Here is a 48,225-nt window from a genome sequence, read left to right as displayed (position 1 = left end):
CCGGTGCGGTGGCACCGGCGCCGTCACTGTGTTCCACGGCCTGGCGCAGGCTGGCCTGGCTGACATGGGCGCCGGCGGGCACGTCCTCGGTGATCCAGACATTGCCGCCGATGACCGCACCTTGGCCGATGGTCACCCGCCCCAGGATGGTGGCGCCGGCGTAGATCACCACGTCGTCCTCGACGATGGGGTGGCGTGCCCAGCCTTTTTGCAGGTGGCCCTGGGCATCCTTGGGAAAGCGCTTGGCGCCCAGGGTCACGGCCTGGTAGATGCGCACGTTCTGACCGAGGACGGCGGTCTCGCCGATCACTACGCCCGTGCCGTGGTCGATGAAGCAGCCGGGGCCGATCTGCGCACCGGGGTGGATGTCGATGCCCGTCTGCCCATGGGCCAGCTCGGCCACGATGCGCGCCAGCAGCGGCAGGTCCAGCCGGTAGAAGGCGTGGGCAATGCGGTGGTGGATGAGGGCCAGCACGCCGGGGTAGCTCAGCACCACCTCGTCCACGCTGCGCGCGGCCGGGTCGCCGTGGAAGGCGGCCAGCACGTCGGTGTCCAGCAACTGGCGCAGGCGGGGCAGCTGCTGTGCAAAGGCCTGCACCGTCTGCAGCGCCAGGGCGGAATGGTCCTTGGCCGCCGCGCCCGTGCTGCGGTGGCGGTAGTGCAGCTCGATCTGGGCCTGGGTCTGCAGAACCTGCAGTGCCGTGTCCAGCGTGTGGCCCACGTAGAAGTCTTCGCTGGCGTGGCGCAGGTCGGGCGGGCCCAGGCGCAGCGGGTAGAGCACACCTTTGAGTCCCTCCAGGGCCTGGGCTATCGCGGCGCGTGCGGGAAATTCGCGGTGGCCGGGGTCGGTGCGGTTCTGCTGCTCGCGCCAATGGTCGCGGACCTGGCGCAGTTGCTGGACGATGGTGCTGATATCGAAGGTGCTCATGGGGACAGTCCGGTGAAAGGGCGGAGGAGGGGCGTTCGTCCTAGTCCTGCACCCAGGGCAGGCCGTAAAAGCGCCAGCCATTGAAATGGCCGCGCTGCTGCAGCGCGTCGTGGTCGCCCTCAAAGCCTTCGCTGACATTGAAGACATGGGCCAGACCGGCCTTGGCCGCTTCCTGGGCCGCCAGGGCTGAGCGTTTGCCGCTGCGGCACAGCAGCAGCACGGGCAGCGGCTGGGGCTGCTTGGCGTGCAGGGCGGCCAGTTCGCGGGCAAAGCGCGGGTTGCGGGTCAGCGCCGTGCCGCTGGCCCAGGCCACATGGGCGCTGCCCGGCACCTGGCCGACGAACTTGCGTTCCTCGGCGGTGCGCACATCCACCAGCAGCGCCTGGCCTTGCTGCACCAGGGGCCAGGCCTGGAGCGGGGTCACGCTGCCGGCGTAGGGCAGACCTTGTGCCTGGGCCTGTGCCAGGGCCTGCTGCAGCACGGCAGGCAGTGCGGGGGGCTGCTGGGGGGCGACCGCAGCTGCGGTGAGGGTGTCGGTGGTAGCGTGTGTCATGGCGTGGCCTTTCGGTGCAATCCATCGCAGGAAGATGGCGATAGCCACCATCTTGCGAGCCGGTGGCGGGCGCTCCAACGAACAAAAATGGATGTGCTTGCGCGCAAAACGACTAAGGGCTGCGGGCCGTGTGCCGCTCGCCCGCGGTTGTGGCGTGCGGGCTGGGCTTGCCTGGCGATGGGGGCGCCCCGCAGACGCTGTGCGCAGCGCGTACCCGGTTGTCATCAAAGCGTCGCAGGCGGCGCGTAGCCTGTGTGGCAAAGCCACAAACGGCCAACCACGAAGGTGAGTGATGAATTGGGACAACCGAGAAGAACTGGTGCGCCGTATCGAGAGCGACCTGCTGGACAGCCTGGACGAAGAGCTGGAGATCGAGGACCGCACGGGCGTGCTGGGCGCCGTGCCGGGTATGGCAGAGGGGGCCCCCGAAAGCCATGCCCAGCGCGTGGCGTATTTCAAGGAGCTGTTCCGCCTGCAGGGCGAGCTGGTCAAGCTGCAGGACTGGGTGGCCTCCACCAAGCAAAAGGCCGTGATCCTGTTTGAGGGGCGCGATGCCGCCGGCAAGGGCGGCGTGATCAAGCGTATCACCCAGCGCCTGAACCCGCGCGTGTGCCGCGTGGTGGCGCTGCCGGCGCCCAACGACCGTGAACGCACGCAGTGGTACTTCCAGCGCTATGCGGTCCACCTGCCGGCCGCGGGCGAGATGGTGCTGTTCGACCGCAGCTGGTACAACCGCGCCGGCGTGGAGCGGGTGATGGGCTTCTGCTCGGACGACGAGTACGAGGAGTTTTTCCGCTCCGTGCCGGAGTTCGAGCGCATGCTGGTGCGCTCGGGCATCCGCGTGATCAAGTACTGGTTCTCCATCACCGACGAAGAGCAGCACCTGCGCTTTCTGGGGCGCATCCACGATCCGCTCAAGCAGTGGAAGCTTTCGCCCATGGACCTGGAGTCGCGCCGCCGCTGGGAGGACTACACCCGCGCCAAGGAGGTGATGCTGGAGCGCACCCACATCCCGGAGGCGCCGTGGTGGGTGGTGCCGGCCGACCACAAGAAGCAGGCGCGGCTCAATTGCATCCGCCACCTGCTGGCGCAGTTCGACTACAACGAGGTGCCCCGGCCCGAAACCAGCCTGCCGGAGCGGGTGCGCCATGCGGATTACATCCGCCATCCGGTGCCCGCCAGCATGCTGGTGCCGCAGCTGTATTGAGCCACACGCCCCCGGGGCATGAAAAAAGCCCTGGTGCGGTGCAGCAGGGCTGGGGCCAGGGGCGCCGGTGCGTCAGGGGAAGCTGGCGCTCTTGGGGGCTGGGGCAGGTTCGGCCGCTTCCGGGGCCGGCACCTGCGCGGCGGGCCTGTGCAGCTTGTCCTCGGGCAAGGGGGTGCCCATGCGCCAGCGGCGCACCACGCGCTGGAAGATCAGCGAGTTGGGGATCTGGATCAGCGTGCCGGGGATGGGCGCGGTGGCATCTTCCAGCGTGGTGTAGAGCAGGTTGATGTCGATCACGCGGCCCAGGGCGCCGGGCTTCTCGGCCGTGTCCAGCACCTCGATGTGGTCGCCCACGCGGAAGGGGCCGACGGTGAAGATCAGGAAGGCGCAAAACAGGTTGGACAGCACGCTCCAGGCGGCAAAGAATGCCACGGCGCCCACGGTGGCAAAGCCGGTGAAGGCCGACCACAGCACGCTGGCCGAGACGCCCATGCGCTCCAGGATCAGCAGCACGGAGCCCGCAATGATGAGCCAGCGCACCACGGTGTGGATGGGCATCAGCAGCTCGTTCGGGAACTCGTAGTGGTCGCTGGCGCGCTGGATGACGCGCTTGAACAGGCGGTGCAGCAGCCAGGCCACCAGCACGATGAGCAGGATCTGCAGCACAGGAATGGCGATTTCCAGCCAGTCCTGCATCCAGGCAGGCAGGCGGGTACGCAGGCCAGAAATACGGTCGATCAGGGTCACGGTCGGTAAATTCAAAGCGGTGTTCTTCTTCCGATACTAACGAAGCGGGGTCCATGCCCCTGCACTTGGGGGCATGGCAGAAATCAAAAGGGACCCGCAGGTCCCTTGGAAAGAGGCTGGATCGCGGAGGATCAAGCGTGTTCGCGGCGCAGGGCGGGGAACAGGATCACGTCGCGGATGCTGGCGCTGTCGGTCAGCAGCATCAGCAGGCGGTCGATACCGATGCCGCAACCGCCGGTGGGGGGCATGCCGTATTCCAGGGCGCGCACGAAGTCGTGGTCGAAGTACATGGCTTCGTCGTCGCCACCGTCCTTGGCTTCCACCTGGGCATTGAAGCGCGCGGCCTGGTCTTCGGCGTCGTTCAGCTCGGAGAAACCGTTGCCGAATTCACGGCCGGTGATGTACAGCTCAAAGCGCTCGGTCACTTCGGGGCGCTCGTCGTTGGCGCGCGCCAGCGGCGAGATTTCGGTGGGGTGCTCCATGATGAAGGTGGGGTTCCACAGCTTCTCTTCGACCACTTCCTCGAAGTACAGCACCTGCAGGCTGGCCAGCGAGCGGCTGGACAGCTTGTCCTTCTCCTCGTTCATGCCCAGCTTCTTCAGCGCGTTGGTCAGCCAGTCGCGGTTGGTCACGTTGTCACCGGCTTCGGTGTACTTGACGATGGCTTCGGGGATGGTCAGGCGCTCAAACGGCTTGGTCAGGTCCACGGGCTTGCCACCGTAGGTGCACTCCAGCGTGCCCACGGCCTTCATGGCGGCGTCGCGCACCAGCTGTTCGGTGTAGTCCATCAGGTCCTGGTAGTTCCAGTAGGCCGCGTAGAACTCCATCATGGTGAACTCGGGGTTGTGGCGCACCGACACCCCTTCGTTGCGGAAGTTGCGGTTGATCTCGAACACGCGTTCAAAGCCACCGACGATCAGGCGCTTGAGGTACAGCTCGGGCGCAATGCGCAGGTACATCTCCTGGTCCAGCGCATTGTGGTGTGTGACGAAGGGCTTGGCGTTGGCACCACCGGGGATGGGGTGCAGCATGGGCGTTTCGACTTCCAGGAAGCCATGTTGCACCATGAAGTCGCGGATGCCGGCCACGGCCTTGCTGCGGGCCACGAAGCGCTTGCGGGCGTCTTCGTTCATCATCAGGTCAACGTAGCGCTGGCGCACCTTCTGCTCGGGGTCGGCCATGCCATGGAACTTGTCGGGCATGGGGCGCAGGCTCTTGGTCAGCAGGCGGATGCGCGTGGCCTTGATCGACAGCTCGCCGGTCTTGGTCTTCATCAGTTGGCCTTCGACGGCGATGATGTCGCCCAGGTCCCACTTCTTGAAGTCGGCGTAGACCTCTTCGCCCACGGCGTCGCGGGTGATGTAGGCCTGGATGCGGCCGGTGGCGTCCTGCACGGTGGCAAAGCTGGCCTTGCCCATGACGCGCTTGAGCATCATGCGGCCGCCGACGGAGACGGTGATGGCTTCGGTGTCCAGCGCCTCGGCTTCCTTGCTGCCATGGGCCTCGACCAGCGGCAGGGCACGGTCGGAGGGCTTGAAGTCGTTGGGGAAGGCCACGCCACCGTGGGCCTTGACGGACTCGCGCAAGGCTTTCAGTTTTTCGCGGCGCTCAGCAATCAGTTTGTTTTCGTCTTGGGGGGCAGCGACTTCTGCCTCGGGGGAGTTGTGTTGTTCAGACATGGATGAGCGCAGCGCAAAGGCTGAGGAAACAAGCCAAAACCGGAGATTTTAGTTTTTTTGCGCCCGATCGGCAGGCCGGCGTGGGAATCTCTGTGAATCCGCTGAACGCCCGGGGGCGATGGGGCGCGGTGCTTGCAGAAAAAGAGCGGCAAGCGGTTGATTTGTATGGGTTTGCATGCAAATATATTGAAGATGGCCTGTCCATCTGCGCCTGCAGCTATGGTTTTGTGCAGCCGGCGCGCCGGACCTCAGGGCGTGATGCCGGCGCGCTCCAGCGTGTCGGCCACCAGCTCCAGGCGCACCAGGGGGCTGTCCAGCTCCAGCAGGCACAGCTGCAGCTTGCGCTCCATGGGCAGCAGTTCGCACCAGCGGTTGGCCACCCAGCCGCAGTCGGCGAACTGGGCGTCGGTGGCGCCTTCCAGGTGGTTTTGCGGAATCTTCTGCAGCACCAGGCGCAAGGTCGTGGCCGTATGGCGCAGGTAGGAGGGGATGGGGATGGTGTGGTCGGCGGGCAGCAGCTCCACGTCGGCCACCCACAGGCCCAGTGGCAGCTTGCGTGCCGTGGCGATGTGAAAGCGCTCCCGGCCGCTGCAGTGCAGCAGCTCCAGTCCGGTGCTCAGCGGTGACAGCGAGTCGATGGCGGCAATCGTGCCGGTGGCATAGAAGGTTTCGGGCGGCAGGTGGGGCTGGTGGATTTCCTGTCCGCTCAGCAGCGTGACCACGCCGAAGGGCGCACCGGCTTCGCGGCAGCCGTGCACCATGTTGCGGTAGCGGGCCTCAAACACCCGCAATGGCAGGTGACCGCCGGGAAACAGCACCGCATGCAGGGGAAACAGCGGTAGCGAAATGAGCGTTAACGGCGAGGTCATGGCTGCATGCGGTGATTCTGCTGGCTATGATGGCCGCCAGTGCCTGCCGGTGGGCGTAGGCTGACAACGCGCGGACCTGCATGTGGGATATGGTTGTGCGCGTAGTTCTTCAACCTTTGTGATCTCCATGATTGTTCAAATTCTTCAATTCCTGCTGGAGGTCGTCAGCGGCCTGATCGCTGGCGCCTGCTTGCTGCGCCTGTACATGCAGGCGCAGCGCATTCCATTCAACAACCCGGTGGGGCAATTGGTGTTCGCACTGTCCGACTGGATCGTGATGCCGCTGCGCAAGATCATCCCTAGCCGCAGCCAGTACGACCTGTCGAGCCTGGTGGCCGCGGTGCTGGTGATGTTGGTGCAGTACGTGCTGCTGTGGCTGCTGCTGGGCGCGAATGGCAACCCCGGCCTGGTGCCCGTGCTGGCGCTGTTCGGCCTGCTGCGCATGGTGCTGACCGGGCTGATCGGCATCCTGATCGTCTATGCCATCCTGTCCTGGGTGCAGCCGCACTCGCCGATTGCCGGCATCCTGCACCGCCTGAGCGAACCCTTGCTGCGGCCACTGCGCAAGCTGATTCCCTTGATCGGCGGGGTGGACCTGTCGGCCTTGGTGGCCATCATCGCCCTGCAGGTGCTGCTGATGGTGCTGGGCAATGTGCAGTTTGGCGTGCTGGCCAGCATGGCCACCGGCGGCTGAGGCGGCACGCCATGGCCCCGGCCTGCGTGCCGGCATGAAAAAAGGCTCCCGGTCGGGAGCCTTTTTGTTGGGTGCACAGCCGCTGGATCAGTCCTGCACCACGGCATCTGCCGGCAGGCGCTGCAGCATGGCCAGGGTGCTGGCCACGGTGTCGCGCAGCTCGCGGCGGTCGACGATCATGTCCACGGCACCCTTTTCCTTGAGGAACTCGGACCGCTGGAAGCCCTCGGGCAGCTTCACGCGCACGGTGGTTTCGATCACGCGGGGGCCGGCAAAGCCGATCAGCGCCTTGGGCTCGGCCATCACGATGTCACCCACGAAGGCGAAGCCGGCCGACACGCCGCCCATGGTGGGGTCGGTCAGCACGGAGATGTAGGGCAGTCCCTTTTGTGCCAGGCGGGTCAGCGCGGCATTGGTCTTGGCCATCTGCATCAGGGACAGCAGGCCTTCTTGCATGCGGGCGCCGCCGGTGGCGGTGAAGCACAGGAAGGGCACCTTCTGGGCGATGGCAGTTTCCACGCCGCGCACGAAGCGCTCGCCGACCACGGAGCCCATGGAGCCGCCCATGAAGTCGAACTCGAAGCAGGCGGCCACCAGCTCGATGCCCTTGACGGTGCCGCCCATGACGATCAGCGCGTCGGTCTCGCCCGTGTTTTCCAGGGCTTCCTTCAGGCGTTGGGGGTACTTGCGGCTGTCCTGGAACTTCAGGGCGTCGACGGGGATGACTTCCTGGCCGATTTCATAGCGGCCTTCGCCGTCCAGGAAATGGTTCAGGCGCGCGCGCGCGCCGATGCGGTGGTGGTGGCCACAGGTGGGGCACACGTTCTGGTTGCTTTCCAGATCGGTCTTGTAGAGCACCGATTCGCAGCTGGGGCACTTGACCCACAGGCCCTCGGGGATCTGCTGTTGGCGATCCTTGGGTTCGGTTTGCTGAATTTTGGCAGGCAGAAGTTTTTCGAGCCAGGACATACGGTTTCCTCTTCAAGGCGATCGGGCAGCGGGCCGGTGCGGCGGCCGCCCGGGGTCGCATTATGCGTCCATCGCTTTGCGCACGCCGCGCAGAAAGTCGATGGTCAGCGGGACAATCTTTTCGTGGGGTTGATCTTCCAGCAGCTGGATGATCTTGCTGCCGATGATGGCAGCGTCGGCCATCTGGGCCACCGCGTGGGCCGTCTGGCCGTCACGGATGCCAAATCCCACGCCGACCGGGATGTGCACGTGCTGCTTGATGCGCGGCAGCATCTCGCCCACAGCGTCCAGGTCCAGCGCGTTGGAGCCGGTCACCCCCTTGAGCGAGACGTAGTACACATAGCCGCTGGCCACACGGGCCACCTGCTGCATGCGTTCGTCGGTGCTGGTGGGGGCCAGCAGGAAGATCTGGTCCATGCCCTTGGCACGCAGCTTGGCGGCAAAGGCTTCGCTTTCTTCCGGTGGGTAGTCCACGACCAGCACGCCATCCACGCCGGCTTCGGCGGCATCGTTGACGAAGGCGTCCGTGCCGTGCATCTGATCGTAGCGCTCCACCGGGTTGGCATAGCCCATCAGCACCACAGGGGTGGTGTGGTTCTTCTGGCGGAACTCGCGCACATAGGCCAGCACGTGCTTGAGGCCCACGCCATTGGCAATCGCGCGGTCACCGGCCTTCTGGATCACCGGGCCATCGGCCATGGGGTCCGAGAACGGCACGCCCAGCTCGATGATGTCCGAGCCGGCTTCCACCATGCCGTGCATCAGCGAGGGCGTGATGGCGGCGAACGGGTAGCCGGCCGTGACGAAGGGGATGAGGGCCTTGCGGCCTTCCTGGTTCAGTTTTTCGAAAGTGGCAGCAATTCTGGATGGTTGCGGGCTCATGCAGCGGGCCCTCCCTTGACGGTCAGACCGCGCATCGATGGGCGGTCATAAAAATCCACGCCCGACAGATCGGCCACGGTGCCGATGTCCTTGTCCCCCCGGCCTGACAGGTTGACCAGGATGGATTGTTCGGGCTTCATGGTCTTGGCCAGCTTCATGGCATAGGCCACAGCATGGCTGGACTCCAGCGCGGGGATGATGCCTTCAACGCGGCACAGGTAGTGGAAGGCTTCCAGCGCTTCCTTGTCGGTGATGCCCACGTACTGGGCACGGCCGATCTCCTGCAGCCAGGCGTGTTCGGGCCCCACGCCAGGGTAGTCCAGGCCGGCGCTGATGGAGTGGGTCTCCAGCACCTGGCCGTTCTCGTCCTGCATGATGAAGGTGCGGTTGCCGTGCAGCACGCCCGCGCTGCCCTTTTGCAGCGAGGCCGAGTGCTTGCCGGTGTCCAGGCCTTCGCCCGCAGCTTCCACGCCGATCAGCTGGGTGTTCTCGAACGGGATGTAGGGGTAGAAGATGCCCATGGCGTTGGAGCCGCCGCCCACGCAGGCGACAACGGCATCGGGTTGCTCACCGGCCATCTTCAGTTCCTTGAAGATCTCGGGCATCTGCGTCAGGCACTCTTCGCCGATCACGCTCTGGAAATCACGCACCATGGCGGGGTAGGGAGCCGGTCCGGCCACCGTGCCGATGATGTAGAAGGTGTTGTCGACGTTGGCCACCCAGTCGCGCATGGCTTCGTTCAGCGCATCCTTGAGGGTCTTGGAGCCCGACTCCACAGGCACCACGGTGGCGCCCAGCAGTTTCATGCGGTAGACGTTGGGGCTTTGGCGCTTGACGTCCTCGGCACCCATGTAGACCACGCACTCCAGGCCGTAGCGCGCGCAGATGGTGGCCGTGGCCACCCCGTGCTGGCCCGCGCCGGTCTCGGCAATGATGCGCGGTTTGCCCATGCGCTTGGCCAGCATGGCCTGACCGATCACGTTGTTGATCTTGTGCGCGCCAGTGTGGTTCAGGTCTTCGCGCTTCAGATAGATCTGTGCGCCGCCCATCTCCTGGGACATGCGCGCGGCATGGTAGACGGGTGAGGGACGGCCGACGAAATGCACCAGCTCGGAGCGGAATTCGGCGACGAAGGCCGGGTCGTGCTGGTACTTGGCATAGGCGTCACGCAGCTCGGCCAGGGCGTGGGTCAGCGTCTCGCTGGCGAAACTGCCGCCATAGGGGCCAAAGTGACCGTGGGCATCGGGATAGGAATATTCGTACATCAGGATTGGGGGGCAATGGGTGCATCGGCAGCACGCACGGCTGCAACGAAGCGTTGAATCTTTTCAGCATCCTTGACGCCCTTGAGCGGCGTGCCGTCAGGGCGGGTGGCTTCGACGCCGGAGCTGACATCAACTGCCAAAGACAGGCAGCGGGGTCGTACCAGACGGATGCCATCGGTCACGTTTGCAGGCGTAAGCCCACCAGACAAGACGAGGTGAGCGTTGACGCTTGTTGGAAGGAGTGACCAATTGAATGCTTTGCCTGCACCACCGTAGCCGTCCACATGGGCGTCCAACAGAATGGCCTGGGCCTGAGAGTATTGATGGGCGTATTTTACGAGGTCAAAGTCCCCGGCGTCATCCCCAAGGGGTATGCGCGCCGCCCGCAGGTAGCGGTGGCGCCCCTGGTCCGTGGCGTCCGCACACGCGGCCGGGCTCTCGTCGCCGTGAAACTGCAGCAGCGCGTGGGGAATGGCGGCCAGCGCGGCGGCGATCTCGGCCGCCGTGGCGTTGACGAACAGCAGCACCGGGGTGACGAAGGGGGGCAGGCGCCGTGCCAGCTCGGCCGCACGCGCCAGGCTCACGGCGCGTGGGCTGGGGGCGTAGAGCACAAAACCCAGGGCGTCCACGCCGGCGGCGACTGCTGCGTCGACATCGGCTTCGCGGGTCAGGCCGCAGACCTTGATGCGGGTGCGTGAAATAGGAGCGTTCAGCGCTTGATCCATAAGGGTTTCATGCGAATTGGGCGTGGAGTTGATGCTCAGGGCAGCCAGTCGAAGCCGGGCACACGGTCGGGCAGTTGCCACTGCGGATCGTACACAGGCCCCAGGAAGTACAGGCCATGCGGTGCAAACGTCGGCGCTGCGGCGTCGCGCGAGCGCGCTGCCAGCACCTGGGCCATCCATTCGGGCGGGTGCGAGCCCTGGCCGATGTAGACCAGGCAGCCCATGATGTTGCGCACCATGTGGTGCAGGAAGGCGTTGCCCTCGAACTCGAAGCGCCAGTAGCAGCATTCCATCTCGCGGTGCTGGGCCGAGGCCACGGCGCGGCGCGTGATGTCGATGCGGTGCAGGGTCTTGACCGGTGTCAGGGCTTGGCAGGCAGAGGCGCGGAACGAGGTGAAATCATGCTCGCCAATCAGGCAGGACGCGGCCTGGCGCATGGCCTCGCCATCGAGCGGGTTGAACACCCAGCCCACCCGCCCGGCTTCCACACTGGGGCGCACCGGCGACTGCAGCAGCACATAGGCGTAGCGCCGCGCCGTGGCACAGGCGCGGCTGTGGAAGGCGTCGGGCACGGCCCGCGCCCACTGCACGGCAATGTCGGGGGGCAGGAAGGTGTTGGTGCCGCGCACCCAGGCGGTTTCTGGTCGCTGCAATGCGGTGTCGAAGTGTACCACCTGCATCAGCCCGTGCACCCCGGCATCGGTGCGGCCGGCACACAAGGTGGATACGCCCTGAGTAGCAAAGCGGCCCAGGGCCGCTTCGAGTTTGTCTTGAACGGTGTTGCCGTTCGGCTGGCTTTGCCAGCCGTTGTAGGCCTGGCCGTTGTAGCTCACGCCCAGGGCTATGCGCATGGCGGCTCCCAGGCCAGCGGCCGGGCCGCTTCAGAAAAAATACGGTGCATCAATCAAGTTCGGACAGCATCTTCTGGGCACGGTCCTTGAGCGGGCCGCTGGCTTCGGCCAGCACTTCCTCGATCAAGGCCCGGGCGCCTTCGCTGTCGCCGATGGAGTTGAATTCCTGGGCCAAGTCCAGCTTGGTCGACAGGGGGTCGTCCGCGGCATTGTGCACGGCTTGGGGCTGGGCTGCAGGCGCGGCGTCGGTGCCCAAATCCAGATCCAGGGAACCCAGGTCGAATTCCAGGTCCTGCGGCACCGCCGGTGCGGGGGCAGGCTCGGCGGCCGTGCCGGCAGACGCAGCGGTGTCGGGGGATGGGCTGTCCAGGTCAAAGTCCAGTCCAGCACCCAGATCCGTTTCGACGTCCTGGGCGGCGGGTGGTGGGGTGTCCGCTGCAGGCGCAGGCACGTCAAAGCCGGACAGGTCCAGATCCAGGCCGTCCAAGCCCTGGCGGCTGTCTTCGCCGATGACAGTGTCCTGCACCAGGGTGGGTGGGTCCTCGACAGCGGGAGGGGCTGTCACGTCGAGCTGGCTGTCCAGGGGCGAGGGCAGCTCCAGCGCCGCAAAGTCGTCGTCCGACGGTGGTTGCGCCGTCGGGACATCCGCCACGGCGGGGGTATTGGCGGTGATCAAGCCCTCGGGCAGGTCCAGGTTGAGGTCCAGATCCCGGAGATCGGGCGTGTTCGCTGCTGTTGCCGCAGCCACCGCGCCCGCCGCCGCCACGGGTGTGGCGAGCTCGGGCTTGGCCGCATTCAAGGCCGCGGCAAACGAGGAGGCGGGCTTGCTGCCAGCGGCCGAGGCACCGGTGTCGGCGCCGGCAAAGAAGGTGTTGGTGGGGTCCAAGCTGCGGCCCATTTCCACCACGCGCTGCCATTCGGGGTCCTGGGGCTGGCTGACGGGCTGCATGCCCCGGGCCGTGTTCTCCAGGGCCTTGATGTCATGGCGCTTGACGTAGATTTCCGCCAGCTTCAGATGGATGGACAGGCGCTCGGGCTGGTTGCGCAGCGCTTCCTTGAGGATTTCCTCGGCCTGCACGTCCCGGCCATAGGCCAGGTAGACATCGGCCTCGGCCACGGGATCGACATCGCCGCCGCCATCGAGCTGGCTGGGCGAGTAGGCCATGGTGGTGGCGCTGCCCTCGGCATTGCTGGTGTCGACCTGCTGGCCGCCGCTGCCGCCGAAGAACGAATCGGGCTGCAACTGGCTGTCGCCCAGCGCGGGGTCCTCGGATTTGGACTGGGCACGGCGGCGTTTCCAGGCGGTATAGCCCAGCAGGCCCAGCAGCAGTGCCACGGCGGCGCCCCCGGCGGGGACCAGCGGATTGTCCAGCAGCTCGTCGGTGAGGGAGGCTTCGGCCAAGGGCGCTGCCGGCGCGACCGCTGGCTTGGGGGCCGGCTGGGCCGCTGCCTGGGGGGGCGGTGCGTCGCTGGCCGCAGGTGGTGTGGCTTCGGGGGCCTTGTCGCCACTGGCGGGGGGCGTCTCGGGGGCGGCTGCCGTGACCGCGGGGTTGCTGGCAGCGACCTCCACGCCCGGGGTGGCGGTTGTGCTGGCGGGCTGTTCGCCCGCAGCGGGTGCTGGCGCTGCGGCAGGGACGGCGGGTTTGGCCGCGGCGTTGTTCTGGGCCAGTTCGTTGAGCTCGGCCAGATTGCGCTGCAGCTCATTGAGGCGGTTGCTCTGATCTTCGGCCTGCTTCTGGATGGCCATCTTTTCTTCGGCGGCCGCGCTTTGGACGGCGCCCTTGGACAGGGTCAGCTTGTCCGGCGTGGCCGCGGCGGCGCTGGCATCCTCGACGTGGGCCTGGACCTGGCCACCGGAGCTGCGGTCGGCTGCCTGTACGGTCGCTTGCGGGGCCTTGGAGGCCAGGCTGCGGCGGTAGGTGTTGAAGTCACGGCTTTGCGCGGCGACGATCTGGCGTGCCTCGCTGGCGGAGGTCTCCAGCGCCTGTTCGCGGCTGGGCATCTGCACCACGGCTCCGGCGCGGATGCGGTTGACGTTGCCGTTGATGAATGCCTTGGGGTTGCTGCGCAGCATGGCCACCAGCATCTGGTCCAGCAGCAGGGTGTAGGTGCGCACCAGATTGCCGGTGCTCCACTGCGAGTCGATCACCAGGTCGACAAACGGCTCATTGATCGGGGTGTTGCTGCTCAGGCGCAGGCTGGCCGTGCCATCGGGGTTGCGCTGCAGGCTGACCTGCACACTGCGGGCGGCGCTGCTGTAGTCCATACCCTGGGCACGGAAGACCTCGGGGGCGGCGATCTGCACGCTCAGGCTGTTGATTTCCGCCGCGGTGATCTGCGGGATCGCGATCTCCGCGCGCAGGTTTTCACCCAACGCCGATTGGATGCGGATGGGACCCAGCGCCAGGGCTGCGGCATCGGTGGGGGCAAGGGCCACAGAAACAAAGGCCGCGGCGGCCAGGGCTGAAAGTTTCCAACGATGCATGTTTGCAGTCACGTTCAAAAGGTGTTGTGCCGCTGCGGTGGCAGCAAGTATGGGGAGGGGCGCGCCCGGGCGTAGGCACTTGCGAACGACCTTAGCAGCATTGCCAGGGGCAGACAAGCGCGCACAACGCACGGGAATCCAAGCCTTTTCCAGGCTTCGCTGGGGCTGGACGCCATTATGGCAAGCCCTTGCCCCGGATGGCCGGCCCCCGCGCGCGATTGTCCGGCTGCCTGGGATTTTCGGCGGGTGGCCCGTGCGCCCGTGGATTGGCGCAGTGAATTGTTAAGCAATGTTGTCGCGGCGACACAGCCACACCCGGGCGCGCCGGGGGCGGCACAGGCGCTGCGGCCACAAAAAAGGGAAGCCATGTGGCTTCCCTGGGTGCTGGGCAGGCGCCGTGCTTAACGTGCCAGCAGGATGCGCAGCATGCGGCGCAGCGGTTCGGCCGCGCCCCACAGCAGCTGGTCACCGATCACGAAGGCCGACACGTACTCGGGGCCCATGTTCAGCTTGCGCACGCGGCCCACGGCCACTTCCAGGCCGCCGGTGGTGGCGGCGGGGGTCAGCTGCTGCACGGTCTCGGCGCGGTCGTTGGCCACGAACTTGACCCAGGGGTTGCCGCCCTTGATCAGCGCTTCGATCTCTGCCAGGGGCAGGTCCTTCTTCAGCTTCAGGGTCAAAGCCAGCGAGTGGCAGCGCATCGCGCCGATGCGCACGCACAGGCCGTCGACGGGGATGGTGGCGGCGGTGCCCAGGATCTTGTTGACCTCGGCCTGGCCCTTCCATTCTTCCTTGGACTGGCCGTTGGGCAGCTGCACGTCGATCCAGGGGATCAGGCCACCGGCCAAGGGCGCACCGAAGAACTCGGTGGGCACGTCTTCACGGATGGTGGTGGCCACCTTGCGGTCGATGTCCAGGATGGCGGACGCGGGCGTGGCCAGCTCATCAGCCACGGCGGCGTGCACCACGCCCATGCCCTTGAGCAGCTCGCGCATGTGGTTGGCGCCGCCGCCCGATGCGGCCTGGTAGGTCATGGAGGAGACCCACTCCACCAGACCGGCCTTGAACAGACCGCCCAGGCCCATCAGCAGGATGGAGTTGGTGCAGTTGCCGCCGATCCAGTTCTTGCCGCCGGCGGCCAGCTTGGCCTGGATCAGGTCGTCGTTGACGGGGTCCAGCACGATGACGGCGTCGTCTTCCATGCGCAGCGAGGAGGCCGCGTCGATCCAGTGGCCGTTCCAGCCAGCCGCGCGGATCTTGGGGAAGACTTCCTTGGTGTAGTCACCGCCCTGGCAGGTGATGATGATGTCGCACTTGGCCAGCTCGGCGATGTCGTTGGCATCCTTGAGCTGGGTGTGCACCGTGGCCATGGCCGGGGCCTTGCCGCCGGCGTTGGAGGTGGAGAAGAACACGGGATCGATCAGATCGAAGTCACCTTCGGCCTGCATGCGGTCCATCAGCACCGAGCCGACCATGCCGCGCCAGCCCACCAAACCTACCAATTGCTTGCTCATTTGAAACGCCCTTCCGAGTTGCGAAAACAGATGTGAATGTGCTCAATCCTGCTTTCCGGGCCCGGCTCGTCTGGCCGGGAGAGGGCGCGCGACGAACCGGGCTGGGTCAGCCTTTGATCGTCGTAATGGTTGTCGCGCGCACGGCCACACCTGCCAGCAAGGCAGCGTTGTGAGAGGCAGTGGGGGAGTGGGCGGCAAACATAAGATGTGGATTGTAGCTGAACTAATGCGGGTTTAGAGAAACTAATCTCTGCCCTCCGCAGGGTTTTGGGTTTCGCATTGTGGCGCTGAAACCCGGTGCACCGGCCATGAAATTTTCTGTAGGTGCATGAGTTTGCCTGAACCGCCGCACCCCGGGCGCGGCGGTTCAGGGCGTGGACTCAGACCGCGGCCAGGGCTGCGACCACGGCATCGCCCATTTCGCGGGTGGAGACCTTGGTCGTGCCTTCGCTGTAGATGTCGGCGGTGCGCAGGCCATCGGCCAGCACCTTTTGCACGGCGGCCTCGATCTTCTGCGCGGCGGCTTCCTGGCCCAGGCTGAAGCGCAGCATCATGGCGGCCGACAGGATGGTGGCCAGGGGGTTGGCGATGCCCTTGCCGGCGATGTCGGGGGCCGAACCGTGGCTGGGCTCGTACAGGCCTTGCTTCTTGTCGTTGAGGCTGGCGCTGGGCAGCATGCCGATGGAGCCGGTCAGCATGGAGGCTTCGTCGGACAGGATGTCGCCGAACATGTTGCCGGTGACCACCACGTCAAAGCGCTTGGGTTCCTTGACCAGCTGCATGGCGGCGTTGTCCACGTACATGTGGTCCAGGGCCACGTCGGGGTACTGCTGGCCGACTTCGGTGACCACGTCCTTCCACAGCTGGAAGGTTTCCAGCACGTTGGCCTTGTCCACGCTGGTGACCTTCTTGCCGCGCTTTTGCGCGGCCTGGAAGGCGACGTGGGCGATGCGCTCGATCTCGGGGCGCGAGTAGCGCATGGTGTCGAAGGCTTCCTCGGTGCCGGGGAAGTGGCCGTCGGTGGCCACGCGGCGCCCGCGCGGTTGGCCGAAGTAGATGTCGCCGGTCAGCTCGCGGATGATGAGGATGTCCAGGCCGGCCACCAGCTCGGGCTTGAGGCTGGAGGCGTGGGTCAGTTCCTTGTAGCAGATGGCGGGGCGGAAGTTGGCGAACAGGCCCAGGGCCTTGCGCAGGCCGAGGATGGCCTGCTCGGGGCGCAGGGGGCGGTCCAGCGTGTCGTACTTCCAGTCGCCCACGGCGCCGAACAGGATGGCGTCGGCTTCCTGGGCCAGCTTCAGCGTGGCCGGGGGCAGGGGGTGGCCGGCGGCTTCGTAGGCGGCGCCGCCCACGGGGGCGGATTCCATCTCGATGTCCAGGTCCAGGGCGTTGAGCACCTTCACGGCTTCGGCAACGATTTCGGGGCCGATGCCATCGCCGGGCAAGACTGCAATTTTCATGGTGTTCCTCGAAGTTTTGAGAGCTGCTTGCGCACGTATTGCAAGGGTTTCAAATAGAAAAGCCTCTGAAACCCTTGTATAGCGTGCGCTGTCAGCTCATTGATTTATAGATGTTGGGAAACGGGTCAGCCCTGGACCAGGCTGCGCGACAGCCAGGGCTTTTGTGCCAGGCGTTCGGCTTCGAAGGCCTTGATCTTGTCGGCGTGGCGCATGGTCAGGCCGATGTCGTCAAAGCCGTTGAGCAGGCAGTACTTGCGGAAGGGAATCACGTCGAACGGGATTTCCTCGCCCTGGGGGCGCACGATGACCTGGCGCTCCAGGTCGATGGTCAGCTCGTAACCGGGGAAGGCCTGCACTTCGTGGAACAGCAGGTCGATCGTGGCCTCGGGCAGCACGATGGGCAGCAGGCCGTTCTTGAAGCTGTTGTTGAAGAAGATGTCGGCAAAGCTGGGCGCCAGGATGGCGCGGAAGCCGTACTGGTCCAGTGCCCAGGGCGCGTGCTCGCGGCTGGAGCCGCAGCCGAAGTTCTTGCGCGTCAGCAGGATGCTGGCACCCTTGTAGCGCGGCTGGTTGAGCACGAAGTCGGGGTTGGGCTTGCGCTGGTCTTCGGGCACGCCGGGCTGGCCGGGCTGGTCCAGGTAGCGCCATTCGTCAAAGGCGTTGGCGCCAAAGCCGGTCTTCTTGATCGACTTCAGGAACTGCTTGGGAATGATGGCGTCGGTGTCGACGTTCTCGCGGTCCATGGGGGCCACCAGGCCCTGGTGGATGGTGAATTTTTGCATGGCGTTCGAATCGGTGGGGTGGCAGATCAGCGGGCGGCGCGCTCAATGGCATTGCCGGCTTTTTGCACGTCCTGGCCAATGCCCTGGACGGTGTTACAGGCTGCCAGCGTGAAGGCCAGGCCGAGCAAAAGAATCGTGAAGGAAGGCTTCATGAGGATCTCCGTGTCTCGTGGCATCTGGGGCGGACTCAGGCGAACTTGCGGATGTCCACGAAGTGGCCGTGGATGGCCGCGGCCGCGGCCATGGCCGGGCTGACCAGGTGGGTGCGACCACCCGCACCCTGGCGGCCTTCGAAGTTGCGGTTCGAGGTGGAGGCGCAGCGCTCGCCGGGTTCCAGGCGGTCGGCGTTCATGGCCAGGCACATGGAGCAACCGGGTTCGCGCCATTCAAAGCCGGCGGCCTTGAAGATCACGTCCAGGCCTTCGCGCTCGGCCTGTTCCTTGACCAGGCCGGAGCCGGGCACGACCATGGCCAGCTTGATGTTCTTGGCCACCTTCTGGCCCAGCTTCTTGACCACAGCGGCGGCTTCGCGCATGTCCTCGATGCGGCTGTTGGTGCACGAGCCGATGAACACCTTGTCGACGAAGATGTCGTTCAGCGGCTTGCCGGGCTCCAGCGCCATGTAGGTCAGCGCGCGCTCTATGGCACCGCGCTTGTTGGGGTCCTTTTCCTTGTCGGGATCGGGCACGGTGGCGTCCACGCCCAGCACCATCTCGGGGCTGGTGCCCCAGGTGACCTGGGGCACGATGTCGGCGGCGTTCAGCTCGACCACGTGGTCGAACTGGGCGTCGGCGTCGGAGTGCAGCGTCTTCCAGTAGGCGACGGCGGCCTCCCATTCCGCACCGGTGGGCGCCAGGGGGCGGCCCTTGACGTACTGGATGGTCTTGTCGTCCACGGCCACCAGGCCGGCGCGGGCGCCGCCCTCGATGGCCATGTTGCACACGGTCATGCGGCCTTCCATGGACAGGTCGCGGATGGCCTGGCCGGCAAACTCGATGGTGTAGCCCGTGCCGCCGGCGGTGCCGATCTTGCCGATGATGGCTAGCACGATGTCCTTGGCGGTCACGCCGGGCGCGACCTTGCCGTTGACCTGCACCAGCATGTTCTTGGCCTTCTTGGCCAGCAGGGTCTGGGTCGCCATGACGTGCTCGACCTCGGAGGTGCCGATGCCGTGGGCCAGCGCGCCGAAGGCGCCGTGGGTGGAGGTGTGGCTGTCGCCGCAGACCACGGTCATGCCGGGCAGGGTGGCGCCCTGCTCGGGGCCCATCACGTGGACGATGCCCTGGCCCTTGTCCATGAAGGGGAAGAAGGCGGCTGCGCCGAATTCGGCGATGTTGGTGTTCAGCGTGGTGATCTGTTCCTTGCTGATCGGGTCTTCGATGCCGTCGTAGCCGCGCTCCCAGCCGGTGGTGGGGGTGTTGTGGTCGGCCGTGGCGACCACGGAGTTGATGCGCCACAGCTTGCGACCGGCCAGGCGCAGGCCTTCGAAGGCCTGCGGGCTGGTGACTTCGTGCACCAGGTGGCGGTCGATGTAGAGGATGGAGGTGCCGTCTTCCTCGGTGTGGATGACGTGCTCGTCAAAAATCTTGTCGTAAAGGGTGCGTCCCATGGTGTTCTCTTCTCGTGGGTAGGGAGGTTGTCTCTCGAAATTTTAGGCAGCGGGTTTGGGGGCAGGCTCCCAGCCTTTGCCGAGGTGTTCCACCAGCAACCGCGATGTCACCGGCAGGGCCTCGAAGTCGCGGGCCACCAGGCTCAGGGTGCGCTGTGCCCAGGCGTCGGTCAGGGTCACGCTCTTCAGGTGCCCGACGCCGTGCATGAGCTCGAACGCCCGGTCGGGGATCAGGCCGATGCCCAGGCCGTTGTCGATCATGCGGCACATGGCGTCCAGGCTCGTGACCTGGATGCGCTGGTGCAGGGGGTGGCCGGAGCGTGCGGCCGCGCCGCGCATGGCCAGGCTGATGGAGCTGCCGCCCTGCAGGCCGACGATGTCCCATTCCAGCACTTCCTCGAAGCTGATGGCTTCGCGCTGGGCCAGGGCGTGGGCCTCGGGCATGACCACCACCAGGCGGTCGGTGCGGTAGGGGCGGGTCTGCAGGCCGTTGGTGTTGGCCTGGCCCATGTTGCAGATGCCGAGGTCGGCCGTGCCTTCGTGCACCGCCTGCAGCACGTCGGCCGACAGGTGTTCCTGTAGGTCGATCTTGATCTGCGGGTGCTCCTTGCTGAAGGCGCCCAGGTCCTCGGGCAGGAACTGCACGATGGCCGAGATGGTGGCGTGCACGCGCACATGGCCGCGCACGCCGTCGGCGTATTCGGACAGCTCGCCCTGCATGCGCTCCAGCCCGTACAGCACGTTGCGGGCGTGGTGCAGCAGGCTTTCGCCGGCGGGCGTCAGCGTCACGCCGCGGCTGTGGCGGTACAGCAGTGCGGTGTCGACGGCGGCCTCCAGGTCGGACAGGCGCTTGCTGACGGCAGACGCGGCGATGTATTCACGTTCGGCGGCACGACCAATGCTGCCAAGCTCGCACACAGCCACAAACAGCTGCAACGAGGTCAGGTCGATACGGCGGGCAAAACTGCGCTCGGAATTCTTCATGGCGGGGCACACTTATCAAGTCTTCTCATTTTGAGAAGTTGAAGCGATTTTCTCACCATGTTCAGCGCTTTGGCATCGCGCAATGCGAAGACTTTGGCTATTGTTGTGCCAATCAAGCCATCGTGTTTCGCGATGGTTTGCGTGCCGGAACCCAGAATCAGGAGCTGCTGGCGCGCGATTTCAGGGCTTTTGCAGTGGATTGGGCATGGAGATGCCCGAAAACACAGCGGCACCAGCTCCTGATTCAGAAGCGGGTGCCGCGGTTAGGTGCCCCGATGGCCGGGGCGTGCTTTAGAAGTTGTAGCGCAAGCTGACGCCGGTGGCCCAGTTGCGGCCCGGTGCGCTTTCGTAATAGCGACTGTTGCCGTCATTGACGATGACCGATCCCACGTACTGGCGGTCGAACAGGTTGTCCACCCGCGCAAAGGCGTTCAGCGTCCAGTCGCCGAGCTGGCGGGTGTAGCCCACGCTGGCCGAGGCGATGGTGAAGGCCGGCGCGGCTTCGCTGTTGGCATCGTTCACGTACACCTTGCCGGCGTGCTGGGCCGACACGCCCAGGCGCCAGGCTGGGGCGGGGCGGTAGTTCAGGCCCACGAACAGGTGCTGCTTGGACAGGCCGGGCAGCATGCGGCCCGCGAACTCGCCTTCGCGGAACTCGGCATTCAGGTAGGTGTAGGCGGCCTGCAGCGCCCACTGGCGTGCCAGGCGCACATCGGCTTGCAACTCGGCGCCGTAGCGGCGGGTGGTGCCAGCGTTGCGGAAGGTGGTGCGCCCGCCCGTGCCCCCGGCGCTGACGATCTCGTCGTCGGTCCGGCTGTGGAACACGGCCGCGCTCCACAGACCCTGGACGCGGCCTGCCAGGCGCTGGCGCCAGCCCAGTTCGTACTGGGTGCTGACGCTGGGCTGTAGCGCCAGGTTCAGGCCACCGGTGCCGTCGGGGCGGTAGGACAGCTCGGCAAAGGTGGGGGTTTCAAAACCGCGGCCGGCACTGGCGTAGACCGTGGCGTCGGGTGTGACCTGGTGGGACAGTGCCACCACCGGCAGGGCCTGGTGGTGCGTGACCGTGCCCGAGTCGTCGGGGTTGCCGGGGCGCAGGTAATGGTCGTCCGACACGAACTTCACGCGGCTGTAGCGCAGGCCGGTGTCCAGGCTCCAGGCCGGGGCCAGCTGCCAGGTGGCCTGGATGTAGGGGTCGACGTTGGTGATGGTGTTTTTCTCGTCGCGGCGCAGTGCACCCTGCACCCCCAGGGTGCTGCCGACAAAGTTCTCATAGCCCTGGCGGTCTTCGTCCACCCGGTCCACGGCCAGGCCGGCCGTCACGGTGACGGGCACCGGTGCGTCGCTGAACCTGCCGGTCCAGCGGGCGTCCACGCCGGCGTAGTTGCGCGACATGTCGATCACGCCCCCGGCATGGCCGGCAGCGGCCTGGGTGGCAGCCGGAATCGACTGGTACTGCGCCATGCTGCGGTGGCCGGCATAGGCCGTCAGGGCCACGCTGTGCATGCCGTCCAGGCGGCGTTCATAGGTGGCGCCCACCTGGGTTTGCTGCAGCGATTTGCGGGTGTTGAAGCTTTCGGCCACGGCAGCGCCGTTGTCGGCCCGGTAGGAGGCGCGGCGCGGGGCCGCCTGGTACTGCGCCCAGGTCAGGCCCTGGGGGTCCTGCGCGTCAGAGGCCATGGTGTTGGCCACCAGGGTCAGCCGGGCATCGTCGCCCAGCGCGGTGCTCAGCTTGGCATTCGCCACGTTGCGGTCGGCGGCGCTGTGGTCGCGCCAGCCGTCGGTCATGAAGCGGCTGGCACTGACGACATAGCTCAGGCCTTGTGCCGTCTGGCCGCCGGCCTTGGCCGACAGGCGCTGCTGGCCGTCGCTGCCAAAGCTCACGCCGCCTTCCACAAAGGGCCGCCCCTCGGGCGTTTCGGTGAACAGGCTGACCACGCCGCCGGCGGAGTTACCGTACAGCGCCGAGTAGGGGCCGCGCAGCACTTCCACGCGCTCCAGGCTGGCGATGTCGATGTGCGACAGCGAGCCCTGGCCGTCGGGCATGGTGGCGGGAATGCCATCCACATACAGGCGCACGCCGCGCACGCCGAAGGTGGAGCGGGCGCCGTAGCCGCGCACTGACAGTTGCAGGTCCTGGGCGTAGTTCTGGCGGTTCTTGATCTGCAGGCCGGGCACGCCGGCCAGTCCTTCGGACAGGTTGACCTGCAGCTGGCGGTCACGCAGCTGCTCGCCATCGAGCACCGTGGCCGAGGTGGGCAGGGCCTGCAGGCTGGGGGTGCCGGGGGCGGAGCGTACTTCGACCGCCTCCAGCGTAGGGGCCTCGGTCTGGGCGTGGGCCGACGCGGCCAGGCCGGTGAGCAGGAGGGCGAGGGCGGGTGGCCGGCAGGTGGCGGTGACTGGCATGCGGAAATTAGAAATTTGTATGGACAAAAAAGTACATAAACTTTTTCTAATGCTAAAGGCGGGCGTGATGGCGGGCAGGGAAGGTGGCAAGAACCCCCATCTGCGCCGCAGCTTTTGGGGGCCCCGCTGGCGAGGATGCGCCGGGTTGCGTGGCGCTGTCTGTCGGTGGGGGGGCGAATTTTTCCGGGCGTGCGGTGGCCGGTGTGTGGCTCGCAGGCGGTCGCAGTGGGGCTGCGGACATCGGGGCGCAGCGGTCGGCGCTCAGCATGAAGCACGCTAGAGGCATCCAGTCCAGGCTGCATCAGCGCAAGCAGCTATGAATGGGGGAGCGCTGCTTGCAGCAGCTACAGCATGAAAAAGGCCCGCGACGGCGGGCCTGGATGGGGTGTGCTGGATCAGCTGAAGAAGCGCTTGAGCTTGTCGGTCCAGCCTTCGCCGCTGGGCGAATGCTTGGCGCCGCCTTTTTTCAGCGACTCTTCCAGCTCGCGCAGCAGCTTGCGCTGGTACTCGGTCAGCTTGACCGGCGTTTCCACCACGATGTGGCAGTACAGGTCGCCGGGGTAGCTGGAGCGCACGCCCTTGATGCCCTTGCCGCGCAGGCGGAACTGCTTGCCCGCTTGCGTGCCTTCGGGGATGTCGATCGCCGCCTTGCCTTGCAGCGTGGGCACTTCGATCTCGCCCCCCAGGGCGGCCGTGATGAAGCTCACCGGCACCTGGCAGTGCAGATCATCACCATCGCGCTCGAAGATGTCGTGTTCGCGGATGCGGATCTCGATGTACAGGTCGCCCGGAGGGCCGCCGTTCATGCCGGGCTCGCCGTTGCCGGTGGAGCGGATGCGCATGCCGTCGTCGATGCCGGCGGGGATCTTCACTTCCAGCGTCTTCTGGCGCTTGATCTTGCCCTGGCCGCTGCAGGTGGTGCAGGGCTCGGGAATGATCTTGCCCGTGCCGCGGCAGTGGGGGCAGGTCTGCTGCACGCTGAAGAAGCCCTGGCGCATCTGCACCGAGCCATTGCCACCGCAGGTGGTGCAGGTCTTGGGGCTGGTGCCGGGCTTGGCGCCGCTGCCGTGGCAGGTGTCGCAGTTGTCCCAGCTGGGGATGCGGATCTGGGCGTCCTTGCCCTTGGCCGCTTCTTCCAGAGAAATTTCCAGGGAATAGCTCAGGTCATTGCCGCGGTACACCTGGCGGCCACCGCGTGGGCCGCCCGCGCGGCCGCCGCTGAACATGTCGCCAAAGATGTCGCCAAAGGCTTCGGCAAAACCGCCGCCGCCAAAGCCTTCACCGCCGCCCATGCCCCGGTTGGGATCGACGCCAGCATGGCCGTACTGGTCGTAGGCCGCGCGCTTTTGGCTGTCCGAGAGCATTTCGTAGGCCTCCTTGACCTCCTTGAACTGCTCTTCGGCCTGCTTCGCCTTGTCACCCTGGTTGCGGTCCGGGTGGTACTTCATGGCCAGCTTGCGGTAGGCCTTTTTGATCTCATCGTCCGAGGCCGTCTTGGCGACGCCGAGGACTTCGTAATAGTCGCGTTTGGACATGGTTGCTACAGCCAATAAAAAACAGGAACGCCGCGCAAGACCCCATCAGCTGGGGCGGCGCGGCGGCAAGCGGTCAGGAATGCCGCTGCTTCGAATTACTTCTTCACTTCCTTGACTTCGGCGTCCACGATGTCGTCATCGTTGGACCCCGCAGGCTTTTGCTGCTGCTGAGCGGCACCCGCGTCGGCGGCTGCGGCGCCACCCGCTGCACCGGCAGCTGCCTGGGCTTCGGCGTAGACCTTCTCGCCCAGCTTCTGGCTGGCGGTCATCAGGGCTGTGGTCTTGGCTTCGATGGCGTCCTTGTCCTCGCCCTTCAGGGCTTCTTCCAGTTCCTTGGTGGCGGCTTCGATGGCGTCCTTCTCGGCGGCATCCAGCTTGTCGCCGTGCTCGCCCAGGCTCTTCTTCACGCTGTGGACGGCGGCTTCACCCTGGTTGCGGGCCTGCACCAGTTCCAGCTTCTTCTTGTCGTCGGCTGCGTTCAGTTCCGCGTCCTTGACCATCTGCTGGATTTCTTCTTCCGACAGACCCGAATTGGCCTTGATGGTGATCTTGTTTTCCTTGCCGGTGCCCTTGTCCTTGGCGCCGACGTGCAGGATGCCGTTGGCGTCGATGTCGAAGCTCACCTCGATCTGGGGCACGCCACGGGGTGCGGCAGGGATGCCTTCCAGGTTGAATTCACCCAGCAGCTTGTTGCCCGAGGCCATCTCACGCTCACCCTGGAAGACCTTGATGGTCACCGCAGGCTGGTTGTCGTCCGCGGTCGAGAAGGTCTGTGCGAACTTGGTGGGGATGGTCGTGTTCTTGGTGATCATCTTGGTCATGACGCCGCCCAGGGTTTCGATACCCAGGGACAGGGGGGTCACGTCCAGCAGCAGCACGTCGGAACGGTCACCGGCCAGCACCTGGCCTTGCACGGCAGCACCCACGGCCACGGCTTCGTCGGGGTTCACGTCCTTGCGGGGGTCGCGGCCGAAGAATTCCTTGACCTTTTCCTGCACCTTGGGCATGCGGCTCATACCGCCGACCAGGATCACGTCCTGGATGTCGGACACGGAGATGCCGGCGTCCTTGATCGCGGTGCGGCAAGGGGCGATGGTGCGCTCGATCAGGTCCTCGACCAGGGCCTCCAGCTTGGAGCGGGTCAGCTTGATGTTCAGGTGCTTGGGACCGGTGGCGTCGGCCGTGATGTAAGGCAGGTTGATGTCGGTCTGTGCGGAGTTCGACAGCTCGATCTTGGCCTTTTCAGCGGCTTCCTTCAGGCGTTGCAGGGCCAGCACGTCCTTGGACAGGTCCACGCCCTGTTCCTTCTTGAACTCGCTGATGATGTAGTCGATGATGCGCTGGTCGAAGTCTTCGCCACCCAGGAAGGTGTCGCCGTTGGTCGACAGCACTTCGAACTGCTTTTCACCGTCCACGTCGGCGATTTCGATGATGGACACGTCGAACGTGCCGCCACCCAGGTCATACACGGCAATCTTGCGGTCACCGGCGCCCACCTTGTCCAGGCCGAAGGCCAGGGCGGCAGCGGTGGGTTCGTTGATGATGCGCTTGACTTCCAGGCCGGCAATGCGACCGGCGTCCTTGGTGGCCTGGCGCTGGGCGTCGTTGAAGTACGCGGGCACGGTGATCACGGCCTCGGTCACGGTTTCGCCCAGGAAGTCCTCGGCGGTCTTCTTCATCTTGCGCAGCACTTCGGCGCTGATCTGGGGAGGTGCCAGCTTCTGGCCGCGCACTTCCACCCAGGCGTCGCCGTTGTCGGCCTTGGTGATGGTGAAGGGCATCAGGTCGATGTCCTTTTGCACTTCCTTCTCGTCGAACTTGCGGCCGATCAGGCGCTTGGCGGCGTAGATGGTGTTCTTGGGGTTGGTCACGGCCTGGCGCTTGGCGGAGGCGCCGACCAGGATTTCACCGTCTTCCTGGTACGCAATGATCGAAGGCGTGGTGCGCGCACCCTCGCTGTTTTCGATCACGCGGGTGGTGTTGCCTTCCATGATGGCCACGCAGCTGTTGGTGGTGCCCAAGTCAATACCGATGATTTTGCCCATTTGAAATGCTCCGAATGTTTGGTTGATTGGCTCTTAGCTAAGGGTTGTTCCCGGGGCTTCAAGCCATGGTGTCAAGATTTTTTACGTGGCCTTACTTGGGTGCCGCGACCGTCACCAGCGCGGGGCGCAGCACACGGTCGGCAATCAGGTAGCCCTTTTGCAGCACGCTGACCACGGTGTTGGCTTCCTGGTCGGCGGGGACCATGGAGATGGCCTGGTGGTGGTGGGGGTCGAACTTGGTGCCCGCCGCGGGGGCGATGGTGACCACCTTGTTGCGCTCCAGCGCGTGCTGCAGCTGGCGCAGGGTGGCGTCCGAGCCCTCGCGCAGTTGCTCGGCCGTGGCGTTCTGGATGGCCAGGGCGGCGTCCAGGCTGTCGCACACGGGCAGCAGGCTTTCGGCAAAGCTTTCGATGCCGAATTTGCGCGCCTTGCTGACTTCCTCCTCGGCGCGGCGGCGCATGTTTTCGGCGTCGGCCTTGGCGCGCAGGAATTGGTCGGCCATGTCGGCGTTCTTGGCCTTGAGTTCGGCCAGTTCGGTTTGCAGGCGAGAGATTTCGTCGGCCACATTGGCAGCCATCGCAGCCTCCAGTTCCTCGGTCGAGGCGTCAACAGGGGCTGTGTGGGGCGTAGTGTGTTGTTCGGACATGTGGATAGCGTCTCAGAAGAATGAACCTTGCCAGTTCACATGGGGGTGCCTTGGCGGCTTTCAAGGGCCGGGTCACCCAAAGGGTATTGCAGGGACAAGTGTACAAGCCTGGAGAGGAGTGTCTATAATCTCGCGTTTTGCCTTGCTCCACCGCTACAGGCGCAGCGGGGGGCTTAACCCAAAAGGGAGTTTTCATGCGTCATTACGAAATCATTTTGTTGATCCATCCGGATCAAAGCGAGCAAGTTCCAGCCATGCTGGAGCGCTACAAGGGCATGATCACCGCCGGCGGCGGTGCAGTGCACCGTGAAGAAGACTGGGGCCGTCGTCAACTGGCCTACATGATCAACAAGCTCGCCAAGGCCCACTACATCTGCCTGAACATCGAAGCCGACCAGGCTGTGATGGCTGAACTGGAACACGCGTTCAAGTTCAACGATGCCGTGCTGCGTCACCTGACAGTGCAAAAGAAGAAGGCCGACACCGGCGCTTCTTCCATGATGAAGACTGTCGAGCGCGAAGAAGCCCGCAAGGCCAACCAAGCCGCTGAAGCCTAATTCAGGCCTTCGCTTGGAGAGTGGAAAACCACGTTGTCCTGACCGCCTGTATCGATGAGCTGCCCGCTCTGCGTTACACCCCCGCCGGTTTGCCCGCCTTGGATTTGCGCCTGGTGCACGAATCCTCCCAGATGGAAGCAGGCAGCCCGCGCAAGGTCTCGGCAGCTGTAAAAGCGGTGGCATTTGGTGCGTTGGCTGAGCGACTCGCCCGCCAGGCACCCGGAAGTTCTTGGAGATTCCAAGGTTTTCTGGCCACACCGCGCAACAGCAAAACCGTGGTGCTGCACATCCAGGATATTCAACAAAATTAATTTTCAAGAGGTCCAGCAATGGCCACGTTCAAGAAATTCAACAAAGACAAGCGCCCCAAGCGCAACACCCAGTCGCTGCTGTTCAAGCGCAAGCGCTTCTGCCGCTTCACCGTGGCTGGTGTGGAAGAGATCGACTACAAGGATGTCGACACCCTGCGTGACTTCATCGCCGAAAACGGCAAGATCATCCCCGCTCGCCTGACTGGCACGCGCGCCATCTACCAGCGTCAGCTGAACACTGCCATCAAGCGCGCTCGCTTCCTGGCTCTGCTGCCCTACACCGACCAGCACAAGATCTAAGGAGCCACAACCATGCAAATCATCCTGCTCGAAAAGGTTGTGAACCTGGGTAACCTGGGCGATATCGTCAAGGTCAAGGACGGCTACGCTCGCAACTTCCTGATCCCTTCGGGCCAAGCCCGTCGCGCCACGGCTGCTGCCAAGGCCGAGTTCGAAGCCAAGCGCGCCGAACTGGAAAAGGCTGCTGCCGAGAAGCTGGCTGCTGCCCAAGCCGAAGGCGAGAAGCTGAACGGCTTCACCCTGAAGCTGTCGCAAAAGGCTGGCGTGGACGGCCGTCTGTTTGGTTCCGTGACCAACCACGACATCGCTGACGCCCTTAAGGCACAAAACTTTGGCGTGCACAAGGCACAAGTGCGCATGCCCAACGGTCCCATCAAGACCGTGTCGGTTTCGACCGTGGAAGTGGCTCTGCACACCGACGTGCTGGTCGAAGTGACCGTGGAAGTGGCTGGCGAAGCTGCCTAAGCTTTCGGAAACTTTCCGACACACCAAAAGCCGCCCTCGGGCGGCTTTTGTGTTTTCAGGATGAAAACAGGCGCTGGCGCTTGCTGAACCTGCGCTTGCAGCTCTTTTTATTTCAGCGGTTCAGGGGCTATTCCTGGCTGCGAAGTCCATGCCGACGCTGGGCTGCCCGCATCGGTGGATGACGGCAGCCGGTGGCGGCGCTACGATCATGGGCTTGTCTTTTTGTGGGTCGACCATGTCTTCTGTGATGCCTCCGTTGGATGATGATGTTTTTGGCGCGCCGGCTGCCGCCGAGGACCAGCAGGTGGCCAAACTGCGCCTGCCGCAGTACTCCATGGAGTCCGAGTCCAGCGTGCTGGGTGGTCTGCTGCTGGACAACAACGCCTGGGACCGGGTGGGGGACCTGCTGACCGAGCGCGATTTCTACCGCCACGAGCACCAGCAGATCTATGCCGCCATCGGCAAGCTGATCAACGACAGCAAGCCGGCCGACGTGATCACGGTCTTCGAGCACCTGCAAAGCATGGGCAAGGCCGAAGAGGTGGGGGGCATCCTCTACCTCAACCAGCTGGCCCAGTACGTGCCCAGCGCGACCAACATCCGCCGTTATGCGGAGATCGTGCGCGAGAAGGGCATCCTGCGCAAACTGCTGACGGTGAGCGACGAGATCGCCACGAATGCGCTCAACCCCCAGGGCAAGCCGGTGGAGCGCATTCTGGACGAGGCCGAGCAGAAGATCTTCGCCATCGGCGAGGAAGGCTCGCGCATGAAGCAGGGCTTCCAGAGCATGGACACCTTGGTGGGCGACCTGCTGGACCGGGTGCAGGAGATGGCGGACAACCCGGTGGATGTGACCGGCATTCCCACCGGCTTTGCCGACCTGGACCGCATGACCAGTGGCCTGCAGGCCGGCGACATGATCGTGCTGGCGGCGCGCCCGTCCATGGGCAAGACCTCGTTCGCGGTGAATATTGCCGAGCACGTGGCGCTCAACGAAGGCCTGCCGGTCGCCATCTTCTCGATGGAAATGGGCGCCGCCCAGCTGGCGGTGCGTATCGTGGGTTCCATCGGCAAGGTGAACCAGGGCAATCTGCGTACCGGCAAGCTGGAGCACGATGAGTGGGCGCGCCTGACCGAGGCGGTGGAAAAGCTCAGCCAAATCTCGCTGCACATCGACGAGACGCCGGGGTTGACGCCGTCCGAGCTGCGCGCCAATGCGCGGCGCCTGGCGCGCCAGTGCGGCAAGCTGGGCCTGATCGTGGTCGACTACTTGCAGCTGATGAGTGGCTCCAGCGGCGGTGGTGGTGACAACCGCGCGACCGAGCTGGGGGAAATCTCCCGGGGCCTGAAGATGCTGGCCAAGGAGCTGCAATGCCCGGTGATTGCGCTGTCGCAGCTGAACCGCTCGGTGGAGCAGCGCACCGACAAGCGCCCCATGATGTCCGACCTGCGCGAATCGGGCGCCATCGAGCAGGACGCGGACATCATCATGTTCATCTACCGCGACGACTACTACAACAAGGACTCCAAGGAGCCGAACATTGCCGAGGTCATCATCGGCAAGCAGCGTAACGGCCCCACGGGCACGGTGAAGCTGTTCTTCCAGAAGAACCAGACGCGCTTCGAGAACCTGGCCATGGGCTACGACAGCGACGCCTATTGAGGGCGTACCCGGCGCGAAGCAATGAAAAAAGGGCCTTGCCATGGCGGCAAGGCCCTTTTTGTTGGAGGGTTCCTCAAAAAGAGGAGCTGTCAGCGCTAGTTATTCATAGAGTTGCAGTCCTTAAAGCATTGAAACTCTCGTCTTTCCAGCGCAGGCTGCTTCGTTTATTGACGCAGCAAGGCGATCAGCAGCCCCAGTACGCACACGCCCAGCACGCCGCAGGCCCAGGCCAGGCGGGTGGCGCCGGTGCGCAGCAGGCCCACGGTCTGCACGATCTGCGCCTGCTGCTCGGCCATCTGCTCCAGCACCTGGGCCGAGGCGCGCTGGGCGGCCTCCAGCTGCTGTACGCGGGCTTCCAGCTGGGCCACCTGCTGCAGCGCCAACTCACCGGCACTGCTGGGCAGGCTGGCTGTGTGGTGGGCGGCGGGGGCGGCCGTCGCCATGGCGTCGGCGGCCTCCTGTTCGGGGCTTTTCTTTATCAGCCCCTTGGCGGCCTTGAGCACGTGCGGTGCCGCCTGGATCACATCGGTCCAGGGCACCATCTTCAAGGCCGCCACCCAGCTGATCGCCATTTACAGCACCTCGCTGGCAAAGTCCGCCAGGCGCGAGCGCTCGCCGCGCGCCAGCTGGATGTGGCCGCTGTGCGGCCAGCCCTTGAAGCGGTCCACGGCAAAGGTCAGGCCGGAGCTGCCTTCCGTCAGGTACGGGGTGTCGATCTGGCCCAGGTTGCCCATGCAGATGATCTTGGTGCCAGGGCCGGCACGGGTGATCAGGGTCTTCATCTGCTTGGGCGTCAGGTTCTGGGCCTCGTCGATGATGACGTACTTGTTCAGGAAGGTGCGGCCACGCATGAAGTTCATGCTCTTGATCTTGATGCGGCTGCGGATCAGCTCGTTGGTCGCGGCGCGGCCCCATTCGTTGGGGTTGCCGCCGTCGCCCTTGGCCAGGAATTCCAGGTTGTCGTCCAGGGCGCCCATCCAGGGGCCCATCTTCTCTTCCTCGGTGCCGGGCAGGAAACCGATGTCTTCGCCCACGCTGACGGTGGCGCGGGTCATGATGATCTCGGTGTAGCGGCGCTCGTCCAGCACCTGGCACAGGCCGGCGGCCAGGGCCATCAGCGTCTTGCCGGTGCCGGCCGTGCCGGTCAGGGTGACGAAGTCCACCTCGGGGTCCATCAGCAGGTTCAGGGCGAAGTTCTGCTCGCGGTTGCGCGCGTTCACACCCCAGACGTTGTGCTTGCTGCTGCTGTAGTCGCGCAGGGTCTCCAGCACCACGGTCTTGTCGCGGATCTCCGTCACGCGGGCATGCAGGCTGGGCTCGCCCGGCGCTTCAAAGTACACGTACTGGTTGATCAGCATCGGGGCCGTGACGGGGCCGCTCAGGCTGTAGAAGCTGCGTCCGCCCTGCTGCCAGCTTTCGACGTTCTTGGCCTTGCGCCAGAAGTCGGCGGGCAGGGCCAGGCTGCCGGTGTACAGCAGGTCGCCGTCGTCCAGGGCCTTGTCGTTGCGGTAGTCCTCGGCCGGCAGGCCCAGGGCGCGCGCCTTGACGCGCATGTTGATGTCCTTGGACACCAGGATGACTTCCTGCTGGCCTTGCTTGGCCGCGCGCAGGGCCTGGACCACGCCCAGGATCTGGTTGTCGGCCTTGCCCTGGGGCAGGCTGGCGGGCAGGCGGTAGTCCAGTGGCACCGTCTGGAAGAACAGGTGGCCGGTGGAGCCCTTGTTGCCGCTGGCGTCCAGGCGCAGGCCGATGGCCAAGTCGGCGCTCTGCTGTGCGTCCACCAGGGCATCCAGCATGCGGCTGACCTGGCGGCCGTTGCGGGCCACTTCGGTCATACCCTTCTTGTGGGCATCCAGCTCTTCCAGCACCACCATGGGCAGGAAGATGTCGTGCTCTTCGAAGCGGAAGATGCTGGTGGGGTCGTGCAGCAGCACATTGGTGTCCAGCACAAACAGGCAGGATTGGCCCGTGCGCTTCTTGGTCGGGCGTGCCGGGTTGCTGGCGACCGCTGCGGGTGCCGCCGCGGCGGGGGCGGTGCTGCGCTTGCGGCTGCTGGCCGCGGGCGTGGCCGGTGCGGGTGCGGGTGCAGGGGTTGCCTTTGGCGCAGGCGCTGCGGCCGCCTTTTGCTGCACGGCGGCACGCTGCTGGGCCAGGCTTTGCGCGGCTGCCGTGGTTGCTGCACTGGCCGTGGCGGTGCTGGCGGCTTTCTTGCCGCTGCGTGCGGGCGGCGGTGTCAAAACTGGCGCAGGCGAGCTGGTCAGTTGCGTCGGCTGCGTGTCCTCGGTGTCCGGGGTGGCGGCTGTCGCGCGTTTGCTGGTGCGTGCGGTGACGTCAAAGGCTTCCTTGGCTACACGGGCGGCGCGTTTGGTCGGGGCGGGAGGCAATGGCATAAGCGAGTCAGTCCTTGTGAGGGCTGTAAAAAACACAAAGCCGCCGGGCACAGGCCCAGGCGGCTTTGGAGGAAGTGGGTTTGCAATGCAGGGTCAAAACGCGCAAAGGCATGAGACCCATTATGCATGCCTTGGCGCCGACACCGATGTCAGCGCCGTGGCGTGGTATTTCAGGCGGCTTGCTTGGCCGCGGTCTTCAGTGCCTTGACAGCCTTCAGGACTTCGTCCACGTGGCCGGGGACCTTCAGGCCGCGCCATTCCTGCACCAGGATGCCATCGGCGTTCACCAGGAAGGTGGAGCGCTCGATGCCCTTGACCTTCTTGCCGTACATGATCTTGTTCTTGACCACACCGAACATGTGGCACATCTTCTCTTCGGTGTCGGCGATCAGCTCGAAGGGCAGTTCCAGCTTTTCCTTGAAGTCGTCGTGCGACTTCATGTTGTCGCGCGACACGCCGAACACCACGGCACCGGCCTTTTCAAAGTCCTTGAACTTGTCACGGAACTGCATGGCCTCGGTGGTGCAGCCAGGGGTGTTGTCCTTCGGGTAGAAGTACAGAATCACAATCTGGCCGGTGTGCGAGGTGTTGGATACCTTCACGCCACCTGTCGCGTTGGCTTCAAATTCGGGAAGGGGTTTGTTGACAACGATCGCCATGCGCTTTGATCTCTCGGGAGTAGTCGTTGGAATGCCGAGGGGTGTAGGGTGTGTATTGCTTTTATGGGTAGGTACGCCCCCGACCGCAACCTGCGATTTTACCCCGAAACGCGAATTTTGACGAGCCCCGTGCGGATATTACTCCAAGAGCAGTGCGGCTATCACATTGCGGCCTTCTGCGGCCAGCACGTTGTAGGTGCGGCAGGCGGCGTGGGTGTCCATGGTCTCCAGTCCGATGCGTTTGTGCATCAGCGGTTGCAGCCAGGAGGGGTGCACGAAACGCAACTTGCTGCCGGAGCCGAAGATGATGAGTTCGGCGTTGAGTTCGGCCAGTGCGGCGAAGTGCTGGGGCGTGAGCGAGGCGAAGTCCGTGCAGTCCCAGGGGCGTAGGAAGCCGCTGGCGCCCAGCAGCAGGTTGCCGCGGTGTTCCTGCTTGTTGACGGTCAGCCAGCCGGGGCCGTACCCCGTGACCATTTGCACGTCGGAGTGGTCAGCGTGGAGTTTCATGGAGGGGGGTCCTTGTGGTGGCGGCGTGGGTCAGGGCGCTGCCTGGTATACCGGGAGCATGGGCACCGCATTTTGCGGGGAGGGCGGCCGGCCGAAGTGTGGTCAAATTATAGGTTTCACCGGGGCGCGGGCGCGCCTTGGCGCTGTTGAAGCAATAGGTGGCATATTTCCATGAAGACTGTCCAAAAATCCGCAAAGCTGTCCAACGTCTGCTATGACATCCGAGGGCCGATCATGGATGCGGCCAAGCAGATGGAAGAGGATGGTCACAAGATCATCAAGCTGAACATCGGCAATCTGGCGGTGTTCGGCTTCGATGCCCCTGAGGAAGTGCAGCAGGACATGATCCGCAACCTGCCCAACTCGGCCGGCTATTCCGACAGCAAGGGCATCTTCGCGGCGCGCAAGGCCGTGATGCACGAAACCCAGCGCCAGGGCATCAAGGGCGTGACACTGGACGACATCTACCTGGGCAATGGCGCCTCCGAGCTGATCGCCCTGGCCACCAACGCCTTGCTGGACAACGGCGACGAGATGCTGCTGCCGGCGCCCGACTACCCGCTGTGGACGGCCGTGACCAGCCTGTCCGGTGGCACGCCCGTGCACTACATGTGCGACGAGGACAACGGCTGGATGCCGAATCTGCAGGACATCCGCGCCAAGATCACGCCCCGCACCAAGGCCATCGTGGTCATCAACCCCAACAACCCCACGGGTGCGCTGTACTCCAAGGAATTGCTGCTGGAGATCCTGCAGCTGGCGCGCGAGCATGGCCTGGTGGTGTTTGCCGACGAGGTCTACGACAAGGTGCTGTACGACGACGTCAAGCACACGCCCCTGGGCAGCCTGTCCGCCGACGTGCTGACCATCACCTTCAACTCCCTGTCCAAGGCCTACCGCAGCTGTGGCTACCGCGCCGGCTGGATGGTGATCTCGGGCGACAAGAAGCCCGCCAAGGACTACATCGAGGGCCTGAACATGCTCTCCAACATGCGCCTGTGCGCCAATGTGCCCGGCCAGTGGGCCGTGCAGACGGCGCTGGGCGGCCACCAGAGCATCGACGAGCTGGTCAAGGAAGGCGGCCGCCTGCGCGTGCAGCGCGATGTGGCCTGGGAGCTGATCAACGCCATTCCTGGCGTGTCCTGCGTCAAGCCCAAGGCGGCGCTGTACATGTTCCCGCGCCTGGACCCGGAGATCTACCCCATCAAGGACGATCAGGAATTCTTCCTCGAGGTGCTGCAGGAAACCAAGGTCATGCTGGTGCAGGGCACGGGCTTCAACTGGCCCAATCCCGACCACTTCCGCATCGTCTTCCTGCCGCACGAGCCCGATCTGCGCGAGGCCATCAACCGCCTGGCCACCTTCCTGGCCAAGTACCGCCAGCGCCATGGCACGGACAAGCTGCTGAACAAGCCGGCCGCCAAATCCAAACCCAAGGCCGACGCTGCGGCCTAAGCATTTTTGATAGCTGTAAGCGCAGACCCCGTAAGCGCTACAGCCCTTTTTGACGTGAAAGCGTAATGAGACTATGAAACCGATCCAAGTAGGCCTGTTGGGCATTGGCACCGTGGGCAGCGGCACTTTCAACGTGCTGCAGCGCAACCAGGAAGAGATCCGCCGCCGCGCGGGTCGTGGCATTGAGATTGCCATGGTGGCCGACTTGGATACCACGCGCGCCAAGCAAGTCGTCGGTGATGCCGTCCAGGTGGTGGGCGATGCCCGTGCCATCATCGCCAACCCGGACATCGACGTGGTGGTCGAGCTGATCGGCGGCTACGGCATCGCCAAGGCCCTGGTGCTGGAAGCGATTGCCGCGGGCAAGCACGTGGTGACGGCCAACAAGGCGCTGCTGGCCGTGCACGGCTCCGAAATCTTCAAGGCGGCGGCCGACAAGGGCGTGATCGTGGCCTACGAAGCTGCCGTGGCCGGTGGCATCCCCATCATCAAGGCGCTGCGCGAAGGCCTGACCGCCAACCAGATCCAGTGGGTGGCCGGCATCATCAACGGCACGACCAACTTCATCCTGTCCGAAATGCGTGACAAGGGCCTGGACTTCGACGTGGTGCTGAAAGAAGCACAACGCCTGGGCTACGCCGAAGCCGACCCCACCTTCGACATCGAAGGCGTGGACGCCGCGCACAAGGCCACGCTGATGAGCGCGATTGCCTTCGGTATCCCCGTGCAGTTCGACAAGGCCTATGTGGAAGGCATCACCAAGCTGGCGGGCGCCGACATCAAGTACGCCGAACAGCTGGGCTACCGCATCAAGCTGCTGGGCATCACCAAACGCACGGACAAGGGCATCGAGCTGCGTGTGCACCCTTCGCTGGTGCCCTCCAAGCGCCTGATTGCCAACGTCGAAGGCGCCATGAACGCCGTGGTGGTGAACGGCGACGCCGTGGGCACCACGCTGTACTACGGCAAGGGTGCGGGCTCCGAGCCCACCGCGTCGGCCGTGATTGCCGATCTGGTGGACATCGCCCGCCTGCACGGCGCGGACCCCGCCCACAGCGTGCCGCCCCTGGCCTTCCAAAGCAGCACCCTGGGCGCTGCCGGCAAGGAACTGCCCGTGCTGCCCATGGCCGAGGTGGTCACCAGCTATTACCTGCGCATCCGCGTGGCCGATGAAGCCGGTGTGCTGGCCAAGATCACCACGCTGCTGGCCAATGCCGGCATCAGCATCGACGCCGTGCTGCAGCGTGAAGCCGATGAAGTGGGCGGCGAAGGCTCGACCCAGACCGACCTGATCATCCTGACCCACGACACCCGCGAAGGCGATATGGACAAGGCGCTGGCTGAAATCCAGGGCCTGCCCACCGTGCTGGCGCCGATCACGCGCATCCGCAAAGAGGAATTGAACTAACTCCCCCTGAGGCGCTGCGCGCCTTCCCCCTCTCTGGCTGCGCCGGAGGGGGACGACGCCCTCGCTGCGGGGCGGCCCTTGCTCGGCGTCCTTGGCGAAAGTTGGCAGGGACACGCCAGCAGGGCTTTTGAATCGAATATTGACGAGGAAGCACCATGCTTTATCTGTCCACCCGCGGTCACGCCGACCGCAAACGCTTTTGCGACATCCTGCTCGAAGGCCTGGCGCCCGATGGCGGCCTGTACCTGCCGGTCGAGTACCCCCAGATCGACGATGCCAAGCTGACCCAGCTGCGCACCACGCTGGCCACCCAGGGCTATGCCGCGCTGGCGTTCGAGATCCTGTCGCTGTACATCGACGACATTCCCGCCGACGACCTGCGCGCCCTGTGCGCCAAGACGTACACCCAGGACGTGTTCGGCACCGAGGCCATCGTGCCCGTGCGCACGCTGGAAGGCAATTTGCGGATTGAAGCCCTGTCCAACGGCCCCACGCTGGCCTTCAAGGACATGGCCATGCAGCTGCTGGGCAACCTGTTCGAGTACGAGCTGACCCGCCGTGGCGAAACGCTGAACATCCTGGGCGCCACCTCCGGCGACACCGGCAGTGCGGCCGAGTACGCCATGCGCGGCAAGCAGGGGGTGCGCGTGTTCATGACCAGCCCCCACGGTCGCATGAGCCCCTTCCAGCAGGCGCAGATGTTCAGCCTGCAGGACGCCAACATCCACAACATCGCCATCGAAGGCGTGTTCGATGACTGCCAGGACATCGTCAAGGCCGTGTCCAACGACCACGCCTTCAAGGCCAAGTACAAGATCGGCACCGTCAACTCCATCAACTGGGCGCGCCTGCTGGCCCAGGTGGTGTACTACTTTGCCGGCTACCTGCAGGCGACGAGCCGCAACGAAGAGAAGGTCAGCTTCACCGTGCCTTCGGGCAACTTCGGCAACATCTGCGCCGGCCATGTCGCGCGCCAGATGGGCCTGCCGATTGCCCAGCTGGTGGTGGCCACCAACGAAAACGACGTGCTGGACGAGTTCTTCCGCACCGGCGTCTACCAGGTGCGCGGCGCGGTCAACACCTACGAGACCTCCAGCCCGTCCATGGACATCTCCAAGGCCAGCAATTTCGAGCGCTTTGTGTTCGACCTGGTCGGCCGGGATGGCGCGCGCACCCAGGCGCTGTTTGCCGAAGGCGTGGCCAAGCAGGGCCAGTTCGACCTGAGCCAGGACGCCTGCTTCCAGGATGCGGCCCTGAAGTACGGCTTTGTCAGCGGCAAGAGCACGCACGCCGACCGTTTGGCTACCATCAAGGACTGCTACCAGCGTCTGGGCCAGATGATCGACACCCACACCGCCGACGGCGTGAAGGTGGCCCGTGAGCACTTGCGCCACGAGCCCATGCTGGTGCTGGAAACCGCCCTGCCGATCAAGTTCGCGGCCACCATCGAGGAAGCCCTGGGCCGCCAGCCCGAGCGTCCCGCCAAGTTCGACGGCATCGAAGACCTGCCCAAGCGTGTGGTGGTCATGCCGGCGGATGTGGAAAAGGTCAAAGCCTATATTCAGCAGCACTGCGACTGAGCCTGGGCTTTAGGCATGAAACTGAGCGCCGGCGCTTGTTCCACAAGCGCCGGTTGCTATTTGGAAGAGAGCACAACGCATGAAAGCCTTGGGCTTTGCCGCTTACTCCGGCGCCGGCAAGACCACCCTGCTGGAGCACCTGATCGCCGCACTGCGTGCGCGTGGGCAGACCGTGTCCACCGTCAAGCACGCCCACCACGACGTGGACATCGACCTGCCGGGCAAGGACAGCTGGCGCCACCGCCAGGCTGGTGCCCAGGAGGTGCTGCTGGTTTGCGACCGGCGCCTGGCGCTGGTGCGCGAGTTCAGCACCGCGCAGGATCTGGACGTGCATGCCATGCTGGCCGAGCTGAGCCCCCAGGTCGACTGGGTGCTGATCGAAGGCTTCAAGCACGGCGACCTGCCCAAGGTGGAAATCTGGCGCCAGCCCGACCCCGCCAGTGGCAAGCCCGCCAAGCCCCTGCGCTTTCCCGAGGATCCGCATGTGGTGGCGCTGGCCACCGACGATGCGGCGGCCCTGCCCCAGCAGCCGCCGGCCCATGTGCAGTTGCTCGACATGAACCAGCCCGCACAGATCGCGGACTGGATGCTGGCCAACGCCAGCCGTTTTGAATACCGTCGCCCACAAGGAGAGCACGCGTGAAGCCCCAAGCCCTGACCACCCTGGACGAAGCCCTGGCCGCCGTACTGGCCCAGGCCCTGCCGCTGGGCGTGGAGCATGTCGACCTGTTCAACGCCGATGGCCGCGTGCTGCGTGCCGATTGCACCTCGGCCCTGCAGGTGCCGCCCCAGGACAACTCCGCCATGGATGGCTACGCCGTGCGCGTGGCCGACCTCCCCGTCGCCGGCGTGGCCCTGCCCGTGAGCCAGCGCATCCCCGCCGGCCATGTCGGCACCGAACTGCAGCCCGGCAGCGTGGCCCGCATCTTCACCGGGGCCCCCGTGCCCCCCGGTGCCGATGCGGTGCTGATGCAGGAAGACACCACCGTGCTGGCAGACGGCCGCGTGCAGTTCAACGCGGTGCCCAAGCCGGGCCAGAACATCCGCCGTGCGGGCGAAGACATTGCCCTGGCCAGCACCGTGCTGGCCGCCGGCACGCGCTTGACGCCCGCCGCCATCGGCCTGGCCGCCAGCATCGGCATGGCCGCGCTGCCCGTGGGCCGCAAGCCGCGCGTGGCGCTGTTCTCCACGGGGGATGAGCTGGTGCTGCCCGGCACCGTGGCCCAGCAGGACATGCGCCCCGGCAGCATCTACAACAGCAACCGCTATTTCCTGCGCGCGCTGCTGCAGCGCCTGGGCTGCGAGGTGGTGGATGGCGGCATCCTGCCCGACCACCGTGTGCAGACCGCCGAGGCCATTCACCGCGTGGCCCAGGACTGTGACCTGGTGCTGTCCAGCGCCGGCGTGTCCGTGGGCGAGGAAGACCACGTCAAGCCGGCCGTGGAGCAGCAGGGCGCGTTGAACCTGTGGATGATTTCCATGAAGCCCGGCAAGCCTTTTGCGTATGGCCAGGTGTTCCGCAACGGCCAGGATGCCCGCCAGGGCGTGGCGCATTTCATGGGCCTTCCCGGCAACCCGGTCTCCAGCTTCATTACCTTTTTGCTGCTGGTGCGGCCCTTTGTCCTGCGCCTGCAAGGCCTGCAGGACGTGGCCCCCCGTGCCACGACGGTCACCGCGCAGTTCGCCTGGCCCAAGCTGGAAAAGCGCCGCGAGTTTCTGCGTGCCCGCCACGACGGCCAGGGCGGGCTGCAGCTGTTCGGCAACCAGGGCTCGGGCGTGCTGACCTCGACGGTGTGGGGCGATGGCCTGATCGACAACCCGCCGCTGACGCCCATCCAGCCCGGCGACAGCGTGCGCTTCATCCCCTTCACCGAGTTGATGTGAGCACCCCGGAGAACAACTCTATGAATATCACCGTGCGTTACTTTGCCTCCATCCGCGAGGCCATGGGCACCGGCAGCGAAGCGCTGCAGACCAGTGCCACCACCGTGGGGGCGCTGCGTGAGGCGCTGATGACCCGCAGCCCCGCGGCCGCGGCCGCCCTGGCCCCGGGCAAGGCCGTGCGCATGGCCCTGAACCAGGACCTGTGCCAGGGCGATGCGCCCCTGAAGGCCGGCGATGAAGTCGCGTTCTTTCCCCCTGTCACCGGGGGCTGAGCCATGAGTGATGCACCCAAGCAGGTGGATGCCGCCATCAGCCGCCGCACGCGCCAGGCCCTGAGCGAGGCCAAGGCCCGCGGCGTGCAGCTGGGCAAGGCCGGTGCGGACAACCTCCGTGCCACAGTGGAAAAGCGCAAGAGCGCCGCAGACGCTTTTGCCAAGCAGCACGAAGCGCTGTTTGCCGAATTCGTGGCGCAGGGCCTGACGCACCGCAAGATGGCCGAGCTGCTCAACGCGCGCGGCATTCCCGCCGCCAAGGGCGGGCCGTGGACCCACGGCCAGGTGCAGCGCATCCTGAACCGCTACGCCGACTGGGCCCAGGCCGCTTCGGCCTGACAGCAGACCGGCGCGCCCTTGCGGGTGCCTGGCTGCGGTTGCTCCAGGCCCTGCGCCCCGGCGTGAGGCCAGCCCTAAAAAAAAGCCATCCCCATGTGGCACGGGGATGGCTTGGGGGCTGCGTCCTGCGGCGGGGCTCAGGTGGCGCTGATGCCCTTGGCCTTGACGATGGCGCTCCAGCGCTCATAGTCCTTGTTCAGGCGCGCCTGCATCTGCTTGCCGTCCTGGAACGAGGCGATTGCGCCGGCCGTCAGCAGCTTTTGCTGCAGTTCCTTGTCCTTGGCCACGATGTCGCGCGTTTCGCTGGCGATGCGGTCAAGAATGGCCTGGGGCGTGCCCAGGGGGGCGATCAGGCCGCCCCAGGAGTCGAAGTCAAAGCCTGGGAAGCCTTGTTCGGACACGGTCCTGGTCTTGGGCAGCAAGGCCTTGGCATTGGGCGAGCTGAGGGCGATGGCCTTGAGCTTGCCGGCATGGATGTGGGGCAGGGCCGCCACCACGTCGGCAAACATGATGCCGATCTGCCCGCCCAGCAGGTCCGCCACGGCCGGGGCGCTGCCACGGTAGGGAACGTGCATCAGGTCGAACTTGCCCAGTTCCTTGAGCTGCTCCATCGCCAGGTGGCCGAAGCTGCCGGTGCCCGAGCTGGTGAAGTTCAGCGGCTCCTTGCTCTCCTTGATGAAACGGATCAGGCCGGCCAGGTCGTCCACGCCCGGAATCACCGCGGGGTTGACCACGATCGCCATGGGCAGGTCGTAGACGGTGGCGACGGCGGCGAAGTCCTTGGTCACGTCGTAGGCATTGTTCTTGTACATCAGCGGCGCCAGCAGGGCCGGCATGCCGAACATGGACAGGTTGTAGCCGTCGGCCGGGCTCTTGATGAAGCTGGCGGTGCCGATGGAGCCGGAAGCGCCGGGCTTGTTCTCGATGATGATCTGCTGGCCCAGGCGCTCGCTCAGCTTTTGCGCCACGATGCGTGCCGCCGTGTCGGTGGGGCCGCCCGCGGGGAAGGCCACGACCATCTTGATGATCTTGCTGGGCCAGGCGGCCTGGGCCCGGCTGTAACCGGTCCAGCCCAGCAGCGGGGCGGCGGCACTCCAGGCCAGCAACTGGCGGCGGCGGATGGATGAGGGGTTCATGCGATGTCTCCTTGTTGTACAAACACGGGCGTCAGATGACGCCGTTTTCCTGCAATGCGGCCAGGGCCGCGGTGTCCAGCTGCAGCAGCTCCTGCAGCACGCTGTGGGTGTGCTCGCCCAGGTGCGGGGGCGGGCGGCGCACGGGCAGGCGTTGGCCGTCCATGGCATAGGGCGGAGCCAGCACGGCCTGGGCGCCGGCTTCGGCGTCGTCGTAGCGGTGCAGCAGGCCGGCCTGGGCGGTGCGCTCGGACTGCAGCGCGTCCAGCATGCCCAGCACCTCGCCACAGGGAATCTGCGCGCGCACCAGACGCTCCAGCAGCTCGGCCCGCGTGAAGCCCTGCAGGGCTTGGCGGATCTGCGGCAGCAGCAGCTCGCGGTGGTCCGAGCGGCCGGTGTTGGTGGCAAAGCGCTCGTCGGCCGCCCAGTCGGGGCGCTGGATCACGTCCTGGCAAAAGCGCTGGAACTGGCCGTTGTTGCCCACGGTGATGACCAGCGGGCCGTCGGCGGCCTCGAACACGCCGTAGGGCACGATGGACGGGTGGGCATTGCCGAACTTGGGCGGGTCCCCGTCCTTGAGCAGGGCTTCCATGCCGTAGTAGGAGGTGATCATCACCCCGCAGTCGTACAGGGCCATCTGCACATGGCGCCCCAGGCCGCTGCGCTGGCGGGCGAACAGGGCCGCCAGGATGGCCTGGGCGGAGTACATGCCGGTGAACATGTCCACGGCGGCCACGCCGAACTTCAGCGGACCCTGGCCGTATTCGCCATTGGTGGCCATGACGCCCGATTCGCCCTGCACCACCAGGTCGTAGCCGGGGCGCTGGGCCTCGGGCGTGAAGCGGGCATAGCCCGAGATTGAGCAGTACACCAGCCGCGGGTTCAGCGCCTGCAGCTGCTCGTAGCCCAGGCCCAGCTTTTCGGCGCCACCGACCTTGAAGTTCTGGATCACCACGTCGCACTGCGCCGCCAGATCCTTGGCGATCTGCGCGCCCTGCGGGCTTTGCAGGTCCAGGGTGATGGAGCGCTTGTTGCGGTTGGCGCTGTTGAAGTAGGAGGTGTTGCGCGTGCCGACGCGCACGCCCCAGTCGCGGGTGTCGTCGCCGCGGGCCGGGTGCTCGACCTTGATGACGTCGGCGCCCAGGTCGGCCAGGGCCATGGCGCACATGGGGCCGGCCAGCACGCGGGACAGGTCAAGGACGCGGACCCCCGCCAGGGGGAGGGGGGCCGCGTGGGTGGATGCAGGCATGGGTGTGGGTCTCCGTCAGGGTGGCCTGTCGCAACTGCGGCGGCCATCGCATAGTGCTTGCATTGTCGGATTGGTATTAATTTTTGACAATTGCAATTAATATTCAACAGATATGAAAACCGAAAGTTGACAATGGACCTGAACGCCCTGGCCTTGCTGGTGGACATCATCGACAGCGGCAACCTCAGCCGTGCGGCGCAGAAGCTGGGCATGAGCCGCGCCAACGTCAGCAAGCGGCTGAACCACTTCGAGAAAAGCCTGGGGGCCGAGCTGCTCAAGCGCAGCACGCGCCAGCTGGAGCCCACGGCGCTGGGGCGCCAGCTGTATGCGCACGGCAAGAAAATCCGCCACGAGCTGATGGCGGCCGAGGAGTCGCTGCAGCACCTGGGGCGCAGCCTGGGCGGCACGGTGCGCCTGAGCGTGCCCAGCGGCTACGGCCAGCACACCATGGCGGCGTGGCTGATGGAGTTCATGCGCCGCTATCCGGAGGTGACGCTGGAGGTGATCTTCGACAACGCCATCGAGGACCTGGTCAAGGGCGCGGTGGACTTTGCCATCCGCGTCATGGGCGATGCGCCCAGCCACCTGGTGACGCACAACCTGGGCACGGTCGAATACGCGGCCTGTGCTGCACCGCAGCTGGTGGCGGACTACGGTCCGGTGCAGACGCTGGCCGCGCTCAAGCAGCTGCCGCTGATCACCTCGGAGCTGACGGGTGAGAAGCTCAAGCTGGCCGGCCAGAGCGCGGACATCCGCCCGCGGCTGATGTCGGCCAACTTCTTCTTTCTGCGCGACGCCATCCTGCAGGGCCTGGGCGCCGGCCTGGTGCCGGACTACATGGTGGCCGACGAGATCGCCTCCGGCCACCTGTTGCGGCTGTCCGTGCCGCAGCGCGACCTGGCCTTCCTGCGCTCCAACCTGTACCTGCTGCACATGCCGTCGCGCTACCAGACCAAGGCCCAGCAGACGCTGATGGCCTTCCTGCTGGACAAGGCGCAGGCCCCGGCCGTGGCTGCCTGAGTCGGGGTGGTGCCGGCATGCAAAAGCCGCCCCTGGGGGCGGCTTTTCTGTGAGCAGTCAGCGCGCGTGGATGCTGGGCTGAAGGCGTATTTCAGGCAGATTCCGTGCCGTTGGGGAGCCGCGGTGCCTTCCACTCCAGCAGCTCGGCCAGGCGCTGGATCACCCAGCCGGCTTCCACGGCCGTGACGACCGAGCCCTCGGCCGCCAGCGCGCTGTGAAAGCCCAGCAGCACACCTTCCTCGCTGGAGTTGCCGCTGTGGTACAGGGTCTGGGCCTGCTCCACCAGGTGGCAGGCCAGGTCCTCGCACAGCTCGTAGCGCGCCACGACTTCGGCGATCGGCGTTTTGAGCACGCCGGCGCGGCTGCGGAACAGGTCGGCAAAACTGGCCGGGGGCTGGATCTGGCTGGTGTCGTCCATCGGGGGCGCTCAGTCGGGGTCGAACAGACGCTCGAAACGCACGATGTCGATTTCCAGCTCACAGGTCACCAGCTGGCCCATGCGGCCGTCCTGCTTGCGCTGGGCCGAGAACAGCGTGGCCCGGCCCTCGAAGTCGTAGTCCGGCAGGTGGATGATGGCGTAGGGGTGGGGCACGAAGCACTGGTGCTCGAACACCACACGGTGTTCGTTGCGGGGCGAGGGGTACAGCATGTACTCCGGCGTGTCGATGGTTTGGGTGGCCATGCGAAAGACAAAAAAAGAGGGTGGCGAAAAGCCGCGGGGCCGCAATGCTACCGTGGCTGGGCAGGGTTTCGCTGGCATGTGGGCATGTGCTGCGCGACCTACGCCACAATCTGCGCCATGACTGCACCCCGTGTTTTGATCCAGCACCAAGATTTTGATGTTTCCGCCGAGCTGGCCGCGCTGCGCGCGGGCGATGCGCGCGTGGGGGCGGTGTGCAGCTTCGTCGGCACGGTGCGCGACCGCAACGAGGGCGCCAGTGTCTCGGCCATGGAGCTGGAGCACTACCCCGGCATGACGGAAAAGTGCATCGAGGCCATCATCGACCGCGCCGTGGCGCGTTTCGGCATCTTCGGTGCGCGCGTGATCCATCGCATCGGGCCGCTGCAGCCCCTGGACCAGATCGTGCTGGTGGCCGTCACCTCGGCCCACCGCGGCATGAGCTTTCAGGCCTGCGAGTTCATCATGGACTACCTGAAGTCCGAGGCCCCGTTTTGGAAAAAAGAGCAGACCCCCGAAGGTGCACGTTGGGTGGATGCACGCGTCAGCGACGAACAGGCCCTGGCCCGCTGGGCCGAGACCCCCGCCCACTGACGCCCTGCGCCGGCCACCGGGGCGCGACGGGCCTCCCCGGTGGCCGGCGGTGCTGCCATGCCCCCAACGCACACCGCACGACGGCGTCAGGCCCGGGCGACAGCGGGGCGCCGCCTTGGCCGACAGACGCCGGCTGCGTGGCGGGCCACCATGGCCGGCAGGATCCACCTGGTCCAAGGAGGGCTGCCATGAGCCGGTCGATTGCTGTGCTGGTCACCGAGGGGTTTGAGGACAGCGAATACCTCTCGCCCGTGGACGCCCTGCGGGCCGCAGGCTATGCCATCTTCCACATCGATGTGGAGCCAGGGCGCATCGTCAAGAGCCGCGCGGAGCAACTGCCGCTGCGCATCGATCTGGGCATCAACCAGGCGCGGGCGGCCGACTATGCGGGCCTGCTGATCCCCGGCGGGCGTTCGCCCGGCGTGCTGCGCCGCGACCCGCGGGTGCTGCAGTTCGTGCGTGACTGCGATGCGCGCAGGCTGCCGATCTTCGCCATCTGCCACGGCCCGCTGCTGCTGGTCAGTGCCGGCGTGGTGCGCGGCCGCGCCATGACCGGCGTGGCGCAGATTGCGGATGACCTGCAGCACGCGGGTGCCAGCTATGAGGACAGCCCGGTGGTGGTGGCCGACCGCCAGCTGGTCACCAGCCGCACGCCGGAGGACCTGCCACTGTTCAACGCCGCGATGCTGCAGCTGCTGGCCGAGCACCACCCGCCGCTGTGAAGCGCACACCCCGCTGCACGGCGCGGGCATGAAAAAACGGGCCCAGGAGCCCGTTTTTTGCTTGGCGAGGGAGGGCTGACCAAAGACCGTCGTCCCGCGTGTACTGTGCCGCGCTTACTGCTTGACGGCTTCCATCTGCAGCACCAGACGCACGTTCTTGGGGAAGCCCCAGTCCACGCCGTAGTTCACGCCCCACTGGGTGCGGTCGATGGTCGCCTCGAAGTCGCCGCCGCAGACTTCGCGCTTGAGCATGGGGCTGTCGTAGCAGGTGAACTTGTTGGACTTGATGGTGATGGGGTGGGTCTGGCCGTTCAGGGTCAGCTGGCCGGTCACTTCCTTGAGCTTGTCGCCGTCGAAGACGAACTTGTCGGAGACGAACTTGGCTTCGGGAAACTTCTCGGCGTTGAAGATTTCCGCGCTCTTGAGGTGCTTGTCGAAAGCGGCGGTGCCGGAGTTCACCGAGTTCATGTCCAGCGCCACTTCCACCTTGCCGCTCTTGCCGGCCTTGTCGAACTGCACGGTGCCGCTCTTCTTGTCGAAGCGCACGCGGTTGGTCGAGGCGCCGAAGTGGTCGATCTCGAAGGTCGCGAAGGTGTGGGTGGGGTCGATGGCGTAGGCCGCAGGGGCCGCGTGGGCGGCGGTGGCCAGCAGGCCGGTGGCAGCCAAAGCAATCAGGGTCGAGCGCATGGTGGAATCTCCTTGGTGAAAAGCGGGAACAAAGAACACAGATAAAAAAGAGAGCTGCCTGCGCGCGCATTCATTAGGTTTCAAGCCATAAAGCATAGGAAAACTAAGTGCAGCGGGCGCCAGCTGCTTCCAAAACAGGCTTTAGAGCTTGCCCACGCCGGTCAGGGCCAGCTTGAACTGCACGTTCACCTCGTCGGCCACCATGGAGGTGTCGGCCCAGTCGCCGTCGCCGATCTTGAAGCTCAGGCGCTTGAGCGGCAGCGTCCCGGACGCCGTGGTGGTGGCACCTGATTGCGCCAGCTGCACGGGCACGGAGACCTTCTGCGCCTGGCCCTTGATGGTCAGCGTGCCGTCGATCTGGTACTTGCCGCCACCCAGGGCCTTGACGGCGCTGGAGTCGAACGTGGCCTTGGGGAACTTGGCGATGTTGAACCAGTCGGCGCTGAACAGGTTGCTGTCGGTCTCCTTGGAGCCCATGGTGGCGCTGCCGGTGTCCACGGTGAAGTGGATCTTGCTGGTCTCGGGCTTGGCGGTGTCGAACTGCACCTGTGCGCTGAACTGCTTGAAGTGGCCGCTGACGGGCACGCCGAGCTGCTTGGCGCTGAACTGGATACTGCTTTGCGCAGGCACCAGGGCCTGCTGCGCCATGGCGGCGGTGCCCAGCAGGGCGGCGCTGGCCAGCACGGTGGCACGCAGTGGGGAGGTGAAAGTCATGGTCAATCCTTGTGGCATTCGCAAACAATGGGATGGAAGGGGGTCAGCGTGCGCTGCCGGGCCACATGCGGCGCAGCAGCCCGTCGCGGTCGATCACCTGGTGCTTGAGCGCAGCGGCGATGTGCAGGCCGGCCAGGCCCAGCAGGGCGTACGCGCTCAGCTCGTGCCAGGGCTTGATGGCCTCGGCCAGGGCGGGGCTGGCGGGCACGAAGTCGGGCAGCTGCCACAGGCCGAACCAGACGATGGGAAAGCCCGCCGCCGAGCTGTAGGCCCAGCCAATCAGCGGCACGGCGAAGAACAGCGCGTACAGCAGGTGGTGCACGCCATGGTGGGCCAGGTGCTGCCAGCGCGGCATGGCAGCGGCCATGCGCGCAGGCAGGGCCGGTGGGCGGTGGGCCAGGCGCCAGACCAGGCGCAGCACGCTCAGCAGCAGGATGGTCACGCCGGCCCACTTGTGCCAGTTGTAGTACTTGAGCTTGGCGGGCGAGAACGGCAGTCCCACCATGTACCAGCCGAACACCAGCAGACCCAGCAGGGCGGCGGCCAGCACCCAGTGCAGGGCAATCGCGGTGGTGGTGTAGCGGTGGGCGGGGGAGGAGGGCATGGTGCGGGACAAAGGGGGCAAAAGCAGGCAGTCTAGAAGGCACCCTCTGACACAGCATTCAATGCACTTGATGACAAGATTCAAAAGATTGCAAGGAACTTTGCGGCACAAGCTGGCATCACGGGCCGGATGGATGGGGCCTTTTCAGGCCAGGCAGCCCCTTGAAAACCCTGGGCAAGCCCTTAGCTGTGAAGCAGTTATTGA

At 65.5% G+C, this 48,225-nt stretch carries 49 protein-coding genes; 17 read left to right on the top strand and 32 right to left on the bottom strand.

Features of this window, described 5'->3' with window-relative positions; all coding sequences use genetic code 11:
• Both epsC and FYM52_RS08580 read right to left on the bottom strand, forming a co-directional pair.
• On the bottom strand, positions 1–928 hold a 928-nt coding region (epsC, locus tag FYM52_RS08585), incomplete at its 3' end, for a serine O-acetyltransferase EpsC (protein WP_154163769.1).
• 40 nt (positions 929–968) lie between these two features.
• Positions 969–1,481, bottom strand: coding sequence for a rhodanese-like domain-containing protein (locus FYM52_RS08580; RefSeq protein WP_154163768.1), 513 nt, complete (start codon positions 1,479–1,481; stop codon positions 969–971).
• A 292-nt stretch (positions 1,482–1,773) separates the two neighbouring features.
• Between FYM52_RS08580 and ppk2 the strand changes: the two genes are divergently transcribed.
• Positions 1,774–2,688 (top strand): polyphosphate kinase 2, encoded by a 915-nt coding sequence (gene ppk2, locus FYM52_RS08575; protein WP_154163767.1) that lies wholly within the window; start codon positions 1,774–1,776, stop codon positions 2,686–2,688.
• A gap of 72 nt (positions 2,689–2,760) precedes the next feature.
• On the opposite strand, the gene FYM52_RS08570 is transcribed toward ppk2, so the two are convergent.
• From FYM52_RS08570 to FYM52_RS08560, 3 genes are all read right to left on the bottom strand, one after another.
• The gene (locus FYM52_RS08570) at positions 2,761–3,384 is read right to left on the bottom strand and encodes a mechanosensitive ion channel family protein (RefSeq protein WP_154163775.1); all 624 of its coding nucleotides are present in this window, start codon (positions 3,382–3,384) and stop codon (positions 2,761–2,763) included.
• 182 nt (positions 3,385–3,566) lie between these two features.
• Positions 3,567–5,114 carry a lysine--tRNA ligase gene (gene lysS, locus FYM52_RS08565; protein ID WP_154163766.1) on the bottom strand — a complete coding sequence of 516 codons (1,548 nt, stop codon included), beginning with the start codon at positions 5,112–5,114 and terminating at the stop codon, positions 3,567–3,569.
• Positions 5,115–5,362: 248 nt separating this feature from the next.
• Positions 5,363–5,983: an LON peptidase substrate-binding domain-containing protein gene (locus tag FYM52_RS08560; protein ID WP_043379070.1), complete on the bottom strand. Its 621-nt coding sequence runs from the start codon at positions 5,981–5,983 to the stop codon at positions 5,363–5,365.
• A gap of 127 nt (positions 5,984–6,110) precedes the next feature.
• Between FYM52_RS08560 and FYM52_RS08555 the strand changes: the two genes are divergently transcribed.
• Complete coding sequence (locus tag FYM52_RS08555) at positions 6,111–6,677, top strand: YggT family protein (RefSeq protein WP_154163765.1); 567 nt, start codon at positions 6,111–6,113, stop codon at positions 6,675–6,677.
• Positions 6,678–6,764: 87 nt separating this feature from the next.
• Here FYM52_RS08555 and accD read toward each other — a convergent pair whose 3' ends face one another.
• The 16 genes from accD to grpE all read right to left on the bottom strand — a co-directional run bounded on the left by accD (position 6,765) and on the right by grpE (position 26,829).
• Positions 6,765–7,646 carry an acetyl-CoA carboxylase, carboxyltransferase subunit beta gene (gene accD / locus FYM52_RS08550; RefSeq protein WP_042411272.1) on the bottom strand — a complete coding sequence of 294 codons (882 nt, stop codon included), beginning with the start codon at positions 7,644–7,646 and terminating at the stop codon, positions 6,765–6,767.
• Between the two features lie 60 nt (positions 7,647–7,706).
• Positions 7,707–8,528 carry a tryptophan synthase subunit alpha gene (gene trpA / locus FYM52_RS08545; protein WP_154163764.1) on the bottom strand — a complete coding sequence of 274 codons (822 nt, stop codon included), beginning with the start codon at positions 8,526–8,528 and terminating at the stop codon, positions 7,707–7,709.
• Positions 8,525–9,793 carry a tryptophan synthase subunit beta gene (trpB, locus tag FYM52_RS08540; RefSeq protein ID WP_154163763.1) on the bottom strand — a complete coding sequence of 423 codons (1,269 nt, stop codon included), beginning with the start codon at positions 9,791–9,793 and terminating at the stop codon, positions 8,525–8,527. The genes trpA and trpB overlap by 4 nt, the downstream gene beginning before the upstream one ends.
• Entirely contained in the window at positions 9,793–10,518 is a 726-nt protein-coding gene (locus tag FYM52_RS08535) for a phosphoribosylanthranilate isomerase (protein ID WP_154163762.1), read from the bottom strand. Before FYM52_RS08535 ends, trpB begins: the two co-directional genes overlap by 1 nt.
• 35 nt (positions 10,519–10,553) lie before the next feature.
• Complete coding sequence (gene truA / locus FYM52_RS08530) at positions 10,554–11,369, bottom strand: tRNA pseudouridine(38-40) synthase TruA (protein WP_154163761.1); 816 nt, start codon at positions 11,367–11,369, stop codon at positions 10,554–10,556.
• Between the two features lie 49 nt (positions 11,370–11,418).
• Positions 11,419–13,854 (bottom strand): FimV/HubP family polar landmark protein, encoded by a 2,436-nt coding sequence (locus FYM52_RS08525; protein ID WP_154163760.1) that lies wholly within the window; start codon positions 13,852–13,854, stop codon positions 11,419–11,421.
• Positions 13,855–14,255: 401 nt separating this feature from the next.
• Positions 14,256–15,368 carry an aspartate-semialdehyde dehydrogenase gene (asd, locus tag FYM52_RS08520; RefSeq protein ID WP_043379089.1) on the bottom strand — a complete coding sequence of 371 codons (1,113 nt, stop codon included), beginning with the start codon at positions 15,366–15,368 and terminating at the stop codon, positions 14,256–14,258.
• Positions 15,369–15,748: 380 nt separating this feature from the next.
• Entirely contained in the window at positions 15,749–16,825 is a 1,077-nt protein-coding gene (gene leuB, locus FYM52_RS08515) for a 3-isopropylmalate dehydrogenase (protein ID WP_042411254.1), read from the bottom strand.
• Between the two features lie 125 nt (positions 16,826–16,950).
• Positions 16,951–17,607, bottom strand: a complete 657-nt coding sequence (leuD, locus tag FYM52_RS08510) for a 3-isopropylmalate dehydratase small subunit (protein WP_043379094.1) — start codon at positions 17,605–17,607, stop codon at positions 16,951–16,953.
• Between the two features lie 26 nt (positions 17,608–17,633).
• Complete coding sequence (locus FYM52_RS08505) at positions 17,634–17,759, bottom strand: entericidin A/B family lipoprotein (protein ID WP_042411248.1); 126 nt, start codon at positions 17,757–17,759, stop codon at positions 17,634–17,636.
• A gap of 35 nt (positions 17,760–17,794) precedes the next feature.
• Positions 17,795–19,216, bottom strand: a complete 1,422-nt coding sequence (gene leuC, locus FYM52_RS08500) for a 3-isopropylmalate dehydratase large subunit (RefSeq protein WP_043379100.1) — start codon at positions 19,214–19,216, stop codon at positions 17,795–17,797.
• A gap of 42 nt (positions 19,217–19,258) precedes the next feature.
• Positions 19,259–20,200 (bottom strand): LysR family transcriptional regulator, encoded by a 942-nt coding sequence (locus FYM52_RS08495; RefSeq protein ID WP_154163759.1) that lies wholly within the window; start codon positions 20,198–20,200, stop codon positions 19,259–19,261.
• A gap of 291 nt (positions 20,201–20,491) precedes the next feature.
• Positions 20,492–22,603, bottom strand: coding sequence for a TonB-dependent receptor (locus tag FYM52_RS08490; protein ID WP_154163758.1), 2,112 nt, complete (start codon positions 22,601–22,603; stop codon positions 20,492–20,494).
• A 395-nt stretch (positions 22,604–22,998) separates the two neighbouring features.
• Positions 22,999–24,138 carry a molecular chaperone DnaJ gene (gene dnaJ / locus FYM52_RS08485; protein WP_042411237.1) on the bottom strand — a complete coding sequence of 380 codons (1,140 nt, stop codon included), beginning with the start codon at positions 24,136–24,138 and terminating at the stop codon, positions 22,999–23,001.
• A gap of 95 nt (positions 24,139–24,233) precedes the next feature.
• On the bottom strand, positions 24,234–26,183 hold the full coding sequence (gene dnaK, locus FYM52_RS08480; RefSeq protein ID WP_042411235.1) for a molecular chaperone DnaK: 1,950 nt from the start codon (positions 26,181–26,183) through the stop codon (positions 24,234–24,236).
• 91 nt (positions 26,184–26,274) lie between these two features.
• The gene (grpE, locus tag FYM52_RS08475) at positions 26,275–26,829 is read right to left on the bottom strand and encodes a nucleotide exchange factor GrpE (RefSeq protein ID WP_154163757.1); all 555 of its coding nucleotides are present in this window, start codon (positions 26,827–26,829) and stop codon (positions 26,275–26,277) included.
• 194 nt (positions 26,830–27,023) lie between these two features.
• On the opposite strand from grpE, the gene rpsF reads away from it, so the two are divergent.
• The 5 genes from rpsF (at position 27,024) to dnaB (ending at position 30,125) form a co-directional block, all read left to right on the top strand.
• Positions 27,024–27,386 carry a 30S ribosomal protein S6 gene (rpsF, locus tag FYM52_RS08470; RefSeq protein ID WP_042411228.1) on the top strand — a complete coding sequence of 121 codons (363 nt, stop codon included), beginning with the start codon at positions 27,024–27,026 and terminating at the stop codon, positions 27,384–27,386.
• Positions 27,387–27,406: 20 nt separating this feature from the next.
• On the top strand, positions 27,407–27,697 hold the full coding sequence (gene priB, locus FYM52_RS08465; RefSeq protein WP_045267300.1) for a primosomal replication protein N: 291 nt from the start codon (positions 27,407–27,409) through the stop codon (positions 27,695–27,697).
• A gap of 18 nt (positions 27,698–27,715) precedes the next feature.
• The gene (gene rpsR, locus FYM52_RS08460; protein ID WP_042411225.1) at positions 27,716–27,997 is read left to right on the top strand and encodes a 30S ribosomal protein S18; all 282 of its coding nucleotides are present in this window, start codon (positions 27,716–27,718) and stop codon (positions 27,995–27,997) included.
• A gap of 12 nt (positions 27,998–28,009) precedes the next feature.
• On the top strand, positions 28,010–28,462 hold the full coding sequence (gene rplI / locus FYM52_RS08455) for a 50S ribosomal protein L9 (protein ID WP_042411223.1): 453 nt from the start codon (positions 28,010–28,012) through the stop codon (positions 28,460–28,462).
• A gap of 235 nt (positions 28,463–28,697) precedes the next feature.
• Complete coding sequence (gene dnaB, locus FYM52_RS08450) at positions 28,698–30,125, top strand: replicative DNA helicase (RefSeq protein WP_043379136.1); 1,428 nt, start codon at positions 28,698–28,700, stop codon at positions 30,123–30,125.
• A 164-nt stretch (positions 30,126–30,289) separates the two neighbouring features.
• Here dnaB and FYM52_RS08445 read toward each other — a convergent pair whose 3' ends face one another.
• The 4 genes from FYM52_RS08445 to FYM52_RS08430 all read right to left on the bottom strand — a co-directional run bounded on the left by FYM52_RS08445 (position 30,290) and on the right by FYM52_RS08430 (position 33,681).
• Complete coding sequence (locus FYM52_RS08445) at positions 30,290–30,697, bottom strand: hypothetical protein (RefSeq protein WP_154163756.1); 408 nt, start codon at positions 30,695–30,697, stop codon at positions 30,290–30,292.
• Positions 30,698–32,515 carry a PhoH family protein gene (locus FYM52_RS08440; RefSeq protein WP_154163755.1) on the bottom strand — a complete coding sequence of 606 codons (1,818 nt, stop codon included), beginning with the start codon at positions 32,513–32,515 and terminating at the stop codon, positions 30,698–30,700.
• 170 nt (positions 32,516–32,685) lie between these two features.
• The gene (locus tag FYM52_RS08435) at positions 32,686–33,174 is read right to left on the bottom strand and encodes a peroxiredoxin (RefSeq protein ID WP_042411211.1); all 489 of its coding nucleotides are present in this window, start codon (positions 33,172–33,174) and stop codon (positions 32,686–32,688) included.
• 138 nt (positions 33,175–33,312) lie between these two features.
• Positions 33,313–33,681 carry an Mth938-like domain-containing protein gene (locus tag FYM52_RS08430; protein WP_042411208.1) on the bottom strand — a complete coding sequence of 123 codons (369 nt, stop codon included), beginning with the start codon at positions 33,679–33,681 and terminating at the stop codon, positions 33,313–33,315.
• A gap of 171 nt (positions 33,682–33,852) precedes the next feature.
• Between FYM52_RS08430 and FYM52_RS08425 the strand changes: the two genes are divergently transcribed.
• The 7 genes from FYM52_RS08425 (at position 33,853) to FYM52_RS08395 (ending at position 40,619) form a co-directional block, all read left to right on the top strand.
• Positions 33,853–35,136 carry a pyridoxal phosphate-dependent aminotransferase gene (locus FYM52_RS08425; RefSeq protein WP_154163754.1) on the top strand — a complete coding sequence of 428 codons (1,284 nt, stop codon included), beginning with the start codon at positions 33,853–33,855 and terminating at the stop codon, positions 35,134–35,136.
• Positions 35,137–35,209: 73 nt separating this feature from the next.
• Positions 35,210–36,544: a homoserine dehydrogenase gene (locus FYM52_RS08420; protein ID WP_154163753.1), complete on the top strand. Its 1,335-nt coding sequence runs from the start codon at positions 35,210–35,212 to the stop codon at positions 36,542–36,544.
• Between the two features lie 155 nt (positions 36,545–36,699).
• Positions 36,700–38,124 carry a threonine synthase gene (gene thrC / locus FYM52_RS08415; protein ID WP_154163752.1) on the top strand — a complete coding sequence of 475 codons (1,425 nt, stop codon included), beginning with the start codon at positions 36,700–36,702 and terminating at the stop codon, positions 38,122–38,124.
• 79 nt (positions 38,125–38,203) lie between these two features.
• Entirely contained in the window at positions 38,204–38,767 is a 564-nt protein-coding gene (gene mobB / locus FYM52_RS08410; RefSeq protein WP_154163751.1) for a molybdopterin-guanine dinucleotide biosynthesis protein B, read from the top strand.
• Positions 38,764–40,008, top strand: a complete 1,245-nt coding sequence (glp, locus tag FYM52_RS08405) for a gephyrin-like molybdotransferase Glp (protein WP_162524680.1) — start codon at positions 38,764–38,766, stop codon at positions 40,006–40,008. The genes mobB and glp overlap by 4 nt, the downstream gene beginning before the upstream one ends.
• 20 nt (positions 40,009–40,028) lie before the next feature.
• The gene (gene moaD, locus FYM52_RS08400) at positions 40,029–40,280 is read left to right on the top strand and encodes a molybdopterin converting factor subunit 1 (RefSeq protein ID WP_154163750.1); all 252 of its coding nucleotides are present in this window, start codon (positions 40,029–40,031) and stop codon (positions 40,278–40,280) included.
• A gap of 3 nt (positions 40,281–40,283) precedes the next feature.
• Positions 40,284–40,619, top strand: coding sequence for a recombinase family protein (locus FYM52_RS08395; RefSeq protein WP_154163749.1), 336 nt, complete (start codon positions 40,284–40,286; stop codon positions 40,617–40,619).
• 137 nt (positions 40,620–40,756) lie between these two features.
• Here the strand turns inward: FYM52_RS08395 and FYM52_RS08390 are convergent, their stop codons facing one another.
• Positions 40,757–41,755, bottom strand: a complete 999-nt coding sequence (locus FYM52_RS08390; protein WP_043379181.1) for a tripartite tricarboxylate transporter substrate binding protein — start codon at positions 41,753–41,755, stop codon at positions 40,757–40,759.
• 31 nt (positions 41,756–41,786) lie between these two features.
• Complete coding sequence (locus FYM52_RS08385) at positions 41,787–43,001, bottom strand: CaiB/BaiF CoA-transferase family protein (protein WP_154163748.1); 1,215 nt, start codon at positions 42,999–43,001, stop codon at positions 41,787–41,789.
• 132 nt (positions 43,002–43,133) lie between these two features.
• Between FYM52_RS08385 and FYM52_RS08380 the strand changes: the two genes are divergently transcribed.
• Positions 43,134–44,021, top strand: coding sequence for a LysR family transcriptional regulator (locus FYM52_RS08380; protein WP_043379191.1), 888 nt, complete (start codon positions 43,134–43,136; stop codon positions 44,019–44,021).
• A 91-nt stretch (positions 44,022–44,112) separates the two neighbouring features.
• On the opposite strand, the gene FYM52_RS08375 is transcribed toward FYM52_RS08380, so the two are convergent.
• Both FYM52_RS08375 and FYM52_RS08370 read right to left on the bottom strand, forming a co-directional pair.
• Positions 44,113–44,439: a hypothetical protein gene (locus FYM52_RS08375; RefSeq protein ID WP_154163747.1), complete on the bottom strand. Its 327-nt coding sequence runs from the start codon at positions 44,437–44,439 to the stop codon at positions 44,113–44,115.
• Between the two features lie 9 nt (positions 44,440–44,448).
• Positions 44,449–44,703, bottom strand: coding sequence for a hypothetical protein (locus FYM52_RS08370; RefSeq protein WP_045267287.1), 255 nt, complete (start codon positions 44,701–44,703; stop codon positions 44,449–44,451).
• A gap of 117 nt (positions 44,704–44,820) precedes the next feature.
• Between FYM52_RS08370 and moaE the strand changes: the two genes are divergently transcribed.
• A complete protein-coding gene (gene moaE / locus FYM52_RS08365) occupies positions 44,821–45,294 on the top strand; it encodes a molybdopterin synthase catalytic subunit MoaE (protein ID WP_154163746.1) in 474 nt (157 codons plus the stop codon).
• A 188-nt stretch (positions 45,295–45,482) separates the two neighbouring features.
• The gene (locus FYM52_RS08360) at positions 45,483–46,016 is read left to right on the top strand and encodes a type 1 glutamine amidotransferase domain-containing protein (RefSeq protein ID WP_154163745.1); all 534 of its coding nucleotides are present in this window, start codon (positions 45,483–45,485) and stop codon (positions 46,014–46,016) included.
• A gap of 114 nt (positions 46,017–46,130) precedes the next feature.
• On the opposite strand, the gene FYM52_RS08355 is transcribed toward FYM52_RS08360, so the two are convergent.
• From FYM52_RS08355 to FYM52_RS08345, 3 genes are all read right to left on the bottom strand, one after another.
• The gene (locus FYM52_RS08355) at positions 46,131–46,703 is read right to left on the bottom strand and encodes a YceI family protein (protein ID WP_042411173.1); all 573 of its coding nucleotides are present in this window, start codon (positions 46,701–46,703) and stop codon (positions 46,131–46,133) included.
• 141 nt (positions 46,704–46,844) lie between these two features.
• The gene (locus FYM52_RS08350) at positions 46,845–47,417 is read right to left on the bottom strand and encodes a YceI family protein (RefSeq protein WP_154163744.1); all 573 of its coding nucleotides are present in this window, start codon (positions 47,415–47,417) and stop codon (positions 46,845–46,847) included.
• Positions 47,418–47,460: 43 nt separating this feature from the next.
• The gene (locus tag FYM52_RS08345; RefSeq protein ID WP_154163743.1) at positions 47,461–48,021 is read right to left on the bottom strand and encodes a cytochrome b; all 561 of its coding nucleotides are present in this window, start codon (positions 48,019–48,021) and stop codon (positions 47,461–47,463) included.
• Positions 48,022–48,225 lie beyond the last annotated feature (204 nt).

Origin of the sequence: Comamonas sp. CAH-2 (assembly GCF_009668305.1) — a bacterium.
Taxonomy (GTDB): domain Bacteria; phylum Pseudomonadota; class Gammaproteobacteria; order Burkholderiales; family Burkholderiaceae_C; genus Comamonas; species Comamonas aquatica.
Note: the sequence above shows the minus strand (reverse complement) of the source record. Positions and strands in the feature narration are given on the sequence as shown.

Coding starts and splice junctions, on each gene's coding strand:
- FYM52_RS08580 (WP_154163768.1), bottom strand. CDS start 1,481: ATGACACACGCTACCACCGACACCCTCACCGCAGCTGCGGTCGCCCCC.
- ppk2 (WP_154163767.1), top strand. CDS start 1,774: ATGAATTGGGACAACCGAGAAGAACTGGTGCGCCGTATCGAGAGCGAC.
- FYM52_RS08570 (WP_154163775.1), bottom strand. CDS start 3,384: ATGCAGGACTGGCTGGAAATCGCCATTCCTGTGCTGCAGATCCTGCTC.
- lysS (WP_154163766.1), bottom strand. CDS start 5,114: ATGTCTGAACAACACAACTCCCCCGAGGCAGAAGTCGCTGCCCCCCAA.
- FYM52_RS08560 (WP_043379070.1), bottom strand. CDS start 5,983: ATGACCTCGCCGTTAACGCTCATTTCGCTACCGCTGTTTCCCCTGCAT.
- FYM52_RS08555 (WP_154163765.1), top strand. CDS start 6,111: ATGATTGTTCAAATTCTTCAATTCCTGCTGGAGGTCGTCAGCGGCCTG.
- accD (WP_042411272.1), bottom strand. CDS start 7,646: ATGTCCTGGCTCGAAAAACTTCTGCCTGCCAAAATTCAGCAAACCGAA.
- trpA (WP_154163764.1), bottom strand. CDS start 8,528: ATGAGCCCGCAACCATCCAGAATTGCTGCCACTTTCGAAAAACTGAAC.
- trpB (WP_154163763.1), bottom strand. CDS start 9,793: ATGTACGAATATTCCTATCCCGATGCCCACGGTCACTTTGGCCCCTAT.
- FYM52_RS08535 (WP_154163762.1), bottom strand. CDS start 10,518: ATGGATCAAGCGCTGAACGCTCCTATTTCACGCACCCGCATCAAGGTC.
- truA (WP_154163761.1), bottom strand. CDS start 11,369: ATGCGCATAGCCCTGGGCGTGAGCTACAACGGCCAGGCCTACAACGGC.
- FYM52_RS08525 (WP_154163760.1), bottom strand. CDS start 13,854: ATGCATCGTTGGAAACTTTCAGCCCTGGCCGCCGCGGCCTTTGTTTCT.
- asd (WP_043379089.1), bottom strand. CDS start 15,368: ATGAGCAAGCAATTGGTAGGTTTGGTGGGCTGGCGCGGCATGGTCGGC.
- leuB (WP_042411254.1), bottom strand. CDS start 16,825: ATGAAAATTGCAGTCTTGCCCGGCGATGGCATCGGCCCCGAAATCGTT.
- leuD (WP_043379094.1), bottom strand. CDS start 17,607: ATGCAAAAATTCACCATCCACCAGGGCCTGGTGGCCCCCATGGACCGC.
- FYM52_RS08505 (WP_042411248.1), bottom strand. CDS start 17,759: ATGAAGCCTTCCTTCACGATTCTTTTGCTCGGCCTGGCCTTCACGCTG.
- leuC (WP_043379100.1), bottom strand. CDS start 19,216: ATGGGACGCACCCTTTACGACAAGATTTTTGACGAGCACGTCATCCAC.
- FYM52_RS08495 (WP_154163759.1), bottom strand. CDS start 20,200: ATGAAGAATTCCGAGCGCAGTTTTGCCCGCCGTATCGACCTGACCTCG.
- FYM52_RS08490 (WP_154163758.1), bottom strand. CDS start 22,603: ATGCCAGTCACCGCCACCTGCCGGCCACCCGCCCTCGCCCTCCTGCTC.
- dnaJ (WP_042411237.1), bottom strand. CDS start 24,138: ATGTCCAAACGCGACTATTACGAAGTCCTCGGCGTCGCCAAGACGGCC.
- dnaK (WP_042411235.1), bottom strand. CDS start 26,183: ATGGGCAAAATCATCGGTATTGACTTGGGCACCACCAACAGCTGCGTG.
- grpE (WP_154163757.1), bottom strand. CDS start 26,829: ATGTCCGAACAACACACTACGCCCCACACAGCCCCTGTTGACGCCTCG.
- rpsF (WP_042411228.1), top strand. CDS start 27,024: ATGCGTCATTACGAAATCATTTTGTTGATCCATCCGGATCAAAGCGAG.
- rpsR (WP_042411225.1), top strand. CDS start 27,716: ATGGCCACGTTCAAGAAATTCAACAAAGACAAGCGCCCCAAGCGCAAC.
- rplI (WP_042411223.1), top strand. CDS start 28,010: ATGCAAATCATCCTGCTCGAAAAGGTTGTGAACCTGGGTAACCTGGGC.
- dnaB (WP_043379136.1), top strand. CDS start 28,698: ATGTCTTCTGTGATGCCTCCGTTGGATGATGATGTTTTTGGCGCGCCG.
- FYM52_RS08445 (WP_154163756.1), bottom strand. CDS start 30,697: ATGGCGATCAGCTGGGTGGCGGCCTTGAAGATGGTGCCCTGGACCGAT.
- FYM52_RS08440 (WP_154163755.1), bottom strand. CDS start 32,515: ATGCCATTGCCTCCCGCCCCGACCAAACGCGCCGCCCGTGTAGCCAAG.
- FYM52_RS08435 (WP_042411211.1), bottom strand. CDS start 33,174: ATGGCGATCGTTGTCAACAAACCCCTTCCCGAATTTGAAGCCAACGCG.
- FYM52_RS08430 (WP_042411208.1), bottom strand. CDS start 33,681: ATGAAACTCCACGCTGACCACTCCGACGTGCAAATGGTCACGGGGTAC.
- FYM52_RS08425 (WP_154163754.1), top strand. CDS start 33,853: ATGAAGACTGTCCAAAAATCCGCAAAGCTGTCCAACGTCTGCTATGAC.
- FYM52_RS08420 (WP_154163753.1), top strand. CDS start 35,210: ATGAAACCGATCCAAGTAGGCCTGTTGGGCATTGGCACCGTGGGCAGC.
- thrC (WP_154163752.1), top strand. CDS start 36,700: ATGCTTTATCTGTCCACCCGCGGTCACGCCGACCGCAAACGCTTTTGC.
- mobB (WP_154163751.1), top strand. CDS start 38,204: ATGAAAGCCTTGGGCTTTGCCGCTTACTCCGGCGCCGGCAAGACCACC.
- moaD (WP_154163750.1), top strand. CDS start 40,029: ATGAATATCACCGTGCGTTACTTTGCCTCCATCCGCGAGGCCATGGGC.
- FYM52_RS08395 (WP_154163749.1), top strand. CDS start 40,284: ATGAGTGATGCACCCAAGCAGGTGGATGCCGCCATCAGCCGCCGCACG.
- FYM52_RS08390 (WP_043379181.1), bottom strand. CDS start 41,755: ATGAACCCCTCATCCATCCGCCGCCGCCAGTTGCTGGCCTGGAGTGCC.
- FYM52_RS08385 (WP_154163748.1), bottom strand. CDS start 43,001: ATGCCTGCATCCACCCACGCGGCCCCCCTCCCCCTGGCGGGGGTCCGC.
- FYM52_RS08380 (WP_043379191.1), top strand. CDS start 43,134: ATGGACCTGAACGCCCTGGCCTTGCTGGTGGACATCATCGACAGCGGC.
- FYM52_RS08375 (WP_154163747.1), bottom strand. CDS start 44,439: ATGGACGACACCAGCCAGATCCAGCCCCCGGCCAGTTTTGCCGACCTG.
- FYM52_RS08370 (WP_045267287.1), bottom strand. CDS start 44,703: ATGGCCACCCAAACCATCGACACGCCGGAGTACATGCTGTACCCCTCG.
- moaE (WP_154163746.1), top strand. CDS start 44,821: ATGACTGCACCCCGTGTTTTGATCCAGCACCAAGATTTTGATGTTTCC.
- FYM52_RS08360 (WP_154163745.1), top strand. CDS start 45,483: ATGAGCCGGTCGATTGCTGTGCTGGTCACCGAGGGGTTTGAGGACAGC.
- FYM52_RS08355 (WP_042411173.1), bottom strand. CDS start 46,703: ATGCGCTCGACCCTGATTGCTTTGGCTGCCACCGGCCTGCTGGCCACC.
- FYM52_RS08350 (WP_154163744.1), bottom strand. CDS start 47,417: ATGACTTTCACCTCCCCACTGCGTGCCACCGTGCTGGCCAGCGCCGCC.
- FYM52_RS08345 (WP_154163743.1), bottom strand. CDS start 48,021: ATGCCCTCCTCCCCCGCCCACCGCTACACCACCACCGCGATTGCCCTG.